The 57311-nt window shown below is 63.0% G+C and carries 52 protein-coding genes, 1 tRNA gene and 1 pseudogene (1 of these 54 running past the window's edge); 29 read left to right on the forward strand and 25 right to left on the reverse strand.

All coding sequences use genetic code 11. The features are described from left to right. Positions 1-84 precede the first annotated feature (84 nt). Positions 85-654, forward strand: a complete 570-nt coding sequence (gene dcd / locus NKI99_RS29045) for a dCTP deaminase (protein ID WP_352441030.1) — start codon at positions 85-87, stop codon at positions 652-654. Between the two features lie 334 nt (positions 655-988). Here the strand turns inward: dcd and NKI99_RS29050 are convergent, their stop codons facing one another. Together NKI99_RS29050 and NKI99_RS29055 are read right to left on the reverse strand one after the other, a co-directional pair. Further along, positions 989-1711, reverse strand: a complete 723-nt coding sequence (locus NKI99_RS29050; RefSeq protein WP_352441031.1) for a hypothetical protein — start codon at positions 1709-1711, stop codon at positions 989-991. 482 nt (positions 1712-2193) lie between these two features. After that, entirely contained in the window at positions 2194-3570 is a 1377-nt protein-coding gene (locus NKI99_RS29055) for an MFS transporter (protein WP_352441032.1), read from the reverse strand. Positions 3571-3922: 352 nt separating this feature from the next. On the opposite strand from NKI99_RS29055, the gene NKI99_RS29060 reads away from it, so the two are divergent. Next, entirely contained in the window at positions 3923-6067 is a 2145-nt protein-coding gene (locus NKI99_RS29060) for a TonB-dependent siderophore receptor (RefSeq protein ID WP_352441033.1), read from the forward strand. Positions 6068-6151: 84 nt separating this feature from the next. Here the strand turns inward: NKI99_RS29060 and NKI99_RS29065 are convergent, their stop codons facing one another. Further along, positions 6152-10942, reverse strand: a complete 4791-nt coding sequence (locus NKI99_RS29065) for an NAD-glutamate dehydrogenase (RefSeq protein WP_352613025.1) — start codon at positions 10940-10942, stop codon at positions 6152-6154. 135 nt (positions 10943-11077) lie between these two features. Between NKI99_RS29065 and NKI99_RS29070 the strand changes: the two genes are divergently transcribed. Both NKI99_RS29070 and NKI99_RS29075 read left to right on the forward strand, forming a co-directional pair. Beyond that, positions 11078-11641, forward strand: a complete 564-nt coding sequence (locus NKI99_RS29070; RefSeq protein ID WP_352441035.1) for a peroxidase-related enzyme — start codon at positions 11078-11080, stop codon at positions 11639-11641. Between the two features lie 136 nt (positions 11642-11777). Then, positions 11778-12101 carry a YciI family protein gene (locus NKI99_RS29075; protein WP_023811729.1) on the forward strand — a complete coding sequence of 108 codons (324 nt, stop codon included), beginning with the start codon at positions 11778-11780 and terminating at the stop codon, positions 12099-12101. Between the two features lie 4 nt (positions 12102-12105). On the opposite strand, the gene NKI99_RS29080 is transcribed toward NKI99_RS29075, so the two are convergent. After that, a complete protein-coding gene (locus NKI99_RS29080) occupies positions 12106-12720 on the reverse strand; it encodes a LysE family translocator (RefSeq protein ID WP_352613026.1) in 615 nt (204 codons plus the stop codon). Between the two features lie 394 nt (positions 12721-13114). On the opposite strand from NKI99_RS29080, the gene NKI99_RS29085 reads away from it, so the two are divergent. Beyond that, positions 13115-13741, forward strand: a complete 627-nt coding sequence (locus tag NKI99_RS29085) for a DUF1062 domain-containing protein (RefSeq protein WP_128304080.1) — start codon at positions 13115-13117, stop codon at positions 13739-13741. 62 nt (positions 13742-13803) lie between these two features. Here the strand turns inward: NKI99_RS29085 and typA are convergent, their stop codons facing one another. Then, a complete protein-coding gene (gene typA, locus NKI99_RS29090; protein WP_352613027.1) occupies positions 13804-15633 on the reverse strand; it encodes a translational GTPase TypA in 1830 nt (609 codons plus the stop codon). Positions 15634-15829: 196 nt separating this feature from the next. Here typA and NKI99_RS29095 point away from each other — a divergent pair, with 196 nt between their 5' ends. Next, positions 15830-16111: a hypothetical protein gene (locus NKI99_RS29095; protein ID WP_245486184.1), complete on the forward strand. Its 282-nt coding sequence runs from the start codon at positions 15830-15832 to the stop codon at positions 16109-16111. 85 nt (positions 16112-16196) lie between these two features. Here the strand turns inward: NKI99_RS29095 and NKI99_RS29100 are convergent, their stop codons facing one another. Further along, positions 16197-17756 carry an alkaline phosphatase D family protein gene (locus NKI99_RS29100; protein ID WP_502895835.1) on the reverse strand — a complete coding sequence of 520 codons (1560 nt, stop codon included), beginning with the start codon at positions 17754-17756 and terminating at the stop codon, positions 16197-16199. A 510-nt stretch (positions 17757-18266) separates the two neighbouring features. After that, on the reverse strand, positions 18267-19550 hold the full coding sequence (locus NKI99_RS29105) for an MFS transporter (RefSeq protein ID WP_352613030.1): 1284 nt from the start codon (positions 19548-19550) through the stop codon (positions 18267-18269). Between the two features lie 72 nt (positions 19551-19622). Here NKI99_RS29105 and NKI99_RS29110 point away from each other — a divergent pair, with 72 nt between their 5' ends. Then, positions 19623-20240, forward strand: a complete 618-nt coding sequence (locus NKI99_RS29110) for a TetR/AcrR family transcriptional regulator (protein WP_023811722.1) — start codon at positions 19623-19625, stop codon at positions 20238-20240. A 45-nt stretch (positions 20241-20285) separates the two neighbouring features. Then, the gene (locus tag NKI99_RS29115) at positions 20286-20879 is read left to right on the forward strand and encodes a hypothetical protein (protein ID WP_023811721.1); all 594 of its coding nucleotides are present in this window, start codon (positions 20286-20288) and stop codon (positions 20877-20879) included. A 319-nt stretch (positions 20880-21198) separates the two neighbouring features. Here NKI99_RS29115 and ppa read toward each other — a convergent pair whose 3' ends face one another. From ppa to NKI99_RS29145, 6 genes are all read right to left on the reverse strand, one after another. Then, positions 21199-21732, reverse strand: coding sequence for an inorganic diphosphatase (ppa, locus tag NKI99_RS29120; RefSeq protein ID WP_013528997.1), 534 nt, complete (start codon positions 21730-21732; stop codon positions 21199-21201). A 113-nt stretch (positions 21733-21845) separates the two neighbouring features. Beyond that, positions 21846-22352, reverse strand: a complete 507-nt coding sequence (locus tag NKI99_RS29125; protein ID WP_056586049.1) for a GNAT family N-acetyltransferase — start codon at positions 22350-22352, stop codon at positions 21846-21848. Positions 22353-22469: 117 nt separating this feature from the next. Further along, a complete protein-coding gene (locus NKI99_RS29130) occupies positions 22470-23108 on the reverse strand; it encodes a TPM domain-containing protein (protein WP_023811719.1) in 639 nt (212 codons plus the stop codon). A gap of 8 nt (positions 23109-23116) precedes the next feature. Then, positions 23117-23998, reverse strand: a complete 882-nt coding sequence (locus NKI99_RS29135; RefSeq protein WP_352613032.1) for a TPM domain-containing protein — start codon at positions 23996-23998, stop codon at positions 23117-23119. A 4-nt stretch (positions 23999-24002) separates the two neighbouring features. Further along, entirely contained in the window at positions 24003-24818 is an 816-nt protein-coding gene (locus NKI99_RS29140; protein WP_352613034.1) for a TPM domain-containing protein, read from the reverse strand. Positions 24819-25018: 200 nt separating this feature from the next. Beyond that, entirely contained in the window at positions 25019-25657 is a 639-nt protein-coding gene (locus tag NKI99_RS29145) for a LemA family protein (protein WP_023811716.1), read from the reverse strand. 162 nt (positions 25658-25819) lie between these two features. Between NKI99_RS29145 and NKI99_RS29150 the strand changes: the two genes are divergently transcribed. The 6 genes and pseudogenes from NKI99_RS29150 to NKI99_RS29175 all read left to right on the forward strand — a co-directional run bounded on the left by NKI99_RS29150 (position 25820) and on the right by NKI99_RS29175 (position 31112). After that, on the forward strand, positions 25820-26071 hold the full coding sequence (locus NKI99_RS29150; RefSeq protein WP_352613036.1) for a hypothetical protein: 252 nt from the start codon (positions 25820-25822) through the stop codon (positions 26069-26071). A 13-nt stretch (positions 26072-26084) separates the two neighbouring features. Beyond that, complete coding sequence (pdxY, locus tag NKI99_RS29155; protein WP_352613038.1) at positions 26085-26969, forward strand: pyridoxal kinase PdxY; 885 nt, start codon at positions 26085-26087, stop codon at positions 26967-26969. Further along, positions 26966-27736, forward strand: a pseudogene (locus NKI99_RS29160) (DUF429 domain-containing protein). The gene pdxY and the pseudogene NKI99_RS29160 overlap by 4 nt, the downstream one beginning before the upstream one ends. A gap of 148 nt (positions 27737-27884) precedes the next feature. Further along, positions 27885-28529 carry a carbonic anhydrase gene (locus NKI99_RS29165; RefSeq protein ID WP_352613040.1) on the forward strand — a complete coding sequence of 215 codons (645 nt, stop codon included), beginning with the start codon at positions 27885-27887 and terminating at the stop codon, positions 28527-28529. Beyond that, positions 28526-28960, forward strand: a complete 435-nt coding sequence (locus tag NKI99_RS29170; protein ID WP_352613041.1) for a nuclear transport factor 2 family protein — start codon at positions 28526-28528, stop codon at positions 28958-28960. The genes NKI99_RS29165 and NKI99_RS29170 overlap by 4 nt, the downstream gene beginning before the upstream one ends. 97 nt (positions 28961-29057) lie before the next feature. Next, positions 29058-31112 carry a M3 family metallopeptidase gene (locus NKI99_RS29175; protein ID WP_352613043.1) on the forward strand — a complete coding sequence of 685 codons (2055 nt, stop codon included), beginning with the start codon at positions 29058-29060 and terminating at the stop codon, positions 31110-31112. A gap of 147 nt (positions 31113-31259) precedes the next feature. Here NKI99_RS29175 and NKI99_RS29180 read toward each other — a convergent pair whose 3' ends face one another. From NKI99_RS29180 to NKI99_RS29195, 4 genes are all read right to left on the reverse strand, one after another. Beyond that, positions 31260-32753 carry a M81 family metallopeptidase gene (locus NKI99_RS29180; RefSeq protein WP_128304092.1) on the reverse strand — a complete coding sequence of 498 codons (1494 nt, stop codon included), beginning with the start codon at positions 32751-32753 and terminating at the stop codon, positions 31260-31262. A gap of 24 nt (positions 32754-32777) precedes the next feature. After that, a complete protein-coding gene (locus tag NKI99_RS29185; RefSeq protein WP_128304144.1) occupies positions 32778-33602 on the reverse strand; it encodes a carbohydrate ABC transporter permease in 825 nt (274 codons plus the stop codon). A gap of 11 nt (positions 33603-33613) precedes the next feature. Continuing rightward, on the reverse strand, positions 33614-34483 hold the full coding sequence (locus tag NKI99_RS29190; protein WP_023811708.1) for a carbohydrate ABC transporter permease: 870 nt from the start codon (positions 34481-34483) through the stop codon (positions 33614-33616). 494 nt (positions 34484-34977) lie between these two features. Next, positions 34978-36210, reverse strand: a complete 1233-nt coding sequence (locus NKI99_RS29195; protein WP_128304093.1) for an ABC transporter substrate-binding protein — start codon at positions 36208-36210, stop codon at positions 34978-34980. Positions 36211-36480: 270 nt separating this feature from the next. Between NKI99_RS29195 and NKI99_RS29200 the strand changes: the two genes are divergently transcribed. The 3 genes from NKI99_RS29200 to NKI99_RS29210 are packed head-to-tail and all read left to right on the forward strand — an operon-like array spanning position 36481 to position 39177. After that, on the forward strand, positions 36481-37215 hold the full coding sequence (locus tag NKI99_RS29200; protein ID WP_128304145.1) for an SDR family oxidoreductase: 735 nt from the start codon (positions 36481-36483) through the stop codon (positions 37213-37215). Positions 37216-37217: 2 nt separating this feature from the next. Continuing rightward, positions 37218-38285 (forward strand): ABC transporter ATP-binding protein, encoded by a 1068-nt coding sequence (locus NKI99_RS29205; protein ID WP_128304094.1) that lies wholly within the window; start codon positions 37218-37220, stop codon positions 38283-38285. A 10-nt stretch (positions 38286-38295) separates the two neighbouring features. Beyond that, a complete protein-coding gene (locus tag NKI99_RS29210; protein ID WP_013528979.1) occupies positions 38296-39177 on the forward strand; it encodes a MurR/RpiR family transcriptional regulator in 882 nt (293 codons plus the stop codon). Between the two features lie 17 nt (positions 39178-39194). Here NKI99_RS29210 and NKI99_RS29215 read toward each other — a convergent pair whose 3' ends face one another. Together NKI99_RS29215 and NKI99_RS29220 are read right to left on the reverse strand one after the other, a co-directional pair. Beyond that, positions 39195-39512: a DUF167 family protein gene (locus NKI99_RS29215; protein ID WP_128304095.1), complete on the reverse strand. Its 318-nt coding sequence runs from the start codon at positions 39510-39512 to the stop codon at positions 39195-39197. Between the two features lie 13 nt (positions 39513-39525). After that, entirely contained in the window at positions 39526-39816 is a 291-nt protein-coding gene (locus NKI99_RS29220) for a YggT family protein (RefSeq protein ID WP_023811703.1), read from the reverse strand. 260 nt (positions 39817-40076) lie between these two features. Between NKI99_RS29220 and NKI99_RS29225 the strand changes: the two genes are divergently transcribed. The 6 genes from NKI99_RS29225 to NKI99_RS29250 all read left to right on the forward strand — a co-directional run bounded on the left by NKI99_RS29225 (position 40077) and on the right by NKI99_RS29250 (position 43747). After that, positions 40077-40152: transfer RNA gene (locus NKI99_RS29225), tRNA-Ala, on the forward strand. Between the two features lie 326 nt (positions 40153-40478). Beyond that, positions 40479-41228 (forward strand): helix-turn-helix domain-containing protein, encoded by a 750-nt coding sequence (locus NKI99_RS29230; protein ID WP_128304096.1) that lies wholly within the window; start codon positions 40479-40481, stop codon positions 41226-41228. A gap of 428 nt (positions 41229-41656) precedes the next feature. Beyond that, on the forward strand, positions 41657-42721 hold the full coding sequence (locus NKI99_RS29235) for a SagB/ThcOx family dehydrogenase (RefSeq protein WP_352613045.1): 1065 nt from the start codon (positions 41657-41659) through the stop codon (positions 42719-42721). Between the two features lie 67 nt (positions 42722-42788). Further along, complete coding sequence (locus NKI99_RS29240) at positions 42789-43043, forward strand: hypothetical protein (protein WP_023811699.1); 255 nt, start codon at positions 42789-42791, stop codon at positions 43041-43043. 4 nt (positions 43044-43047) lie between these two features. After that, a complete protein-coding gene (locus NKI99_RS29245; RefSeq protein WP_081734866.1) occupies positions 43048-43305 on the forward strand; it encodes a hypothetical protein in 258 nt (85 codons plus the stop codon). A gap of 121 nt (positions 43306-43426) precedes the next feature. Then, complete coding sequence (locus NKI99_RS29250; RefSeq protein ID WP_031213427.1) at positions 43427-43747, forward strand: hypothetical protein; 321 nt, start codon at positions 43427-43429, stop codon at positions 43745-43747. Between the two features lie 24 nt (positions 43748-43771). Here the strand turns inward: NKI99_RS29250 and NKI99_RS29255 are convergent, their stop codons facing one another. From NKI99_RS29255 to NKI99_RS29270, 4 genes are all read right to left on the reverse strand, one after another. Further along, the gene (locus NKI99_RS29255) at positions 43772-44731 is read right to left on the reverse strand and encodes a TonB family protein (protein ID WP_352613046.1); all 960 of its coding nucleotides are present in this window, start codon (positions 44729-44731) and stop codon (positions 43772-43774) included. Continuing rightward, positions 44728-45195 carry a TonB system transport protein ExbD gene (gene exbD, locus NKI99_RS29260; protein WP_352613048.1) on the reverse strand — a complete coding sequence of 156 codons (468 nt, stop codon included), beginning with the start codon at positions 45193-45195 and terminating at the stop codon, positions 44728-44730. Before exbD ends, NKI99_RS29255 begins: the two co-directional genes overlap by 4 nt. Positions 45196-45199: 4 nt before the next feature. Next, entirely contained in the window at positions 45200-46165 is a 966-nt protein-coding gene (gene exbB, locus NKI99_RS29265; RefSeq protein ID WP_352442128.1) for a tonB-system energizer ExbB, read from the reverse strand. Positions 46166-46230: 65 nt separating this feature from the next. After that, positions 46231-47022 (reverse strand): ATP-binding cassette domain-containing protein, encoded by a 792-nt coding sequence (locus NKI99_RS29270; protein WP_164762277.1) that lies wholly within the window; start codon positions 47020-47022, stop codon positions 46231-46233. Between the two features lie 215 nt (positions 47023-47237). Here NKI99_RS29270 and NKI99_RS29275 point away from each other — a divergent pair, with 215 nt between their 5' ends. From NKI99_RS29275 to NKI99_RS29295, 5 genes are all read left to right on the forward strand, one after another. Further along, complete coding sequence (locus tag NKI99_RS29275; protein ID WP_352613049.1) at positions 47238-49421, forward strand: TonB-dependent siderophore receptor; 2184 nt, start codon at positions 47238-47240, stop codon at positions 49419-49421. Between the two features lie 25 nt (positions 49422-49446). After that, complete coding sequence (locus NKI99_RS29280) at positions 49447-50307, forward strand: ABC transporter substrate-binding protein (protein ID WP_352613051.1); 861 nt, start codon at positions 49447-49449, stop codon at positions 50305-50307. Beyond that, positions 50304-52307 carry a Fe(3+)-hydroxamate ABC transporter permease FhuB gene (fhuB, locus tag NKI99_RS29285; protein ID WP_352613053.1) on the forward strand — a complete coding sequence of 668 codons (2004 nt, stop codon included), beginning with the start codon at positions 50304-50306 and terminating at the stop codon, positions 52305-52307. Before NKI99_RS29280 ends, fhuB begins: the two co-directional genes overlap by 4 nt. A gap of 109 nt (positions 52308-52416) precedes the next feature. Then, positions 52417-54141: an ABC transporter ATP-binding protein gene (locus NKI99_RS29290; protein WP_352613055.1), complete on the forward strand. Its 1725-nt coding sequence runs from the start codon at positions 52417-52419 to the stop codon at positions 54139-54141. Between the two features lie 35 nt (positions 54142-54176). Then, positions 54177-54851, forward strand: a complete 675-nt coding sequence (locus NKI99_RS29295; RefSeq protein ID WP_352613057.1) for a cysteine hydrolase family protein — start codon at positions 54177-54179, stop codon at positions 54849-54851. Between the two features lie 235 nt (positions 54852-55086). Here the strand turns inward: NKI99_RS29295 and NKI99_RS29300 are convergent, their stop codons facing one another. Next, entirely contained in the window at positions 55087-56028 is a 942-nt protein-coding gene (locus NKI99_RS29300; RefSeq protein WP_352613059.1) for an LLM class flavin-dependent oxidoreductase, read from the reverse strand. Between the two features lie 109 nt (positions 56029-56137). Then, positions 56138-56293 (reverse strand): hypothetical protein, encoded by a 156-nt coding sequence (locus NKI99_RS29305; RefSeq protein WP_023811179.1) that lies wholly within the window; start codon positions 56291-56293, stop codon positions 56138-56140. A 290-nt stretch (positions 56294-56583) separates the two neighbouring features. On the opposite strand from NKI99_RS29305, the gene NKI99_RS29310 reads away from it, so the two are divergent. Then, positions 56584-57311 carry the 5' portion of an SDR family NAD(P)-dependent oxidoreductase gene (locus NKI99_RS29310; RefSeq protein WP_023811180.1) on the forward strand. 40 nt of this gene lie beyond the right edge of the window, so the window shows 728 of its 768 coding nt (coding positions 1-728); its start codon is at positions 56584-56586; the stop codon falls past the right edge of the window.

Genomic DNA, 57311 nt, shown 5'->3' on the forward strand with positions numbered 1-57311 from the left:
CCCCCCCCCCCCCCCCCCCCCCCCCCCCCCCCCCCCCCCCCCCCCCCCCCCCCCCCCCCCCCCCCCCCCCCCCCCCCCCCCCCCATGATACTTACCGACAGAGAGATTCAAATCGCAATCAGCACAGAGGCGATACGAATAGAGCCCGTCCCCGATCTATCATATTACAGCTCAACCAGTCTTGACCTTACGCTCGGTGACCTACTTACCGTTTTTAAAGACCCAAAGATAGGCTTAGGTATTTGCATCGACCCTTCGGAGAAGGGCTATAATCACGAAGAGGTGATGGTCGAAACAACCAGCCCGATCAAGATTGATCCCGAAGCTGGCTACGAATTTAAACCTGGCCAGATGGTCCTAGCTTGGACTCGTGAGGTTGTTGAGCTGAAAATTCATTCTCGGATTGCAGCGAGAGTGGAAGGAAAGAGTTCGCTGGCCAGATTGGGGATCGGCATCCACCTGACAGCCCCGACCATACATGCTGGCTTCGCCGGTCAGATTAGACTTGAGATGGTGAATCACAACAAGCTTCCGGTGCGGTTGCGCATTGGAATGAAGATTTGCCAGTTGATTTTTGAGCAGACGCTTGGCACCCCCACAAAGGGCTACGAAGGCCGGTTTGCCGGCCAAAAGGCTGACGCGAAAAAAGGATAACCCAAGGTACTTTCGAAAACTTGGAAGCGGTCATACCTTGCGCACGGAGGGACCGGGGATGGTAATCAAATGTCGCCGCAATGGCGCTTATTCTGGAGTCGGCTCCGGGTCTGTTGACGGCGTTGTAAGGGGCTATCAGGGCGGCACGGTTGATATCGCCTTTTCGACAGGCGGCCTCTATCGAGGTACGACGTGGCGTGTGGAAATTTCCCAAATGTCATTTGAAGACGTAGCTAAGGCTATGGTCCTCGCAAATCCAGCTTATGCGATACGAGCCTTCGGTGCCGCGCTCGCATCATTCGACAGCGCTACCCAGCCGTAGGGGAATGGCCAATCAAACCTTATCCCACATGGCGGCGATGAACTGACAAGCGTTCTCCATGTTGCCGATCATCGCCTTGGTGTTCTTCGGCGCCTTGTGAATTTCCCCGGTCTGCACGTCTACCGACCAACAAAGATCGAATAAGGGCTGCCGATTGCCCGCAAGGTTCGCACCAACTTGCATCAGTACAAGGGTGGCAACAAAGCGTCCCATCTGGTCCCGCTTCGATTTTGCCTTATCTGTTTCGTCCTCGTCCGGCTTCGTGAGACGAAAAAGCGCAGCGCCAATGCACTCAACGCCTTTCACTGGACAGTGAATGAGAACATCGCAATTTACCGAAACGCCCACACCACCAATAGCCAGCATTGGTTGTTTCGGCGGAGACGGAACGAAATCGAATCCCTTTAGCAAATTCACCATTTTGCCGAAGGATTCCATAACGTCCAACGACTTGGATGCGTCCTCCCGACTCCATGCAGACAATGAGGCATCGGAGGCCTTCTGTTCAAAAGAGCCGAAGGCCGCAGCCAAAATCTGCTTCCCCTTGATAGGGTCACACATAGAAGCGGCAATAGCCGCTCTCACGTCAGAGTATCGAAGGGCTACCGCGCCTCTCTTCTCTTTCGCGCGCTTAATAATTCCCATTCGGCCCGTGTCGCCACTCACCATAAATCGCGCTAATTCATTTGCTGAGATGCGAGGCTCGGCATGATATTTTATATGGGAGCTTGCCATGGACGATGACTTCTTCGTTGCGACTCGAATCGATGAACATAGGAGTCTGTGCATCTCATCTATATCAAAGAAGACGTACCTAGAAGTCGGCGCCGAGTTTTTCCCCAGCGACCGTGGATACTTCATTTGCGAATACGACGATCGACAACCATCTGCTGGATTGTCTGTGCTTGCCAAAGTCGCGTCATTGGAAGCCGCCTACCGACTTGTGGACCTTTGGCAATCGATTACTCAACCTGCTCGTGAGACAGTGACCGGTCACTAAGATTTCTTTGGCTTGTCTTCTTTCGTCGGCGTGGCCTTCACCACCTTCTTCAAGACGCGGTCAAAGGCTTCCTCGAAGGCGGCGGCTTCATCGTGGAAGTAGGGACGGGGCGGACATGACTTATTCTCGGAACGGGGCTCTAACGTTCCCAAAAAATACCCCTGCGGAATAGGTCTGTTAAATATATAATCGCCCGGGAGATGGAAGAACGCTGCAGCTATTCGCTTGGCCGGTCCGCCGGATAGGGCGTCTTGACCAGGATCGCCATGCCGATGCCCAGGAACAGCACGATCACCGCCATGCCGAGCCGCGCCGAGCCGCTGGCCAGGGTGACCGACGCGACCATGAACGGCGCCAGGAAACCGGTCGCCCGCCCGGCCAGCGCATAAATGCCGAAATAGCGGCCGGATTCTGCCGCCGTGACGCTGCGCGCCATATAGGATCGCGACGACGCCTGCACCGGCCCGAAAGCCACGCCGATCAACAGGCCGAAGAAGATGTAGGCCTTTTCCGCTGCCGTGCCGAACAGGCCGCCGCTGTCCGGTCCAGGCATCATCCAGAGGCCGAACAACGTATAGCCCGGCCCAGTCGAGACGATGCCGATCGTGGCGATGCTGAGCAGGACCAGCGAGATCATGACGATGGTTTTTGAGCCAAGCGCCGTGTCGAGACGGGCTGCGACCAGGCAGCCGAAGATGGCGACGACGTTGAGAATGATGCCGAAAATACCGATCTCGGTGATCGACCAGTGGAACATCGCAGCGGCGAAAGTGCCGCCCAACGCCAGCAACGCGTTGACGCCGTCCTGATAGATCATGCGGGCGACCAGGAAGCGGAAGATACCGCTGCGCTTACGCACCTCGCCCAATGTCACTTTCAGCTCCGCCAACCCCTCTCGGACAGCCGGACCGATCGGCAGGCCCTTGATGGCGTCGGGGGTGAAAAAGAACATCGGCAGGATGAACAGGAAGTACCAGCCGGCTGACAAAGGCCCGGTTGCGCGCGCGTCCTCGCCGAGCTTCGGGTCGAGCCCGAACAGCGGGTCGATGCCGATGATCGTCTTGCCGGTCTCCGGCGAACCGGCCAGGCAGGCGACGACGAAGATCAGCGCGATCATGCCGCCGAGATAGCCAAGGCCCCAGGCCATGTTGGAGATCCTGCCGATCTCGCTCTTCGGCACCAGGCGCGGCATCATCGAGTCGTTGAACACCGTCGAAAACTCCGCCGCGACCGACGCCAGGGAGAAGAAGAACACGACCAGGAAAAGGTTCGAACCGGGGGCCGCGAACCAAAGCAGGCAAAGGCAGGTGATCTTGACCGCGGCAAAGAATGCGATCCAAGGCTTGCGCGGTCCGGTCTGGTCGGCGATCGAGCCGAGGATGGGCGACAGCACTGCAATGACAAGGCCGGCCGCGGCAATGCCGTAGCCCCAGGCCGCTTGCCCGGTTTCCGGATCGCTCGCCATCCGCGACACGAAATAAGGCCCGAAGATGAAGGTGGTGACGACGGTGAAGAACGGCTGCGCCGCCCAGTCGAACAACATCCATCCCCAGATGCCGCGCCCGGACGCACGCTGCACTGTCTCTACCGTCATGATGATCCCCCGGCACCGGTTCCGTGTCGGGCGCCATGTCTGCATGTTTCATGCGCTCATGCAATGAACGAAGCTTGGTGCCGTCCCTTGCCCCTGCCCGGGGTTCATTGTTGGAAAACCCAGCAATTGGCTTTCGTCCGCGGCGCGGGCCAAGCCCTTATTTTTTCTCGTGAGGGAAGTCGGACCGAAGGTCCGGCACCGTCCTCCACCCCCTGCTTCGCAGCGATTGCCGCCGTCGCGAATTTCTTGATTATTAAGTTGACTCTTTTTATCCGGTTTGACTAATTGCGCTCGCGTAGGGCCGGAAAGTCACCGGTCGAACGGCTCGATATTGGTCTGACAGGAATAAGAGATGACGATTGGTCGACAGGCATTGTTGCGCACTCAGGCAAGGCGATTGATTGCGAGCAGTGCCTTGATAGCGGCATCTTTTGGAGCGATGGGGGCCGGCCGGGCCCAGGAGGTTTCGCCGGACGATGCAACTCAACTGGAAACGATCGTCGTTACCGGCAAGTCGGACCGCGTTGTCGGGCCCGATCAAACGATCGTCGCCGAGGATACGGCGACCGGCACCAAGACCGATACGCCCATCGTCGACGTTCCCGCCTCGGTTTCAGTTGTAACCCAGAAGGAACTGGAGGCACGCCATGTCGAAAGCCTCCAGCAGGCCGTGGCCTACACATCCAGCGTCCTCACCGACGAGTTCGGCAACGATGACCGATACGACTATATTCGTATCCGCGGTTTCGACCAGACATCGCTCGGTACTTATCGCGATGGCCTCACGGCGCGCATCCCCGCTTGGTTCACGGCCAGCCGTCTCGAGCCTTACGGACTTCAGCGCGTGGAGGTCCTGAAGGGATCGACATCGACGCTTTTTGGTCTCAACGGCCCTGGCGGACTGGTCAATGCCATCACCAAGCGGCCGCTGGACCAGAAGCAGGGGGAGATTTACACGTCCTATGGCGACGGTACCAAGGAGGTTGGCGTTGATTTTGGCGGACCGATCGACCCCGATGGCGTGTGGACCTATCGGCTCACCGGGCTGGCCAAGGATGGCGATCAAGGATGGGACTATTCCAACGACGATCGGCTTTACATCGCGCCCGCGTTGACTATCAAGCCCGAGGAAGGAACGTCGCTCACCATCCTGACTGACTATTACAAGCGAGACGGGACAGGAGCACGCGGCACCCCGGCTGGCGGCAATATCGACGTCGGCACATTCCTGGGCGAGCCGGATTTCAACCGCTTCAACACGGAGCAGGTCGATATCGGCTACCAGTTCGAGCACGAGTTCAACGAGAACCTCACCTTCCGCTCCAATGCCCGCTACACGCATTTGAGCCTCGACTACGCCGAGGTCTACGGCGCGTCGCTTGACCCCACGGCGGATCGCACGGCATTTTCCGTCGATGGCGTGTCCAACCGCTATGCCTTCGACAATCAGTTGCAATACGATACGGGCTGGCACGGGATCGACAGCAAGACGCTTGTCGGCGTCGACTACGCCAATGACAACACCCGCGAAAACATCCTCTTCGGTACCGCCGGTCCCATCGACATCAACAATCCGACCTATTGCGGTCTGTCCTGCATCAATCTCGGCCCCTACGTGAACTGGCGGGTCAAGCAACAGGCGGTCGGTGTCTATGCCCAGGAGCAATTGACGTTTGACGACCGCTGGATCGTCACCCTGGGCGGGCGCTGGGACCGCGTGCATACGACGGCGGACTATCTCGACTCGGGAACGCAGGACGACGACACGGCATCCGCCTTCACCAAGCGCGCCGGCCTGACCTACAAATTCACCCCGAATCTCGCGGTCTACGCCAACTATTCGGAAAGCTTCCAGCCGCTCGTGGCGCCAAGCGCCAACGGATATGCGGTCTCGGGTTCGCTGAAGCCTCAAGAGGGCAAGCAGTATGAGGCAGGCATCAAGTACAAGCCCGACGGCTTCGACGGCCTGTTCACGGCCGCGGTCTTCGACCTTACCCAAACCAATGTTCCAACCTATGTCACGCCTGTTGTCCAGCAGCAGATCGGCAAGGTCGGCGTCCGCGGCATCGAACTCGAGGGCAAGGCTGCCATCGCGGAAAACCTGAACCTGACGCTTGCCTATTCCTACTGGGATGCCGAGATCCTGGAAGACGGCATTGGCGGTAATGCCGGCAATCGGCCGCAGCGTGTTCCTCGCCACCTGGCGTCGGCCTGGGTTGATTATACGCTTCCCGAGGAAGGACGGCGTGGCGACCTGACCATCGGCGGTGGCGTGCGCTATATCGGGCAAACCTACGGGGATGACGCGAACACGACTTCGATTGGCGGCTACGCACTGGTGGATGCGGCGATCAGCTACAAGATGACCAAGGACGTGACGTTGGCCCTGAACGCAACGAACCTGTTCGACCGGAAGTATTTGACAACCAGCTATTACGGAACCGAATTTTACGGCGACCGGCTGAAAATCGTCGGCACGCTCAAACATTCCTGGTGAGCTTTTTGAACGCAGGTTTCGAAGCGGATGGCATTCGAAAAGAGCCACACGCATCCGGTGATGCGTGTGGTGATCGTCGGCGGTTCACATCCCCGTCAGATCGCTCATCAGCCCCGACGCCACCGACAGCCGCGACACGGTGATGTCGCCGCCCTCGGTCAGTGCCTGCAGCCGCTCGCGGATGCGCGCCACCCGCTCGCCGCCGGCGTCCAGCCAGGCAACCACCGGATCGGCCGTCTTGGCGTGGCCGGTGAGTGCCGCCACCGCGATGCCGCGCCGTGCCGCGCCGATCGTGTCGGTGGCGCGCGACAGCGCCAGTTGATCATAGTAGTCCGAAGGCGTGATCGAGCGTGCGGCGTCCTCGACACGCGGGATGCGGAAGGCATCGCTGACGGCGAAGAACGCCTTGGCCGCGGCGACGATATCGGCGCCGGCGGTGCGCGCCGTCAGCGCGATGTCGGGGATAAGTTCCGCCACCTCGCTGAGCGCCAGTTGCCCGGCCAGCCCTTCCGGCGCGCCGCTCTTGAACAGCCCGTGCCGCTTCTCCTCGATGCGCTCGCGCGAGAAAGCCGGCAGCAGCGAAACAAGCTTGGGTTCCAGCGCCTTGCGTGCGTCCTGCAGCGCGGCGATGCGCTGGCCAAGCGGTGCCGTGCCGGCATCGTTCTTCAGATACCAGCCGCTGGTCACGTAGATCAGCCGGCTAACCATCTGATAGAGATCGAGCTGCACCTGGCCGTCGATCTGGTTGTCGAGCGCGTCGATCTCGCGATAGAGCCCCGGCAGCGCAAAACCGTCGCGCACCACGGCGAAAGTGCGCACGACATCGGCGGCGGTGCGCCCCGTGGCTTCCTGCAGCCGGTTGACGAAGGATGGGCCGCCGCGATTGACCAGATCGTTGGCGACGACGCGCGTGATGATCTCGCGGCGCAGCCGGTGGCCATGGATCTCAGTGGCGTATTTCTTCGCCATCCGGTCCGGGAAGTAGCCCATCAGGTCGCGATCGAAATGCGCGTCATCAGGCACGTCGCTGGCGACGATGTCGGAAAACAGCACGATCTTGGCATAGGCGAGCAGCACGCCAAGTTCGGCCCTGGTCAGCGGTTCGCCACGTGCTTCGCGCTCGGCGAGCGCTGACGGCGACGGCAGCGTCTCCACAGCGCGGTCGAGCAGGCCACGCGCCTCCAGCGCCGTCATGAAACGGCTCTGATGCGCGATGTCGGCGAGGCCGCGCTTGCGGGCGATCGAAAGCGCCAGCGTCTGCTGGTAGTTGTTGGACAGCACCAGCGAGCCGACCTCGTCGGTCATCTCGGCCAGCAGCTTGTTGCGTGCCGGGCGCGTCAACGACCCCTTGCGCATGGCGGACGCCAGCGCGATCTTGATGTTGACCTCGACGTCGGAACAGTTGACGCCGCCCGAATTGTCGATGGCGTCGGAATTGCAGCGGCCGCCATTTAGGCCGAACTCGATGCGCGCCCGCTGCGTGACGCCGAGATTGGCGCCCTCGCCGATCACTTTGGCGCGCACGTCGAGCGCGGTGATGCGAATGGCATCGTTGGCGCGATCGCCGACTTCGGCATTGGTTTCGGTCGATGCCCGCAAATACGTGCCGATGCCGCCGAACCACAGGAGATCGACAGGGGCCTTGAGGATGGCGGTCATGATCTCGACCGGCGTGGCAATGGTCTTGGTCAGGCCGATCGCCGCCGCCGCCGCCGCCGGCAAGGTGATCGATTTCTGGTTGCGCGAGACGATGATGCCGCCTTCCGACAGTTTCGTCTTGTCATAGTCCTGCCAGCTCGAACGCGGCAGCGCGAACATGCGCTCGCGCTCGGCCATCGAGGCTGCCATATCGGGATCGGGGTCGATGAAGATGTCGCGATGGTCGAAGGCGGCGATCAGCCGGGTTTTCGGCGACAAAAGCATGCCGTTGCCGAACACGTCGCCCGACATGTCGCCGACCCCGACGACGGTGAAGGACGAGGTCTGGATATCGCGGTTGATCTCGCGGAAATGCCGCTTGACCGCTTCCCAGGCGCCCTTGGCGGTGATGCCCATCTTCTTGTGGTCGTAGCCGGCCGAGCCGCCGCTGGCGAAGGCGTCGTCGAGCCAGAAGCCGTGCTTCTCCGAGATCGCGTTGGCGGTGTCGGAGAAGGTCGCCGTGCCCTTGTCGGCGGCAACGACGAAATACGGATCGTCCGGGTCGCGTCTGATGACGCCGGCCGGCGGGATGACACCGTCGAGGCCGATATTGTCGGTGATCGACAGCAGGCTGGAGACGAAGTTCTTGTAGGCCGAGGTGCCGGCCGCAAAGATGGCGTCGCGGCCGGCGCTCATCGGCAGCTTCTTGGGATAGAAGCCGCCCTTGGCGCCGACCGGCACGATGACGGCATTCTTGACCTGCTGTGCCTTGACCAGGCCAAGCACCTCGGTGCGATAGTCCTGGGCGCGGTCCGACCAGCGCAGACCGCCGCGCGCCACCGGACCGAAGCGCAGATGCAGACCTTCGACCTCGGAACCGTAGACGAAGATCTCCCGCCACGGTCGCGGCGCCGGCAAGCCCTCGACCGCGTGCGAATCGAGCTTGATCGCCAGCGACTGGCCCTTTTCTTTCGTATCGGCAACGAAATGATTGGTGCGCAGCGAGGCTTCGATCAGATTGAGATAGCGCCGAATGATGGTGTCGTCGTCGATGTTGGGAACGTCTTCCAGCGCATCCTTGATCTTGGCCTTGAGGTGCTTTGCCGCCACCACGCCTTCTGTCTCGGCCGTTGGGCCAAGCCGGGCGATGAACAGCGCATGCAGGCCGCGCGCGATGTCGGGATAGCGGTTGAGCGCAGCGGCGATGAAATCCTGGCTTTGCGGAATGCCCACCTGTTGCAGATAGCGGCCATAGGCGCGCAGGATGGTGATCTCGCCAGACCACAGGCCGGCGGTCTGGGCGAGGCCGTTATAGCCGTCATTGTCGACGTCGCCGCGCCAGACGGAGAGGAATGCGTCCTCGAACAGCGCGCCGCCATCGGTCAGGTCGATCGGCTTGCCGTAGCTGTTCTCCAGTTCCATGTCATGAATGAAGACCAAGCTGGACTGGTCATCGCCGACCTCGAAGGTGCGTTCGCTGATGACGCGGAAGCCGATGTTTTCCAGCACCGGCACCCGGCGCGACAGCGCCACGGGACTGCCGTGGTGATAGATCTTCAGCGCCGCCTGGTGCGGCTTCTGCTCGGCGTGGCGATAATAGTCGATGGCGATCGGATTATCGGCGCTGATTTTGGCAATGCGCCGAGCATCGGCCAGCGCCACCGCCGCGCTAAACGAATCGCGGTAGCTTTCCGGCAGCCGCGCGGCGATCGCCTTCAAAGCCTGGTCGCCGCCACTGGCCTCGGCCGCATCGGAAAGGGCGTCCTCCCAGGTACGCACGATGTCGCGGATCGCCGCCTCAATCGTCGCTTGTTCGACCTTCGGCGTCTTGCCGCCGGAGCGGCCGATGATGAAGTGCACGCGCGCCAGCCCGCCCTCGGGGAAGGCCGGGTAATAGGCCGACAGCCGGCCTTCGAATACGGTTTTCAGATACGAGCCGATCTTCTCGCGCACGACGCTGTCGTAACGGTCGCGCGGCACGAAGACGAGGATCGAGACGAAACGGTCGAACTGGTCGGCGCGTACCAGCGCCCGCACGCGCGGCCGCTCGACCAGGCCAAGAATGGCTGCGGCGTGCTTCCTCAGCACCGGCACCGGCACCTGGAACAATTCGTCGCGCGGATAGCTTTCCAGAACATTGATCAGCGCCTTGCCGGAGTGATCGTGCCGGTCGAAGCCGGACTTGGCGATGATGGTTTCGGCCTTGGACCTGAGATACGGGATCTTCATCACCGAGCGCGTGTAGGCGGTCGAGGTGAACAGGCCGACGATGCGCAATTCGCCCGCGAGTGTGCCCTTGGCGGTGTAGGTCTTGACGCCGATATAGTCGAGATAGATGCGGCGGTGCACGGAAGACTTGGCATTGGCCTTGGTGACGATCAAGGGCTCCGGCCCATGCAGGAAGGCGCGGATCTCCGGCGTCGTCGTCACCGCTTCGGTGCCGCGCCTGAGCACCAGCACGTCGGGGTCGGACAGGATGCCGAGGCCAGGCTTTTCAGCGCGCTCCAGCGTGCCGCTTTCCTCGCCGCCGGTGTATTTGAACTCGCGCATGCCAAGGAAGGTGAAATTGTCGTCGCGCAGCCACTCCAGGAAGGCGAGGGCCTCGGCAACGCTCTTCTTGTCGAGCGGCACGGCCGTATAGCGGAATTCCGAGATCGCCTGATCGAGGCGGGCCAGCATCGGCCTCCAGTCGTGAACGGCGGCATGAACCTGGCCAAGGATCTTGCGCAGCCGCTCGCTCAATCCGCTCGCCTGCTCGGATGTCAGCCGCGGGATGTGGACATGGATGACGCTCAGCCGGTCGTGGCTGCCATCGTCCTTGGCGAAATTGCCGTCGCCGAGGATTTCTTCCACGCCGCCCTTGCCGTGGCGCACCACGATAACCGGATGAGTGACCAGGGTCGGTTCGCCCGATGTCTCGGTGATCTCGCCGAGGATGGAATCGAACAGGAACGGCATGTTGTCGTTGACGACTGTGACAACCGTCATCGGGCGGCCGTCTCGCACAACGCCCGAATCGGCATCGACGGCGACGACGCACTCGCCTTTCCTGTGAGTGGCGACTGCCTGGCCGGCGAGATCGGCGGCACGTTCCAGGTCGGCCACATCGTAGGGAGCAATGTCTTCAGCCGGCGCGCGGGCGAGCAGATAGTCCGCAAGCCTGGCTGGCATTTCCTCCGCTCTAATCGCTGCCGTGGCTTTTTTCTTCGGCTTGCTCGCGGATTTCACGCTGGCCATGACGCAATTCCCTCCCGTCAATGCTTTTACGACTATGGTAGCAGATGACCGCTGTTTGGCGACAAAGGTTTGACGGCTTGCCAAGAATTATCGGAATTTGGCGACAAGATGCCGCGCAACGAGGAGAAATGACCCATGACCGGCAAAATCACCGCGCTTGACCTTGGCCAGGCAGAGCTGAGCGACGCGACAAAAGCCTATTTCGCCAAATGCGAGGAGAAGCTCGGCCTCGTCCCCAACGTGCTCAAGGCCTACGCCTTCGACGACAAGAAGCTGCGCGCTTTCACCGACATGTACAACGATTTGATGCTGGGTGATTCCGGCCTCTCGAAGCTGGAGCGCGAGATGATCGCGGTCGTCGTCTCCTCGATCAATCATTGCTACTATTGCCTGACCGCGCATGGCGCGGCGGTACGTCAGCTGTCCGGCGACCCGGCGCTCGGCGAAATGATGGTGATGAATTCCCGCGCCGCCGATCTTTCGCCCAAGCAGACCGCAATGCTCGAATTCGCCGTCAAGCTGACGGAAGAACCGGCTAAGATCGTCGAGGCCGATCGGGCCACCCTTCGCAAGGCCGGCTTCACCGACCGTGACATCTGGGACATCGCCTCGACATCAGCCTTCTTCAACATGTCGAACCGGGTGGCTGCGGCAATCGATATGCGGCCGAACGACGAATACCACGCCATGGCACGGTGAGGCGCGGCAGCTGGGCCAGGTCGAGCGTTATATTAGCAGTTTCGCATTCTCGTTGCTTGTTTGCCGGTTTGGTCCGATGATCGGCAGGCGGCATGACCGCATGCCGGTTCGATGCCGCTCACCAAGGGAGGAGAACATGGCGAAGTATCTCTACGTCTATCATGGCTCGGGCAAGATGCCGACCGACGAGGCCGAGCGGAAAGCCGCAATGGACGCCTGGAACGGCTGGTACGGCAAGCTCGGCTCGGCCGTGGTCGACGGCGGCAATCCGGTCGGCATGTCGAAGATGGTGCTGCCCGGCGGCAAGGTCGAGAACAATGGCGGCAGCAATCCGACCGCGGGCTACACGATCGTCGAAGCGAAAGACATCGACGAAGCCGTCGCCAAGGCCAAGGATTGCCCGATCCTGATGGATCCGGGTTTCAGCGTCGAAATCGCGCCGATCATTGAAATGATGTGACGGGTTAGGACCGCGCCGCGATCGCGGCCGCCGCGCCGGCCATCGTCGTCGCGCTGACACGGTTGGCGATCTTCATGGCGCGCTTGCTTTTCAAAAGCTTGCGCGCCTGTGATGCAGCGAGCACCCAGGCGAGATCGATGGCGACCAGCACCACGGCCATGGTCGCCGTCAGCTCGACCCAGCCGACAATGCTGACCGAAGCGACGTCGATGATGGTCGGCAGCAGCGCCAGGTAGAACATCATGATCTTGGGATTGCCGAGCGTCACCGCCATGCCGGCAAAGAACAGCTTTGCCGGAGAATCCTCGCGCGGCATCTCGCCCTCTTTCGCGTCGACAGGGGCGGTCCACATCTTCCAGGCGAGATAAGCGAGATAGGCAACGCCGACCCATTTCACCACGACGAAGGCGAAATGGAAGGTCTGCGCCACGACAGCCAGGCCGAACACCGCCAGCGACAGCCAGATGCCCTCGCCGATCCACATGGCGAGCAGGAACGGGAACACGTCGCGAAATCCTTTCGAGATGACGCGGGCGACAAGCGCCGCGATCGATGGCCCGGGCGAGCCCGCGGCAACGAACAGAGCGGCGGCGAAGATGAGCAGCGAGGTGAGGTGCATAACCGGGTCTCTGGTTGAAAACCTTCGATTTCGGATATTAGCGCAAGTGGCTCGGCTGCGGTAGCACCGACAAAAGACCCTTGTCGGTCCAGCATCTCGCGGCTAGAAAGGCCGCCGCGAAACAATTTCGAGCTTCACTTTGCCTACGTAACCGCCGGTCTCGCCAACTCCCCCGACACAAGCATGACACCGCGTTCGCGGTGTCTGTTTTCGTTTTCCATGTGTTCTTCTGGGCGGCGGTTCGAGACCGGTTTGGCACTGCTGAACCGCGTCGCGCGGCTTTTGCCCGTGACACCCGATTTCCAAAAACCGCAGCTTCTCGCCACGCCGTGCCCGCATGGGCATCTCGACATCGCCGGCCTGATGAACTTCCCGACGGGAAGGGCTTATCGGCATGTCTGGACCACTGCGTATCCATTGGACGATCGCACCCAAAACCCCACCTCGGCCGCTCATCAACTGCAATCGCTGCGGCACTGTGAAGGCCTATTGCAGCAGCGGGAAATTCCGCGTCAACGCCAATGGCAAACGCATCGACGTGTGGCTGATCTATCGCTGCATCGACTGCGACAACTCCTGGAATTTCGGCATTTTCGAGCGCTGCAACCGCCGCGACATCGACCCGGCGCTGCTGGCGGCACTCGAAAGCAACGATCCTGCACTCGCTCATCGTCATGCCTTCGATGTAATCGCGTTGCGCAACCGGATCGGGCGCGTCGAGGAGTTCTCCGATGTCAGCGTTCACAAGCGCAGGCTCGGCGACACCAGGGAAGCCGCGACCGTGTTGGAAATCCAGCTTGGGCTCGAAATGCCGACATCGCTGCGACTCGACCGGCTGCTCGCCGGCGAACTTGGCATCTCGCGATCACGGCTTCAGGCACTGGAGGAGAAGCGGCTGCTCATCGTTGACCCGGATGGAGCAAAGGCCCTGCGCAAGCCGGCCCGCGCGGGAATCGCGATCCGCATCGATCTGGCCGGCGAGACCGATCGGCAGGCCATCATCGCGGCTGCCGGTGAGTGAACGAAGAAGGGGCGGAACACTGGTTGCTCCGCCCCTCTCGATTGTTGGAAAATGTAGAGAGCTTACGCCGCGCCGACCGCCTTGGCCGACTTCTCGAAGCGCTTGCGCTCGTTCGGATCGAGATAGAGCTTGCGCAGACGGATCGTCTTCGGCGTCACCTCGACCAGCTCGTCGTCCTGGATCCAGGCCAGAGCCTTCTCCAGCGTCATGCGGATCGGCGGGGTCAGCTTGACCGCTTCGTCCTTGCCGGCGGCACGGATGTTGGTCAGCTTCTTGCCCTTGAGCACGTTCACTTCAAGATCATTGTCGCGGCTATGGATGCCGATGATCATGCCCTGATACACCTTGACGCCCGGATCGATGACCATCGGGCCGCGATCTTCCAGGTTCCACATGGCGTAGGCGACCGATTCGCCCTGTTCGTTGGAAATCAGCACGCCATTGGTGCGGCCCGGCAGCTCGCCCTTGTAGGGCTCATAGGCATGGAAAAGCCGGTTCATCACGGCGGTGCCGCGTGTGTCGGTCAACAGCTCCGACTGGTAGCCGATCAGGCCACGGGTCGGCGCGTGGAAGACGATGCGCTGACGGTTACCGCCGGATGGGCGCAGTTCGACCATCTCGGCCTTGCGCTCGGACATCTTCTGCACGACGACGCCGGCATGCTCCTCATCGACGTCGATGACGACTTCTTCGACCGGCTCCAGCAATTCGCCGTTCTCGCCCTTCTGCATGACGACGCGCGGACGCGACACGGCGATTTCAAAGCCCTCGCGGCGCATCGTCTCGATCAGCACGGCCAGCTGCAATTCGCCGCGGCCGGAGACGAAGAACGAATCCTTGTCGGGCGATTCCTCGATCTTCAGCGCGACATTGCCTTCGGCTTCGCGCAGCAGGCGGTCGCGGATGACGCGGCTGGTCACCTTGTCGCCTTCGGTGCCGGCCAGCGGACTGTCGTTGACCAGGAACGACATGGTCACGGTCGGCGGATCGATCGGCTGCGCATGCAGCGGTTCGCTCACGCTCAGGTCGCAGAACGTGTCGGCGACGGTGCCCTTCGACAGGCCGGCAATGGCGACGATGTCGCCCGCCTGCGCTTCTTCGATCGGCTGGCGCTCAAGGCCGCGGAAGGCCAGTATCTTCGAAATACGGCCGGTTTCGATCTGGGTGCCGTCATGGTGCAGCACCTTGACCGGCTGGTTGGCCTTCAGCGTGCCGCTCTCGATGCGGCCGGTGATGATGCGGCCGAGGAACGGATTGGCTTCCAGGATGGTACCGATCATGCGGAACGGGCCGGGATGAACGGTCGGCTCCGGCACATGCTTGATGACGAGGTCGAACAGCGGCGCCAGCTGCTGGTCTTTCGGTCCTTCCGGATTTTCCGAAACCCAGCCATCGCGGCCTGAACCGTACAGAATCGGGAAGTCGAGCTGCTCGTCGGTGGCGTCGAGCGCGGCGAAAAGGTCGAACACCTCGTTGACCACCTCGACATGACGGGCGTCCGGACGGTCGATCTTGTTGATGACGACGATCGGCTTCAGGCCGACCTTGAGCGCCTTGCCGACGACGAACTTGGTCTGCGGCATCGGCCCTTCGGCGGCATCGACCAGCACGATGGCTGAGTCCACCATCGACAGGATGCGTTCGACCTCGCCGCCAAAATCGGCGTGGCCGGGGGTGTCGACGATGTTGATGCGGGTATCCTTCCAGTCGACCGAAGTCGCCTTGGCCAGGATGGTGATGCCGCGTTCCTTTTCGAGGTCGTTGGAATCCATGGCGCGCTCGGCGACGCGCTGATTATCTCGGAAGGAGCCGGACTGCTTCAAAAGCTGGTCGACCAGGGTGGTCTTTCCATGGTCGACGTGCGCGATGATCGCGATATTACGGATTTTCATGTTCTGGTCTCGGAAGCGTTGCAGGCAGCAGGCCAAAGGCGCTGCCTCTTTCGGTTGCGCGGCTCATACAGGGTTTTTCGCAGTTGCGAAAGAGGAGGCGCGTCACCAAATACTCATCAAATCTTAAGCATCTGCGTGTGAGATGATTTTGTTAACCAAGGCGGGAACCCTTCGGGGCCCAGACAGTTCGAACGTCATGACCGATAAACTCAACCGATTTTGGCCGCTCATCGCGTCCGTTGCCTTCGCCGTCCTGCTGGCCGCCAACGCCGCGCAGTCGGCGGCGACGATGAAGGAATCACGGCCTGCCTTGCCGTCGGAGGCACAGTCGGCCGAGCAGATTTTCGCCGACGCACCAGACGGCGTCGACCCGATGGTGACCGGCCCGGTCAGCGCCGCTTTCAAGCAGCGGCAGGACACCGCCAACTGCGACAGCGCCATCTGGCCGAATATCCCCATGGTCTGCTACCCGGACTAGTCGGCGCTTCCCGCCCCGTCTTGCCAGCTTCGCTTTGCGAAGCCGCCGCGCCGACCCTCCCCACAAGGGGGAGGGGAAAGCGCGCTTATGCCGAGCGGACCGGGTCGAGCGTCACCTTGTAGAGTTCGTTGTCGTCGCGATCCATCAGCCGCACCGTCATCTGCTCGCTGGCGCCTGAGATATCGACCAGCCCGAAGAATTGCAGACCGGCCGAGGGCGGCAGGTTCTGTCCCTGTTCGGCGGTCGGCGCCTTGATGAACTTCAGCTCCGGACCGAACGTCATGTCGAAATCGTTGGGACCGAACGTGCCGGCATGGATCGGACCTGAGACGAATTCCCAGAACGGATTGAACTCCTGGAACTGCGCCTTGTCCGGGTTGTAATAATGCGCGGCCGTGTAATGCACGTCGGCGGTGAGCCAGACGGTGTTGCTGATGCCGGCATTCTTTATGAAGCGCAGCAGGTCGGCGATCTCGAGCTCGCGCCCTTTTGGCAAGCCATTGTCGCCATTGCTGACCGCCTCGGCGCCGACCTTCTTGGCGCCGTCGTCCCACACGATGAGGCCGAGCGGCATGTCGGCGGCGATGATTTTCCAGGTCGCCTTCGAATTCGCCAGTTCGCGCTTCAGCCATTTCGTCTGCTGTTCGCCGAGCATGCGCGATTGCGGCGTCATCTCATCCTGCATGTCGGGACCATTGGGGCCGCGATAGGAGCGCATGTCGAGGAAGAACACGTCGAGCAGCGGCCCATAAGCGATCTTGCGATAGACGCGGCCGGGCTCGGAAGGTTCGTAGCGGATCGTCGTCATCTCGTGGAAAGCCCGCGCCGCGCGGGCCGCCAGCACGTGGATGGATTTTTCCGTGTAGCGGTTGTCGGCGCTGAGATCCTTGGAATCCGACCAGTTGTTCAGCACTTCATGGTCGTCCCACTGGTAGAAAGTCGGGCAGATGGCGCTCAGGCCGAGCACGTTCCTGTCCATCATGTTGTATTTCCACTGGTCCCGGTATTCATCCAGCGTCTCGGCGACTTTGCGCTTGCCGTCGATCAGCACGACGTTCTTCCACTTGCCGCCGCCGGGCAGGTCGACCTCGTCCTTCATGGCGCCGTCGGCATAGATGGTGTCGCCCGAATGCAGGAAGAAGTCGGGCGTGTGCTTGCCGATCGTGGCGTAAGTCTTCATGCCGGTCTCGTCGATGCCCCAGCCCTGGCCGGCGGTGTCGCCGGACCAGGCAAAGCGGATGTCGCGCTTCGAGGCTGGCGCCGTCCTGAAACGGCCGGTGATCGGCTCCGAAACGGCGTTGATGTCGGCGAGATCGGCCGATGTCATGCGGTAGAAGATATCCTGATCGGAAGCGAGGTCGGTGAGCAGCCGCTTGACCGTGTAATCGCTGGCCGGCGACGTATCGAGCGGCGCCAGGCGTGTCGCATTGGCGAAATTCTCCGTTGACGACACTTCGAACATGACGCGCGACGGGCGATCGGTGCGCGTCCACACCATGCCGCTGGTTGCGTCGACATCGCCGGACTGGACGCCATGGGTGAAGGAAGGCCGCTGATTGGCGCGCGAATAGTAGGGCAGCGCCAGGCTGGAAACGCCGGCCAGGCCAACGGCGCCGGCGGAAGTGACGAAAGCGCGGCGGGTCATCGAAAGCTTGTTCACGGCTGTCTCCTGGATGGCTTGAACGGTGCCACCAAAATCCAGCGTCAATGTTTCAGGGACATCTCGAAATGATGAAGTTTTTCTGACGATCAACAGGGTGATCTCCCCCTCGAGGGGGAGATGGCCGGCAGGCCAGAGGGGGTCGGTCCGACCGGGCTCGGCCCTTTGTCGCAGACGCAGGAAGTCGGCGTTCCACGTGAGACGACCCCCTCTGTCGCCTTCGGCGACATCTCCCCCTTGAGGGCAGGGCTATCGCATATGGAATTCCTGAGATGTCTGCCCGGCACGGACCCCCACCCCTAACCCCTCCCCAAAAGGGGGAGGGAGACTTCCGTTGGCGCTGACCCAGGAGAATCGCCTGTCTTTTCGGCGCCAACAAGAATTAAAGGCACGCGGCAGCGTTCCCTCCCCCTTGTGGGGAGGGTTAGGGTGGGGTTCTTCTTCGCAAAAATCCATATGCGATAGCCCTGCCCGCAAGGGGGGAGATCGACAGCCCTACGCCGCCTGCGGCTCCGGCTCGAAGGCCGGCTTGCTGGTGTTGATCAGCAGCGAGATACAGGCGGCGGCAATCGCAGTCATGCCGGCGATCAGGAACGCCAGTTCGTAATTGCCCTGCAACTCGCGCATGGTGCCGCCGAAGGCGGCGGCTGTCGCCGCACCGATCTGGTGTCCGGCGACGATCCAGCCGAACACGATCGGCCCGCTGCGGTCGCCGAACGCCTCGTTGGCGAGCCGCAGCGTCGGCGGCACGGTGGCGATCCAGTCGAGACCATAGAGCACAGCGAAGATGATCAAGCTGGTCGCCGAGAAGCCGGAATAGGGCAGATAGATCAGCGACAGGCCACGAATGCCATAATAGACGCCGAGCAGCTTACGCGGATCGAAGCGGTCGGTGAGCCAGCCCGACAACGTCGTGCCGATCAGGTCGAAAATGCCCATCATCGACAGCAGACCGGCGGCCTGCACTTCGCCGATGCCCATGTCGCCGCAGAACGCGATAAGATGCGTGCCGACCAGCCCGTTGGTGGTGAAGCCGCAGACGAAGAAGGTGGCGAACAGATACCAGAACACCCGCGTGCCGGCGGCACGGCGCAGCGTCGAGAACGTATGCGCAAGAAAATTGCCCTGTGACGCAGGCGGAGTGGGCGGCACGTCGTCAGCCTCGGCGCCGTAGCGCACCATGCCGATCGATGCCGGCCGCTCCGGCACCAGCAGCCAGACCAGCGGTATCAGGGCAGCGGTCGCGATCGCGACCGCGATGACAACCGGCTGCCAGCCGCCCGACTGCGCCAGAGCGGCGATCAGCGGCAGGAACACCAGCATGCCCGAGGCGCTGGAAGCCGACATCAATCCCATGACAAGGCCGCGATTGGTCTTGAACCAGCGGTTGACGATGGTCGCGCCGAGCACGCTGGCGACAGCGCCGGAACCAATGCCCGAGAACACGCCCCAAGTGATGAACAAATGCCACGGCTTGGTCATCAGCAAGCTGAGCGCCGTGGAGCCCGACATCACCACCAGCGAGGCCAGCAATGTGCGGCGCAGCCCGATGCGCTCCATCAGGGCCGCGGCAAATGGCCCCGTCAGGCCGTAAAGCAGGATGCCGACACCTGCGGCCAGCGAGATGATGTCGCGCCGCCAGCCGAAACTGGTCTCCAGCGGCAGCATCATGACAGAGGGAGCGGACCGCAGACCGGCCGCGACCAGCAGGCTAAGGAAGATGACGCCGACCACGACGAAAGCGTAGCGCTGGCCAAATGGGCGGGATTGAGCTATCATGTTACTGACCGGTACGTTGCAGGTGGAGTATGTATACGTACCGATCGGTAACATTGTCAATCGAGCCACACGATGCCAACGGACAAAAATATTGATCTGACCATCAGCGACGGTCATGCGTCGGCGCCGCCGAAAGCAGCCAAGAAGATCCTCGATGTGGCCTATGACCTGTTCTACCGGCGCGGCATCAGGGCGATAGGCGTCGACGAGATCGTCAAACGTGCCGGCGTCACCAAGCCCAGCCTCTATCGCAGCTTTCCGTCCAAGGATGAACTGGCCGCCTCCTATCTCAGGCAGTACGATCTTGAATATTGGGAGCGTTTCGACGAGGCGGTCGCCGCTCATCCCGGCGAGCCGCGCGCACAGATCAAGGCTTTTCTGACCCGCATCGGCAAGCGCACGCAAGTGGCGGATTATCGCGGCTGCGGCATGACCAATGCGGCGGTCGAATATCCCGACCACAGCCATCCGGCCCGCGTGGTCAGCGAGGCCAACAAGCAGGAACTGCGCCGCCGGCTGCGCGCCATGGCGGCCGCGATGGGCGCGCAAGACCCTGACACGCTCGGCGACGGCCTGCTGCTGCTGATCGAGGGCGCCTATATCAGCGGCCAGCTGTTCGGGCTCGGCGGCCCGGCCCAGGCGGTTGCCCGCAATGCCGACCTGCTGATTGAAGCGAGCTTGAAGAAATAGCGTTTGACGCTACGCTGCAGCGGCTTGCAACGGAGATTGACCGCCATGCGTGCCATTCTGATCCCGCTTGTTCTGGTCGGTCTCGGTCAGGCGGCGCAAGCCGACGGCATTTCCAGCGCCTACACCGATCTGGATTCGAAAACGGACTGCGTGACCTACGCGCAGGCAGAAGAAGGCGACGGCGACTGGGCCGAACTTGCCTGTTCGGGCTATCGCGGCTATCCCGTACTGATCGCCTATGACGACGCGCGTGAATCGCTGTTCTACGGCTTTCCGCCCGGCGGCGACATGACGACGGTCTGGGAAAGCTTTTCCGGCTTCAATTCGTCCGGAGCCAAGATCGAATGGCGCATCGAAACCAAGGGCGACACGGCAGTGCCCTATGCCGCCATCCATCGCCGCTCGATCAGCAATCCCGAGGACGAGAAAAAGCCGACCGAGGTGCTGCTCGTCGCCAAGGTCGGCCAGATGGACGCCCGCGACGGCTGCACCGTCGGCCTGGTGCTGGCCACGGGCAATCCCACCGCCAACGATCAGGCGCGCAAGCTTGCCGACGGCAAGGCACGGACCTTCGCCTGTGGCAAGGACAGGCGCACTGTCATCGGCAACGTGCCGGCTTTCGGCCGGGTGGATAACTAGATCAGTTGCTTAGCACGGAACTTCTGCCACATGCAGGTCGCACACGTTGGGATTGACCGAACGCCTTTGACTTCGTCATCCACGGCGCAGCAAGGAGCGTAGCGACGCAGCGCAGACCCGAGGGTCCATGCCGCGACATCAACACCGCCGCAGCGGCGCAGAATTTTGTCCCGCCGCTCACGTCACCGAGCGTCACGGCATGGATACCAGGGTCTCCGCGACGCCGCTTCGCGGCTGCTCCGCCCTGGTATGACGAAGTCGCGGGGCCTCGCGAGGCCTAGGCCCTGCGAGGTTGATGCTCCGCAGAGCCTAAGCCCAGCTACTTGCTCGCCTTGGCCCGCTCGATCGCGTCGACGATCATCTTCTTGGCATATTTGGAATCGTGCCAGCCTTCGATCTTGACCCATTTGCCGGGCTCGAGATCCTTGTAGTGCTCGAAGAAGTGCTGCACCTGCTGGCGCGTGATGTCGGGCAGCTGGGTGTATTCGGTAACGTTCTCGTAGCGCAGCGTCAGTTTCGGCGACGGCACGGCGATGATCTTCTCATCCTGGCCGGCATTGTCTTCCATGATCAGCACGCCGATAGGCCTGACGTTGATGACGCAGCCCGGCACCAGGGCGCGCGTGTTGCAGACCAGCACGTCGATCGGATCGCCGTCGCCCGACAGCGTGTGCGGCACGAAGCCGTAATTGCCGGGGTAGCGCATCGAGGTGTGCAGGAAGCGGTCGACGAACAGCGTGCCGGCTTCCTTGTCCATCTCATACTTGATCGGCTCGCCGCCGATCGGCACCTCGATGATGACGTTGACGTCCTCAGGCGGGTTCTTTCCGCTGGCTATGGCTTCGATGCGCATGGCTTAAATCCCTCTCTCGATGGACGATCGATAGCGGGCGGCGCGCCATGGTGCAATGCGGCGAATGGTGCTGGGTGCGATCGGAAGAGGCGGGCGGCCGAAAAGCCGGGCTGTCATTCCCAGACGAAAGCGACCTTCTTGAGCGCCTTCTGCTCGAATATCTCGACGCCTTCCGCAACGTCGCGGCCGCCGGCGCCGGCATAGAAGGCAAGCGCGTTCTGGTTGTCCTCCAGCGCCCACACCACCATGCCTTTCAACCCGTGATCGGCCAGACGCGCCCTGGCTGCCGCGAACAGGCGGCTGCCGAGCCCGATGCCCTGATATTCCGGGCGCAGGTACAATTCGTAGATTTCGCCTTGCTGGCGCAATTCGCGGGCGCGGTTCTTGCCGATCGTCGCATAGCCGGCGATCTTGCCGCCGATCTCGACGACCAGGACGGTGGCGGCGCGGCGAATCGCATTCGCCCACCAGTCGGCGCCTCGACGGTTGATCATCGATGTCAGGGTGCGGTGCGGAATGATGCCGGAATAGGCGCCGCGCCAGGCCTCCAGATGCACCTCGGCGATGGCACTGGCATCGCGCGGGTCGGCTTTCCGGATGTCGATCGTCAGCGTATTCATGATTTGTTAACCATAAACCCGCATCGCCCGATTGCAAGAGTCCCGGCGGCCCGCCGGCTGCTTTCTCACAGGCGGTCACCACCTAAGACAGGGCCCTCGAAGCTTCACTGGAAGGACTCAGATTTCGACCAAATGGTCGTCGAGTTCGTTGCTGTCGCCCACTGTGACCGGGAAATGCTCGGCCAGCACCGCACCCACCTGCTCGATCGCCTTGACGAAGCCGTCGGCAAGCCGGTCGTCGCCGGCATGCGCGGTAAGGTCGCGCACGACACCGTCCCAGACATGCTGGCCGACCTTGGCGTCGATGCCCGAATCGGCAACCACTTCGGCATAGCGTTCAGCGATCGAGACGAAGACCAGCACGCCGGTGCGCGCCGTGGTGCGGTGGACGTTGCGGGCAAGGAACTGCTTGACCGCGTTGGCGTGCGCCGCCTGGTAGCGCAGCCGCCTCGGCACCAGATGGATGCGCAGGCCGGGCAGCGCCCACAACAAGGCCAGCACGCAGGCAAGCGCCAGGAGCTGGGCGAGTACGAAATGCGGCAGCCGGATCGACAGCCACCAGGCCTCCAGACCGTAGCCGACCGCCAGGCTGACGATCAGCATGCACACGGTCGCCATGAAGGCGGCCGGGAAGAAATAGCCGTCGCTGGCATGGGCCACGACGCAGTAGATCTCGCCGTCGGTTTCCTCCTCGGCGCCGCGGATCGCGGTTGCGATGCGCTCATGATCCTGCGGGCTGATTGGTCGTGTTGCCATGATATGTCTCACCAGCTTCCTGAAGAACCGCCACCACCCGATGAGCCGCCGCCACCGGAAAACCCGCCACCGCCGCTTGACCCAGAAGACCAACCACCACCGGAGCTCCCCGACGACCAGCCGCCCGAAGACGAACCCGTTGTCCAGCCACTGCTGCCCGAGTACCCGCTCGGCCCACGGCGGTAACGAAACGTCATGCCCAGCCATCTGTACACGCCCGGCGACAGCTTCGTGCCGAACATCGGCGGCAGGAACGCCATCGCCAGCCCGCCGAAAAACATCGTCGCCCACAGGATCAGGAACACGGCAACGATCGGATCGATGGACGTGCCGTCATCGGCGGGATTGCGCTTGCCTCGCGCTTCCAGTTCTTCGGGATTGCCCTCCAGGACCATGACCATGTCATCGACGGCTTTGCTGATACCGCCGGAGAAGTCCCCAGCGCGGAAGGCCGGCACCATGTCGTTTTCGATGATCAACTTGGTGTGCAGGTCGGTCAGCGTACCTTCCAGCCCATAACCGACCTCGATGCGCATCTTGCGATCGTTCGGGGCAACCAGCAGGAGCACGCCATTGTTCTCGCCCGCCTGGCCAAGTTTCCAGAAGCGGAACAGGCGGTTGGCGTAGGGCTCGATCTCCTCGCCATCGAGGCTGGGGATCGTCGCGACGACGATCTGGTCGGAACCTTTTGTCTCGAAGTCGGCAAGCTTCCGCGTCAGCTTCGCCTTCGTCGCCGCGTCGATGATGCCGGCATTGTCGACGACACGGCCGGTCAGCGCCGGCAGGTCGGCCGCGTAGGACATGACGCAGGAGAACAGCACGACCGCGGCAATCAGGACAGCCGAGGCGAGGCGGTCGCGTTTCGACAGGCTGATGCTAGGTATCGTCATGCCATCACCAGCTTCCCGACGAGCCGCCGCCGCCGGACGAACCGCCGCCGCCGGAAAAGCCTCCACCGCTGCTTGATCCCGAAGACCAGCCGCCGCCGGAAGTCCCCGACGACCAGCCGCCACTGGAAGATCGCCGGCTTGGCTCGAAGGTCATGCCGAGCCAGCGGTAGCGGCCGGGACCGAGCTTCTGGCCGAAGATCGGCGGCAAGATGGAGACAGCAAGACTGCCGACCATAATGGTTATCCAGATGCCGATGAACACGGTGAAGAACAGGTCGCCGGACTCGAAGGGCGCCTGCTGGTTGCGCTCGCCGCGCGCCTCCAGCTCCTCCGGATTTCCTTCCAGCACCATGATCATGTCGTCTACGGCCTTGCTGATACCGCCGGAGAAGTCGCCGGCGCGGAAGGCCGGCACCATGTCGTTTTCGATGATGAGCTTGGTGTGCAGGTCGGTCAGCGTACCTTCCAGCCCATAACCGACCTCGATGCGCATCTTGCGGTCGTTCGGGGCCACCAGCAGCAGCACGCCGTTGTTTTCCTTCGCCTGGCCGAGCTTCCAGAAGCGGAACAGCCGGTTGGCGTAAGGCTCGATCTCCTCGCCGTCGAGGCTCGGGATCGTCGCGACGACGATCTGGTCGGAGCCTTTTGTCTCGAAGTCGGCGAGCTTCCGCGTCAGCGCCGCCTTGGTCGCGGCATCGAGGATGCCGGCATTGTCGACGACACGGCCGGTCAGGACGGGGAGATCGGCGGCGATGGCGAGTGGCAGGAAGAGGAAGCTGAGAATGACAGCCAAGAATGTCAGGCTGGCGTTTCTTGGCACCCCCCTCTGTCCTGCCGGACATCTCCCCCGCAAGGGGGGAGATTGGCTGTCTTCACTGACGGCTCTTTTCCTGTGATGTTGAAAATTGGCCAATCCGCCAAAGCAGCCGATCTCCCCCCTTGCGGGGGAGATGTCCGGCAGGACAGAGGGGGGTGTGAAGGAACACAAGGTCGACAATGACCAAGCTCACCATGCGTCCTTCACCCGCCCTGCTTCGTGCCGAAATCGACCTTCGGCGGCTGCATCTTGTCTTCGGCGACGGTGAAATTGGCAAAGGGCTCGTTGCCGCGGAACCAGAAGGTCGCCCACAGCACCGAGGGAAAGGTCCTCAGCGTCAGATTGTAGTCCCTGACCGCCTGGATGTAGTCGCGCCGCGACACCGCGATGCGGTTCTCGGTGCCTTCGAGCTGGGCTTGCAGCGCCAGGAAATTCTGATTGGCCTTGAGGTCGGGATAGGCCTCCGAGACCGCGATCAGCCGCGACAGCGCGCTGGTCAGCCCCGCCTGGGCATCCTGAAACTTCTTGAGGGCTTCGGGATCCTTCAGCGTTTCCGGTGTTACCGTGATCTGCGTTGCCTTGGCGCGTGCCTCGACCACCGCGTCGAGCGTATCCTTTTCGTGCGAGGCATAACCCTTCACCGTCTCGACCAGGTTGGGGATGAGGTCGGCGCGGCGCTGATACTGGTTCAGCACCTCGCTCCATGCCGCCCTGGCGTTTTCTTCCGCTGTGGGGATGGTGTTGTAGCCGCAGCCGGCAAGCAGCGGCAGCACGATCGCCATCATCAGGAAGGCGGGCAGCGTGCGGAACGTGGACGGCGAGGCAAGGCGCTGGGCAAACATGATGGGGTCCCTCGGTAGAAGTTGCACGCGAAGCATTACCACAATCAGCGCGCAAGAAAACCGCCCGGGCCGGCAGCCCTCGCCTGGCATGCCCAATGCCGCTGCAAGGCTCTGTGATTGGCCGTACGAACGCGATAAGGTCCTGCAAAACGGGACATCATCATGGCGGAGCACCAGGACAGCGAGAAGGAATCGCGCCGTATCCTCGAGCGCATCGCGCACGAGACGGATCCGGCCGGCAACTCGTTTGTGTCGCGGGCCGGGAAAGGCATGCACGATCACGTCACTGCGGCCGATGCCGATCGTGCCGATCCGATCGAGGTCTGGGGCACCCGCTTTGGCCGCACGCTCGGCCTGCTGCTGGCGCTGGGCCTGATGGTCTGGCTCGTGCTTTACGTCATCCGGGGCAGTTAGGAATCAAACGACAATGAGCGCCGAACAAACCGACGCGCCGCGTGCGGTCATCGTCATTTCCAGCCATGTCGCGCGCGGTTCGGTCGGCAACCGTGCCGCCGTCTTTGCGCTGGAGACCCTGGGTTTCCCTGTCTGGGCGGTGCCGACCGTCATCCTGCCCTGGCATCCCGGCCATGGCCGGGCAACGCGCATCGTGCCGCCGCTCGACCAGTTCAAGGCGCTGATGGCCGATCTCGAGCGGGCGCCATGGCTGGGTGAGGTCGGCGCCGTGTTGTCCGGCTATCTCGGCGAGGCCGGCCAGGCCGAGGCCGTCGCTTCGCTGGTCGCCGCGGTGAAAGTAAGGACGCCCGGCGCCGTCTATATCTGCGATCCGGTGATGGGTGATTCGGGCGGCCTCTATGTGCCCGAGCCCACCGCCATAGCCATGCGCGACCGGCTGATGCCGATCGCCGACATAGCCACCCCCAACCGCTACGAACTGGAGTGGATGGCCGGCGCCGCGTTGCCCGACCTGAAATCGGTGATCGCGGCCGCACTCGACGCCGGGCCATCGACCATGCTGGTCACCTCGGCGCCGTCGATGATGACGGGCGGCACCGGCAATCTGCTGCTCGATAGCAGCCAGGCGCTGCTCGCCGAACATCGCCTGATCGACAAGCCGCCGAATGGCCTGGGCGATCTGACGGCGGCCGTCTATCTGGCACGTATTCTGTCCGGCCAGCCGCCGATCAAGGCGCTGCAATCGACGACGGCGGCGGTCTACGAGATCCTGGCGCGCACCGCCAAGCGCGGCGGCGACGAACTGCAGCTCGAAACCGATGCGCAGAGCCTGTCGCATCCGATGGCGATGGTCCAGCTTCGCCACCTCACACATCCGGGGCGGGGCCGCCGGGCGTGACATCGACCGAGGCTGTGCTGGTCGGCGTCGACGGCTGCAAAGCCGGCTGGATTTCTGTCAGGCGCACTCCCGGTTCGGCACCTTCCGTCGCTGTCTTTGCCACCTTCACAGCCCTGCTTGCCTCACTCCCCGACGAGGTCGTCATCGCTGTCGACATGCCGATCGGCCTGCCCGAATTTTCCAGCAAGGGCGGTCGCGGACCGGAGGCGCTGGTGCGGCCGTTGCTTGGGGCCCGCCAATCCAGCGTCTTCTCGATCCCCTCCCGCGCCGCGCTCTATGCCGACACCAACGGCTTCACCACCATCGAAGCCTGGTATGCCGCGCACATCAGGGCAAGCGAGGTGGCCATGACCACATCCGACCCGCCGCGTGGCGTCTCGATCCAGGCCTTCGGCATTTTTGCCTAGATTCGCGAGATCGACGCCCTGCTGATCGCGCGACCCGATTTGCGCGGCCGCGTCTACGAATCGCATCCGGAAGTCGCTTTCTGCCGCTTGAACGGCGATCAGGCCATGCAACTGCCGAAGAAGATCAAGGGCAGCATCAATCCGGCCGGCATGGCGGAACGCAAGGCTCTGCTTTGCCGGCATGGCTATGAGACGGGCTTTCTCGACCAGCCGCCACCGCGCGGCGCAGCCGCCGATGATTTCCTCGACGCGGCCGCAATGATGCTGATCGCCGGTCGCATCGCCAGCGGGGAGGCACGGCCGCTGCCCGACCCGCCGGGCCGCGACAGCTTTGGCATTCCTGTCGCCATCTGGGCGTAACGCTGTTGGCCAAGGTTGCGCTCGATGCATGGCATTTCTAGCCAGCCCTCATAATTCTGCATTGCTCGCGACCGGCTTTTGCCGCTAGAGCCTCTCTAGACCGCAACGAGCTGCCGCATCCAACCCGGAAAGGCTCCAGACGCCGCCCATGTCCCATCTCCCTGAACATCTTATCGCCGGCTACCGCAATTTCATGAATGGCCGCTATCTCACAGAGAGCGGGCGCTATCGCGATCTCGCTCGGGAAGGCCAGGCGCCGGAGACGATGATCGTCGCGTGCTGCGATTCGCGTTCGGCGCCCGAGGCGATCTTCGACGCCGGGCCCGGCGAACTCTTCGTGCTGCGCAATGTCGGCAATCTGGTGCCGCCCTATGCTCCCGACGGCGAGTTCCATTCGACCTCGGCGGCGCTTGAATTCGCCGTGCAGAGCCTCAAGGTCAAGAACATCGTCGTCATGGGCCATGGCCGCTGCGGCGGCATCCGTGCAGCGCTCGACACCAATTCAGCGCCGCTTTCGCCGGGCGACTTCATCGGCAAGTGGATGAGCCTGATCGCGCCGGCGGCCGAAACCGTCTCCTCCAGCACCTTCATGACCGCGTCGGAGCGCCAGACCGCGCTGGAGCGCATCTCGATCCGCTATTCCATCGCCAATCTCCGGACCTTTCCCTGCGTCTCGATTCTCGAGGGCAAGGGGCGACTGTCGCTGCATGGGGCCTGGTTCGATATCTCGACCGGCGAACTCTGGACGATGAACAAGGAGACCGGCGATTTCGAACGGCCGGAGCTGGGATGAACACAGCGGCGCGCAAGGTGGTGAACATCAGGTCGGCCGCTTTGACGGCGGCCGCGCTGCTGATAGCGATTATTGCCGCCCGCGCCGATGATCGTGCTCTCATCAGCCGCTGGTATTCGGCGCTGCTGGTCGCCGACCGCACCGAACTGTCCGACCTGCTCGCCGACGATGTCCGCATCAAGCTGGACGACCTCGGCATCGTGCAAAGCAAGCAGGAATTCATCGCTTCGATCGACGAGTGGAAAGGTGCGGTTGCCGGTGCGGCAATCCGGCACAGGGTCGAGAAAAGCGAAGGCGGCGTCACCACGGTGGTCGCCTGCTACGATTTCCCCAACAACGACATGCTGATGCACGAAACCTTCGCGGTAATCGACAACCGCATCACCGCCAGTTCGCAAGCCACGATCGCCGGGAACTGCGACGGCTTCTGAGGCCGATCTCGGCCAAATCGGCATATTGCGGGCCCGCCAGCCGCGCCCTACATCGGGTACCACCCACCTGCCTGCCCTCACCAGCGAAAGACTGTCCATGCCTTCCACGAAAGCCGTCGACCTCGCCGCCCATCCGCTGACCGCGTGGCAAGGGCCGCTCGGCCTGCCCGATTTCACGCGCATTGGCGACGGCGACTTCTCCCCGGTCTTCGACGCGGCGCTGAAGGCGCACGAGGCCGAGATCGAGGCGATCGCCGGCTGCAAGGATGCGCCGACCATCGAGAACACGCTTGCCGCGCTGGAACTCGGCGGCGAAGCGCTCGACCGCGTCTCGTCGATCTTCTGGTGCCGCGCCGGCGCCTACACCAACGAGACGATCCAGGCGCTGGAGCGCGACATCTCGCCGAAAATGTCCAGGCATTTCTCGGCGATTTCGATGAATGAGCGGCTGTTTGCCCGCATCGACGATCTCTACCAGCGCCGCGAGAGCCTGAAGCTCGACGCAGAGACCCTGCGGGTGCTGGAAAAGACCTGGAAGGGCTTCGTCCGTTCCGGCGCCAAGCTCGATGCCCACGGCAAGAAACGGCTGGCAAGCATCAGCGAGGAATTGTCCTCGCTCGGCACGGCTTTCGGCCAGAATGTTCTGGCCGACGAGCGCGACTGGGCGCTGTTTCTCGATGAAGCCGACCTTATCGGCCTGCCGGATTTCGTGAAAAGCTCCATGGCCGAGGCCGCCGAAATGCGTGGCCAGAAGGGCCGCTATGCCGTCACCCTGTCGCGCTCGATCTACGAGCCGTTCTCGACCTTCTCCGAACGCCGCGATCTGCGCGAGATCGCCTTCCGCGCCTTCACCATGCGTGGCCAGAATGGCGGCGCCACCGACAATACGAACGTGGTGCGCGACATGCTGCGCCTGCGCGCCGAGAAGGCAAAGCTGCTCGGCTACGCCTCCTTCGCCGCGCTGAAGCTCGATGACACCATGGCCAAGACGCCGAAGGCCGTGCACGCGCTGCTCGATCCGGTGTGGGAAAAAGCGCTTGAGAAGGCAGCAAGCGACCAGATCGAATTGCAACGGTTGGCGACGGAGGCCGGCAGCAACGAAAAATTCGCTGCCTGGGACTGGCGTTTCTACCAAGAGAAACTGCGCGCGGAAAAATTCGCCTTCGACGAGGCGGAACTGAAGCCCTATTTGCAGCTCGACCGCATCATCGACGCTTGCTTCGATGTAGCGACACGGTTGTTCGGCATCACCTTCGAAGAGAAAAAGGGCATCGCGGCCTGGCATCCGGATGCCCGCGTCTTCGTGGTGAAGAATGCCGATGGCAGCGAGCGCGGCCTGTTCCTGGCCGACTATTTCGCGCGGCCGTCAAAGCGCTCCGGCGCCTGGATGAGCGCGCTGCAATCCGGCTATAGGCTCGGCCACGGCTCGAAGCCGGTGATCTACAACATCATGAACTTCGCCAAGCCGCCGGTGGGCGAGCCGGCTCTGCTGTCGGTCGATGAGGCCAAAACGCTGTTCCACGAGTTCGGCCATGCGCTGCACGGCATGCTGACCGACGTCACCTGGCCGTCGGTAGCGGGCACCTCGGTCAGCCGCGATTTCGTCGAATTGCCCTCGCAACTTTATGAGCATTGGCTGACCGTGCCGGCGGTGCTGGAAAAACATGCGCTGCACGTCAAGACCGGCAAGCCGATGCCCAAGGCGCTGCTCGACAAGATGCTGGCCGCGCGGACTTTTGGCGCCGGCTTTGCAACAGTAGAGTTCACCGCCTCCGCCTTGATGGACATGGCCTATCACGCGCGGGCGGACGCGCCTGAAGCGCCGCTTCGTTTCGAAGCCGAAACGCTTGCAAACCTGCATATGCCGGACACTATAGCCATGCGTCACCGCACCCCGCATTTCGGCCATGTCTTTTCCGGCGAAGGCTATTCGGCCGGCTACTATTCCTACATGTGGTCGGAAGTGCTCGACGCCGATGCCTTCGCTGCCTTCGAAGAAACCGGAGACCCCTTCAACCCGGCGCTCGCCGAGCGGCTGCGCAAGAACATCTACGCCGCCGGCGGTTCGAAGGATCCGGAGGAGCTTTACACGGCGTTTCGCGGCAAGATGCCGTCGCCGGAAGCGATGATGGTCAAGCGCGGGCTGGTATAGCACCGAATAATCTCCCCCCTCGAGGGGGAGATGGCCGCGAAGCGGCCAGAGGGGGTCGGTCCGACCGGGCTCGACCTCCCGCGGCAGAAGAAGGTTGGCGCTTCACGAGAGACGACCCCCTCTGTCGCCTTCGGCGACATCTCCCCCTCAAGGGGGGAGATTACCAGCATCCTTCCAAGGGTCAGCCACCCTTGGCCACACCGGCCGCGTCAGCTTCTTGTAATCGGTCACCGCCGGATTGCTGGGATACGAACTTGGCGCCGAGACATAGATGATCTCGGCGGCGATCGGCTCGAAGCCGGCGTAGAAATGGTTGGTCGACTTGATCAGCAACACGTCCTTGGCCAGCGGATCGACGCCGATGTTGGAAAAGATATCCGGCTCGAAGGTCTGCGTGCGATTGGTGTTGAGGATGATGTCGACCTCGGTGCCTTCGAGGCGGACCAGCGCCGTCGGCCCGAGCGTCACCCGGCTTGGCCCGAAACTCTGCCAACCCTCCGCAACCGCCTTCAGCACGCGCACGCGCGCGTCGATCGGCTCGCCGGCCTGCGGACCGGCCTTGCCGCCGAAGCGCAGATCGATGACCGCGCCTTCGCCCGCCGCCAGGCAGAAGGTGACCGCGATCGGGTCCCAGATCGTCGCCACGGCGAACCTGTCCAAGCCCCGCGCCAGCATCTGGCGCAGCACGAAGGTGCCGTCGCCGGGAACGCCGCCGCCGGGATTGTCCCAGATGTCGGCGATGACCACCGGCTTGCCCGGATTCTTGCCGCGCACGGCCAACGCTCGGTCGATGCCGTCGGTGGCGCTCAGCATCGTCATCGCCGTCTTTTCCCGCAGCGCATAGAGTTCCCGCCCGAGCCGTGCCGCCAGCGCGTCGCCCTTGGCCTTGTCATTGTCGGTGACGACCAGGATGCGCGTGCCCATCTCGGCCACGTCGGCCGCCATGAAGCCGTGGATGACGGAGACCGACAGCACGCCGTCCTTGCCGTGCAGCGCCTTGATCCGGTCGACGAAAGATCGCATCGGCTCGCGGCTGGTCGGCAGCACCTGGATCATGCGGCAATCGAAGGTCGAGATGACCGGCTTGATCTCGCCCCTCGCCGCCGCAAGCCCAAGCTCGACGACGTGTTCGCCGCGCTCATAGAAATCGGTGTGCGGAAATTCGAGGAAGTAGGCGAGGATGTCGGAGGCCGCCACGCGCTTCGGTGTCAGATGGCTGTGCGGATCGAGTTCCACGGCGATCACCACCTCCGGCCCGACCATTGCGCGAACCCGCTCGAGCAGGTCGCCTTCGCAGTCGTCATAGCCTTGCGCCACCATGGCGCCATGCAGGCCGAGGATGACAGCCTCGACCGGCAGCGCTGCCTCGAGCTGGCCAAGGATCTCGTCGCGCAACGCCTCATAGGTCTGCCGTTGCACCAGACCGCCGGGCTCCGCCCAGGTGGCGGTGCCCTCGATGACATCAAGGCCTTCGGCCGCTGCCCGCCGGCGCAGCGCCACCATCGGCGAGGAGCACAGCGTCGGCGTGTCCGGATGTTTGCCGGGCCCGGCATAGAAGGCCATCTCGAACGAGGCCCTATCGGTCGGCACCGGCGAGAAGGTGTTGGTTTCCGTCGCCAGCGAGGCGGTGAAGATGCGCATGAAAGCTCCGTAGAAAGATAGCGGCTACTTGACCGCTCCGAGCGCCAGCCCGCGAACGAGATAACGCTGTAGCCAGATGAACAGGATGGCCACCGGCAAGGTCGCCAGCAGCGTGGCGGCCATGACGTGATGCCATTCGATGGTGTAGCGGCCGGCGACCAGCGAGAACACCTGGATCGGCAGCGTGTAGCTTTCCTGGCTGCGCAACATGGTGAGCGCCACGACGAATTCGTTCCAGGCATTGATGAAGGTGAAGATCGCCGTCACCGCGATCGCCGGCAGGCAGAGCGGCAGGAACACCTTGCGCAAGGTCAGCCAGCGGCCGGCGCCTTCCATCCAGGCCGCCTCCTCGAGATCGCGCGGAATGGTGTCGAAATAGCTCTGCAGCATCCACACCGTGAAGGCGACGTTGAAGGCCATGTAGATGAAGCCGAGCGCCGTCGTGCTCTCGACCAGGCCCCAGGCCGCCATCAGCCGGAACAGGCCAAGCACCAGCACGATCGGCGAGATCATCTGCGAAATCAGCAGGAACTGGCGCAAGGCGCCGTAGCCGGCAAAGCGGAAGCGCGACATCGCATAGGCCGCCGGAACCGAGATCAGGATGGCGCCGACTGTGGCGATCACAGACACATAGAGCGAATTGAGCAACGCCTGGCCAAAGCCGGTCGCCACCCACATGTCGGAGAAGTTGGACCAGCGGAATTCGCTCGGCCACCAGGTCGGCGACAGCACTTCCTGCCTCGGCTTGACCGCGGTCAGAAACATCACCGCGAAGGGAAATAGCGTCACCACGATCAGCGGCGCCAGCAGCAGCCAGGCGATGATGGAGCGCTTCAGCTTGCCCGTCATGAGCCGATTTGTCATGTGCGTTGCTCCCGCATTGCCAGCCGCACATAGATCATGGTGAAGACCAGCAATATGGCGAACATCACCAGCGACACCGCCGATGCCTCACCCAGTTTGCCGATGCGGAAGGCCAGCTTGTAGAGATGGGTGACCAGGATGTCGGTCGAGTTGGCCGGCCCGCCTTGCGTCATCACCCAGATGATCGGGAAGGAATTGAAGACATAGATGGTGTTGAGCACGATGGCGATGTTGATGAACGGTTTCAGGAGCGGAAAGGTGATCTCGCGGAACTGCTGCAGCGGCGTCGCTCCTTCGAGCGCCGCCGCCTCGTAGAGGTCGTCCGGGATCGACGACAAGCCGCCGAGGAAGATCGTCGTCGTGAACGGCACCGTCACCAGGATGCCGATCAGAACCTGCATCGGAAAAGCGGTCTCCGCGCTCGCCAGCCACTGGATGTTATGGTCGATGAGGCCGAGGCCGATCAGCGCCGAATTCAGCATGCCGCTTTCGCCACTCAGCGCCCAGCGCCAGACCACCGCGGTCATGGTCAGCGACACCGCCCAGGGCAGCATGATGATGACGCGAGCGATGCCGCGGCCATAGAAATCGGTGTTGAGGATCATCGCCACCGGGATCGACAAGAGAAGCGCGCCGCCGACCACCATCACCGTCCATTGGCCGGTGCGCCAGAGCGCGGCCGTGAAATCGGGATCGGCAGCGAGTGCCGCGAAATTGGCGAAGTCGTTGAAGTCGCGAAGCTGGCCGAAGCGGCTGACCTCATGCGTCGAGATCTGGATCAGGTCCCAGACCGGCCAGAAGATGACCACCGCCGCCAGAAACAGGCTGGGCAAGGTCAGGAGATAGGGCAAGAAGCGATTTTGCATCGGCTGGCTTTGTACCGTGTTGCGGGTGGAGATTGGATTGCGCTGGCTTAAGAGATTGACTTAACCCGCCTCGTTCTTCTCAAGGCACCGCTTCAGGATTCCTTGTAACCGTCGGCGCGCCCCTCACCTGCCTGCCCGTCCTCCGCAGCAGTTGCGGAAAGGGGTCCTTCCTCTCCCCCGTCGATCGGGGGAGAGGTGTCGAGCGAAGCTCGACGGAGTGGGGGTCGACCTTTAGACGCAAGGCGAGGCTTATGCTTGCGCCTAGTGCCCTTCCTATGTCCGTACGCGGCGGTTGCCAGGTGGTTCCCCCACTCCGTCTCGGCTTCGCCGAGCCACCTCTCCCCCCTCCGGAGGGAGAGGAAAGGAACCTGGCTGGGGTGGCGCTGACATCGACGAACTGTCCTTCTGCTCAAGTCTGCAAGATGTGGCGCGCCCGCCTGAGCGGAGCGCGCCACGGGCGCAGGGAGATACGCCCTATTTCTTCAGCACGGCCCCTATTTCTTCAGCACGGTGTTGGCCTTCGCCGCCGCTTCCTTCAAGCCCGCCTCGGGGTCGCCGCCGAGATAGATCTTCTGCATGGCGTCCGACGTGATCTGGGCGACCTCCTCCCAGCCCGGAATGACCGGCGCGAAGCGGGCGTCGGGCAGGAGCGCGGTGAACGCCGCCAGATCGGCATTGTTGACGTAGTAGTCCATCTTGGCCTCTTCCTTGTTCACCGGCAGGAAGCCTTCGCCTTGCGTGAACTTGGCGCGCTGCTCCGTGGTGAACAGGAAATCGAGCAGCTTCCAGGCTTCGTCCTTGTTCTTGGAGTTCTTGAACATGATGATGGAATCGGTCACGCCATAAGTGCCGCGCGCGCCGGTCGGTCCAGCGGGAATGGCCGCCACACCGTATTTCAGATTCGGCGCCTCGTCCTTGATCTGGTTGGACAGGAACGGTGCGGTGATCATCATTCCGACCTTGCCCTGCTTGAACAGGTTCTGCACGTCCTCGCGGTTGTTGGAGGTGACGCCGGGTTCGGTCAGGCCTTCGTCGATCATCGACTTGTAGAGCTTGGCGGCTTCAAGCGCACCTGGCGTGCTCAGGCCCGAAGTGCCGTCCTTGTTGAGGATCTCGGTGCCCTGCGACCACATCGCATAATAGTAATAGACGTCGGTCTCGATCTCCTTGCCCTGCAGGCCAAAGCCGAACGTGCCCGACCCCAGCGCCTTGATCTTGCGCGCATCTTCCTGCAGCTCGGTCCAGGTTGCCGGCGGCTTTGCGATACCGGCTTTCTCGAACAGCTCCTTGTTGTAGTACATGGCGCGCGCCGAGGCCGCGATCGGCAGGCCGTAGGTCGTGCCGTCCATGATCGAGGGCGACAGGAAGGTATCGATGAAGCGGTCCTTGAAGTCGGGCTTGATGTAGCCGTCGAGCGGTTCGGCGACATCCTGCTGGACGAAGTCGATCAGCCAGCGCGTGCCGATGATCGACAGATCGGCATTGGTGCCGGCGGTGATGTCGGTGGTCAGCTTCTGCAGCAGCACATCCCACGGCACCACTTCGAACTTGACGGTGATGCCGGGGTTCGCCGCCTCGAATTCCTTCTTGACGTCGGCGAAATAGGGAGCAGTCTTGGCGCTGTACTCGGCCACGGTGACCCGCACCTCGCCCGCATCCGCCTGCGCCGCAATTGCCAGCATGCTCATTCCGGCCATCAGGCCGACAGTCCATTTTGCAAGGCTCATTTGATCTCTCCCATTTGATTTTGCGCCTGCGCGCCTCTTCGTTGCCGGAGCAGAAGATTATGTGACTTTCCTACATTATCGATGATTTGAAGGCTTGCAAGAAGATTATCCTGTTGCTTAATTACATTTACAGGCCTAGGCCTTATGCGATCTGTCAGAACTCCCGGAGGATGACGCACGGTGGTTTCGCAATCCGAGTTCGAAGGCAGGGCCGAGTTCGAAGGCAGGGCCAAGTTCGAAGGCAGGACCGAGTTCGAGGGCAAGACTGTCGTGGTGACGGGTGCTGGCGGCGGCCTCGGCACGGCCATTGTGGCGCTGATGGCGCAAAGGGGCGCCCGGGTCGTTGGCTGCGATCAGTCAAGCGAGGCGCTGAACAGTCCGCACCTTGCCTCCCGCCATGTCTTCGATCTTCTCGACAAGGCATCGATAGCGACGGCGGTCGCCGCGATCCTCGACCGGGATGGCGTGCCCGACATTCTCGTCAACAATGCCGGCTGGACGCGCGCCGAGACGATTTCGGCGCTCGATCCCGACAGAATAGAGCAGGAACTCGACCTCAACCTGACCGGCGTGATGAATTTCGCCGATCCACTGGTCAAGGCGATGGCTAGCCGCGGCTCGGGCAGCGTCGTCTTCATCTCCTCTGTCAACGCCATCGCGCATTTCGGCAATCCGGCCTATGCCGCGGCCAAGGCCGGCATCAACGCCTATGCCAAGGCGATCGCCGTCGAGCTCGGCCGCAGCGGCCTGCGCGCCAATGTCGTCTGCCCGGGATCGATCCGGACCGCCGCCTGGGACCACCGCCTTGCCAAGGATCCCGAAATCCTCGGCAAATTGCAGCGGCTCTATCCGCTCGGCCGCATCGTCAACGCTGCGGAAGTCGCGGAAGCCGTCGCCTTCCTTGCGTCCGATCGCGCATCGGGAATAACAGGCGTGGTGATGCCCGTGGACGCGGGACTGACCGCCGGCTGCCTGCCCTTCATCGACGACATATTGGGAGCGTGAGCATGACCGACGTCGAGTTCCGCGACCTGTCGAAATCCTTCGGGCAGCACAAGATCCTCGAGAACATCAGCCTCGATATCAAGAGCGGCGAGTTCGTCGTCCTGGTCGGCCCGTCCGGCTGCGGCAAGTCGACCTTGCTGCGCATGCTGGCCGGCCTGGAGACGATCACCTCCGGCGACCTGTTGATCGGCGGCGTGCGCGCCAACGCGCTGCCGCCGCAGCAGCGCAACATTGCCATGGTGTTCCAGTCCTATGCGCTGTTCCCGCATCTGAAGGCGTCGGACAATATCGGCTTTGGTCCGAAGATACGCGGCGAGGCGCGCACCGTGGTCGACGAGAAGGTCAAGAAGGCGTCCGGCGTCCTCAATCTCTTCTCCTATCTCGACCGCTACCCCCGCCAGCTGTCGGGCGGCCAGCGTCAGCGCGTCGCCATGGGCCGCGCCATCGTGCGCGAGCCGTCGGTGTTCCTGTTCGACGAGCCCTTGTCCAACCTCGACGCGCAACTGCGCGTGCAGATGCGCGTCGAGATCAAGGCGCTGCACCAGCGGCTGAAATCGACGATCGTCTATGTCACCCACGACCAGATCGAAGCCATGACCATGGCCGACCGCATCGTCGTGATGGACCGGGGCAGGATCCAGCAGGTCGGGGCGCCGCTGGAGCTCTATGACCACCCGGCCAACAAGTTCGTCGCCTCCTTCCTCGGCTCACCGTCGATGAGCTTTGTGTCGGGTTCGCTCAAGACATCATCTGAGAAAAGCTGGTTCGAGTCGGCCGGTGGCGGGCGGCTTGCGCTTGCCGGCAAACAGGTGCCGGCGGGCAGTGCGGTGGAGGCCGGCATCCGGCCCGAACATTTTGTCATCGGCGAGGCTGTCGACGCGATGGCGATCAGGGTGGATGTCGTCGAGCCCACCGGCTCCGAAACCCATGTCTACGGCGCTATCGGTGCTGATACGGTACGTGCCGTGTTCCGTGACAGGGTGCCGGTCAGGCCGGGAGACCTGCTCCCGGTCTCGGTCGATCCCGGCAACATCCATCTGTTCGACAAGGCGACGGGGCTGCCTCTATGAAAATAGCAGCATGAAGACGCCGGCCGACATCATCACGCGCCTGCAGCTGATGTCGCAGGACGGAACGAAGTCGGATCGCAAGCTGGCCGGCTTCGTCTTGGCAGACCTCGATTTCGTCTCCAAGGCAGCGATCTCGGAAATTGCCGCCCGCGTCGGCGTCAGTGAGCCAACGGTGACGCGGTTCTGCCGCAATCTCGGCTGCGAGGGCCTGCGCGACTTCAAGTTCTATCTGGCGCAGGCCATCGCCATCGGCGGCCAGTATCTGTCGCCGGAACCGTTGAGCCGCGATGCCCGCGAACAGCGCATCGCTTCCGCCATCACCGAAGCGGCGATATCGGCCATCCAGCGCGCCAGCGAAAACCTCGACATGACGACGCTGGTCGCCGTCGCCGCACGCATCGCTGTTTCCGGTAATGTGCTGTGCATCGGCTCCGGTGGCATTTCGTCCATGATGGCGACCGAAATGCAGAACCGGCTGTTCAGGCTTGGCGTGTCGGTGCTGGCGCAGATCGACGGACAGTTGCAACGCATGTACGCCGCCGTCGCCACCCCTGACACCACGCTGATCGCCTTCTCTGTCTCCGGCTATGCGCGATCGGTCATCGATGCGGTGCAGGTCGCCCAGCAATATGGCGCCACCACGATCGCCATCACCCCGCCGGACTCCGCACTCGCCAAGGTCGCCGACACGGTCATCCATTTCCAGTCGCTCGAGGACGGCAATATCTACAAGCCGACATCGTCGCGCTATGCGCTGCTGTCGATCGTCGACATGATCGTCACCTCGGTCGCCGAGACGCGCGGACCAAGGGTTCTGGAAAATCTGCGCCGCATCAAGCAGAGCGTGAACACGTTGAAAGTCGACGATCCGCGTTTGCCATTGGGCGATTGAACCCTCCGGCAAGGACATCAGGACTGATGGCCGAGCGCCTCGATGCTATTCGCCAACGTCGCCGGATCGCCTTCAATGCGCACGGTCTTCAGCCGCGCGGTGCCGCCGGCGACAACCGAGACAGCGGACCCGGGCACGCCCAGAGCCTTGGCCAGCAGCTTTTCGAGCGCATGATTGGCGTCGCCGTTTTCCGGTACGGCGCGGACGCGCGCTTTCAGATGGCTTCGCCCGTCCGCCGTGGCCTCGAAGCCTTCGAGCCTGTCCAGCGCAGCCTTTGGCGTCAGCCGGACAAACAACTCGGCGCCGTTTTCGCGCAGGCGAAACGGCGTGCTCATAAGGTCATCCTGCTCACAGGATCAGAGGCGCCACCGTGGTGAGCAGAAACTGCCGCAGGAAGAACAGGATCAGAAGCAGGATGATCGGCGAGATGTCGATGCCGCCAAGGTCCGGCATGAAGCGGCGGATCGGCCGCAACGCCGGCTCGGTCAGCCGGTAGAGCATGTTGCCGATGCTGCCGACGAACTGGTTCTTCGAATTGACGACGTTGAAGGCGTAGAGCCAGGAAAAGATCGCCGAGGCGATGATGATCCACCAGTAGAGGTCAAGCGCCATGACGATTGTTTGAATGAGGGCGAGCATGCCGGTCTCCAATTGTTGCCGACATGTAGCCATTGCACGCGAAACCGGCAAGGGCCGCCTTTCTGTGGGGCGCCAATACCGGCTCGGTCTGACCTGTAGGGCGGCATGTCGCCGACACCCCAACGAAGGCGCGAATACACAAAACCGGCAAGGGCCGCTATCCGCCGGCGCCAACTCGACGCTTGACGGCACTGGATTTCGGCAAACCTCCGCCTTGACAGGAAACCGCGGCGCCCGATAAATGCGCCCATCCGCTGGACGGGGCTGTAGCTCAGCTGGGAGAGCGCGTCGTTCGCAATGACGAGGTCAGGAGTTCGATCCTCCTCAGCTCCACCAGTGGAATAATTCTCCACTCTCCGCGCCAGATGCGGTCCGCGACGCTCGTCCCGGCTTGCCCCGCGTTAGCATTGCTGTGCCCAGCGCACCTTAAAAGGCCGCGCTACATCGCCTATTTCGCAATATCCGGCAAAATTTTTGTCAATTGGACTTATGGCGGAAGCGCTCACCGATTGTTTCCGTTTTTTTTGGAAACCACCCCACTAAATTGACGTTACCAAATCAGTTTTTCTGTGCGTTGTGACCAGGGCGTTTCGGCGGGGGCGACCGGAGGCGCTATATCGATTTCGAGTCGAAATGAAAAATCCGCCTGCGGAAGCAAAGACGTGTCAATTCGCGAGAATCTCGCTGTAAACCTTAGACGGCTATGCAAGGAACATGCCTCCGTAAGTGCGGTGTGCCGTGAGCTGCACATCAACCGCACGCAGTTCGAACGCTACCTGCAAGGGCAGACCGTTCCCAACAAGGCCACCGCCAAGCTGATATGCGATTACTTTCGGATCGACGAGGCCGAACTGTACCAGGATCCCGGCGCACCCGAGCCGGCGATGCGTGGCTTGCCGCCGGTGTCCGAGAGCCTGTTCAACCAGATGATCCGCCCTCCCAGTCCTTCGATCGCGGGCGGCACCTATTTCACCTATTTCTCGATCCCGGGCCGCCTAGACCTCCTGATGCGCTCGGTGACCTTCGTGCGGCGCGAAGCCGAACTGGTCACCTTCCGAAGGGTCACCGGATGGTCGGAGCGCCGGGGATCGACCTGGGCACGGGCGCGCGGCAATCACTATGGCGTGGCGATCTCGCGGCTGAACTGGATTTATTTCAGCGGCATCAATCGCCGCCAGACCGGGGAGCCGTCGCTGATCTCCGTGCAATGGGCTCCCATCTCCGAACCGGTGCTGATGGGCAAGGCCATGCTACTGACGGAGGCCGGCCCGGCATTCGTGTCCGTCATCATGCGGCGCGACATCGCCAACATCCACCGAAGGGATGCCATCAGCATGGCGCATGTCATCAATCTCGACGATCCGGGCGTCGATCAACTGGTTGTCAGCCTCACCCGGGACGGGTTGGGCTAACCCCTCGGATCGCCGTGTCTTACGCCGAATAAGAATAAGCGTACGCCGATAAAGCGTATGCCAACGATTGTCTACTCTGTATCTGAATAAAATCGATATTTTACACTTTAATGCCAGGAAAGATAATCCACGGGTCCGTCTTAGGCTCGTGGTTTTACTATAATTTTAACAAACCATTAACTCTTCCGACCTTACCTTTCTTCACGCGGATCCCGTTCTGGGGGTCTTTCAACGGATCCCAAATCGGGGTCAGGAAAGGGATGAAAATGGCCAAGAAAGTGACCAATGCTCCGAAGCTGACGATTGCCGCCGGCACGCAGACCGTCTTCTTTTCGCAGGGCATGCACTACAACAAGCGCTGAAGCCGTTCTGCGCCGACGAGCGTCTTGCTTGTCGGCGCCTCGGCTCCGCAGATGGCAACCAGCTTCATGAAAATGCGCTCTTCGAAAACGCTTGTTTTCTACCCCGGACCGAACAAGGTCACGGCATGCAACTTCCTGACCAGAAGCGTGTTTGAATGCAGCCCCGAGATGGTCGGCCTTCTCGCATCGTGGGACAAATGGGCATCGACGGCGGACATTGCCCGCGCCCATGGATGGTCGAAGTCCGAGTTGAAGGCTGTCGTTCCCCAGTTGCTCGATTTCTCCGCGCTGGTCACAGCCGGATCGCCTCTCGCCGAGCAGGAGGAACAGTTTTCAGGACAATGGAGTTGGGGGCTTCCGACGGCGCTGATGCATTTCTGCGTCCAGGACAGCGAATACATGACCATCGAGCAAGCGGAAGAGCGGCAGATAGAACGCGCCGGCCATACGCCGCAGCCGAACCTCATGCTCAAGAATTCCGCGGGCGCCATCCAGCTGCCGAATGCACTGGAAGACAATGAACTTCTCAGCTTGATGGCGCGGCGCCGCACCAACCGCACGGCGGCTCAGCCCACCATCACGGCCAAACAGCTTTCCGATTGCCTGTTCGCAGGGCTCGGCATCATCGGCGAGACCGCCAATTGCGTTGGCACCCTGCCGCTCGGCATGACCCCTTCAGGCGGCGCGCGAAATCCCTATGAGGCCTATGTGGTCGCGCTCGGCGTCGATGGCCTCGAACCCGGTGTCTATCACTATTCCGCCGCGGATCACGACCTTGGCAGGATTTCTGCAAACCATCTGCCGAAGATCTCCGAACTGGTCGGCGGACAGGAGTGGGCCGACGCCATGCCGTGCCTGGTCCTGCTTTGCGCCAGGCTCGATCGCACGATGTGGAAATATGAGGACGCCAACGCCTATCGTGTCGTGCTGATCGAGGCCGGCCATATCGGCCAGAACATCATGCTGGCGGCGACCAGTCATGGCCTGTCGGCATGTCCGACAGCCGCGCTCAGTCATTCCGCGATCAAGCGGCTGCTTGGTCTCGACAGTTTCACCGACGCACCGATCTATGCCTTGACCCTCTCGACCCCGGAAAGAGATCCCTCGACGGCGGGCCAATCCATCAATTAGTCGACCAACTATGTGCATCGCGGCCAGTAACGCGTTCCCTAGGTATAACCAGAGACAGGAGCAGCACGTGCCAAATCAATCCTTACGCCAGTCGGAAATCGATAGTCTTCAATATATTTCGTCGATGACCAATGAGCTCGTGCAAATGGCCGAAGCCAGCCGTTTTCCGATGATCTCCTATCTGCTCGGCATGGCCTATGCAGAGGCCTTCGACGTTCTTCGCGGCGCACGGCCGGCCAGGCATGCGCAGCTCAGCGGCAACCCGCTGCACCCCAAGGCGCAGGCAAAAGACACTCGGGCCGTCCAGCCACGGAGAGCGTAGCGACATGCAATCGTCAGCCGCATGCGCGGTGGCCGGCTCGACCTCCCCAAACCGGTGGGAGACACTGTGCGCGTTGCAAAGCCTGCTGCCCTTGCTGAAGAAGGCCGCGACGGACCTGCGCCGCGCCGACATGGTCTACTGGTTCGAGCAGGCCGATGCCGAGGTCGCCAACATCATCAGGGGCCATCCCTCCGATGCAACCGCCATCCCGGCCCTGATTGCATCCTGCCCGCAGGACCGGCGGTCGGTCGCTCAAGCTTGATGCATGTCGCCCGCCCAAACGCGACGCGTTCATTGGCGCCGCTGAAAATGCTCTGATCACCAGTTTTTCAATTTCGGACCGGAACCTATTGCGCGTCTGGAATGCCAAGGGGGACCTGCACATGAACATGATAGCCAACATCAGAAGCGTCGATGCCAGGGAAAGCATTTTCAGCCGGCTCGACGTCTTGATCGCCAGGCGGCCGCCGTCGCCTGACGCCGCGCGGGTCGAGGCCCGCCAACTCGTCTCGATGGCGATTGCCGACAGCTGCCAGGCCGACAGTCTCTGGGGTACAGTGGACGCTTTCCACGCCCATTTCGACTTCATGATGCAGACCGTCGAGATCAACGGCGCCGATGACCCGGGCCTCGGGCCCTTGCGCACGAAATGCCGTTTCTACCTTGAACAGGTCGAGGCCCTGAGCCTGTCACTGGCCTATTGACAGGCCGGCCGATCAAGTTCGGTCCTAGTTGCGCAGGCTGAACACGAACGGCGCTGTACGGCTCAGACGCGAGCCAAGGTCCGGTGGCGGTGCCGGCACCGTGGCGCCTTGCAGCACGGCGAGCGCCGCACGGTCCAGATCCGCATCCCCGGAGGAACGAGAGAGCCTGGCGGACAGGACCCGGCCGGATGAGTCGACCGTGAAGGCGACATACGGCCTGCCTTCCACGCCTCGGGCCTTGGCAGAGCTGGGATAGCGCGTGTGCCGCTTGATCCAGGCGCCCAGACGGGAGTCCCATTTGCTGGAGTCGCCGGAGCGCGACGTCGATTCCGCCGCCTTCGGCGCCGCGGTCCTGGCCGCGGGCCGTGCGTCGGCGCTGGCGACGGTTGCCGTCTTCGGCGGAGCCGCCTTCTCCTTCTTAAGCCGCGGCTTGGGCTTCTCGACAGGCTTCTTCGCCCTGGCCGCGGCCGGTTTCTTGTCTTTGACAATTTCGACCGGTTTCGGCTGCGGCAAGGGAATGACGACGTCTGGCGTGACAGCCTCGACAACATCCGGGACTACCTCATCCGGCGGCGGCTGATCGACCTGTTCGGCCGTTTCGGCCTGGGTGGGTTCGGCCTGGGTGGGTTCGGTCTCGTCGGGCGCGACCGCTTCCGGCGGCTCGACAACCGGCTCCGCCTTTTCGGCCGGTTCTTCAGGTGTCGGCTCGGTCGTCGGTGTCGGTTCGGTCTGATCTGGCGTCACCGCGTCCAGCGCGGCGACCTGTTCTTCCACGGCCGGCATCACCACCATCGGCGCCATCTCGATTATCTGGGCCGGAGGTGGGCCGCCATCCGCTTCGGTGACCATTGTGAGATTCTGCACGGCATAGGCGACCGCGACATGGGCTCCAAGGACCAGCGCGGCAGCACCGGCCCACAAGCCAAGGTCGCGCCAACCGAAGCGCGACAACTGGACCGAGGGCACAGCGACCGCTTGCGTCATGGCGCCGCCGCACCAGTGGCTGCGGGGGCCGGGGCATTGGACGTGGGAGCCGCCTCCAGGCCGACCAGCGCGATCTTCAGATAGCCCGCACCGCGCAACAGGTTCATCGCCTCCATCAGGTCGCCATAGGCGACCGCCTTGTCGGCGCGCAGGAAGATGCGCGTCTGCTTGTCGCCCTTGGTCTTGGCGTCCAGCGTCGCGGCGAAAGCCGGGCGCGGCACGCCGTCATTGCCGATCGCCAGCGTCAGATCGTCCTTCAGCGTCAGGAACAGCGGTGTCTCGGGTCTCGGCGCGGGCGTTGCGGTCGAGCCCGGCAGGTCGACATTGACATCCACCGTGGCCAGCGGTGCCGCGACCATGAAGATGATCAAGAGCACCAGGATGACATCGATGAACGGGGTGACGTTGATCTCGTGGCTTTCCTCGAGATCGTCATCCATGGTCTGTCGGATTCTGCTTCCCATGGCGCTACTCCGCCGCCAGTGGCGTTGCCGGCGCGACGGTGCGGAAGTCCAGGTCGCGGCTGACCAGCCGTTCGACACCGGCGGCGGCATCGGCGAGGATCTGCCGATAGCCGGCTATCGAGCGGGCAAAGACGTTGTAGATGACAACGGCCGGTATGGCCGCGACCAGGCCCATCGCGGTGGCCAGCAGCGCCTCGGCGATACCCGGCGCGACCACGGCGAGATTGGTGGTCTGCGCCTGCGAGATGCCAATGAAGGCGTTCATGATGCCCCAGACCGTACCGAACAGGCCGACGAAGGGCGCTGTCGAGCCGATCGTCGCCAGCACGCCAGTGCCGCGCGACATGCGCCGCGCCGCCGCCGCCTCGATGCGCGACAGGCGCGACGTGACCCGTTCCTTGAGGCCGTCGCCCGAGACATGATCGAGCGCGCCGGCCGAGAGTGCGGTCTCCTCCTCGGCCGCCCGCACCAGCAGCGCGCCGGGGCCGCCGCTGCGGTCGAGGGTACGGCTGGCCTGCTTCAGCGTGGCGGCCCCGCCGATCGCCCGCACGGCGCGACGGATGCGCAGCTTCCCGCCGAAAAGCTCCAGCGACTTGGCCAACCATATCGTCCAGGTGACGAGGGAGGCAAAGGCCAGCCCGATCATCACTGCCTTGACGACGATATCGGCCGCCATGAACATGCCCCATGGCGACAGGTCATGCGGCAAGGTCATCTCCATCGCCGTCGAAGGTCCGGTCTCGGCCGGCGCGGCCGTATTCGGCTGCGTGCCTGGCTGCGAAGGCGCCATTGTGGCCGGCGGAGCGACTGCCGGTGCGGCGGGTGCGGGTGCAATCGGCGCTGGGGCTGCGGGTACGGCGGGGGTTTCGATCGCCGGCGCGGCACCGGCGGGTTGCTCCTGGGCCATCGCGCTGCCGGCCGACAGGATGACGGATGCGACCAACGCCGCCAACAAACCAGTTCTCGACAACAGCTTCTTCCTTGTTCTCACAGCGGCCTGCCGCCTTTTATTTCCCGCCGCCGCATCAGATATTGTCACTGCACATAGCCGACAGGCTGGCCGGTGACGGGGTGCGCGAACACGCCCATCTCCACACCGAAAATGCCTTTCAGCACATCGCTGCGCATGATTTCGCCGGGCGTGCCGCGCGTCAGCAGCTTGCCGTCCTTCAGCGCGATCAGTTCGTCGCAGTAGCGCGCCGCCATGTTGGGATCGTGCAGCACGACGACGACACATAGGTCGCGTTTGCGGCTGAGCTCCTTGACCAGCCCGAGCACCTCGACCTGATGGGCGATGTCGAGTGCCGAGATCGGCTCGTCGAGCAGCATGACGCCGGCGTTCTGCGCCACCAGCATGGCGAGCCAGGCGCGCTGGCGCTCGCCGCCCGACAATTCGTCCACCAGCCGGTCGGCAAAACCCTCCATATCGGTCAGGGCCAGCGCCTCCTCGACATGCTGCCTGTCCTCGGCGCGGAAACGGCCAAGCGCGCCATGCCAGGGATAGCGCCCGAGCGTCGCCAGTTCGCGCACGGTCAGGCCGGTCGCCGCAGGCGTCGTCTGCGGCAGATAGGCAAGCGCGCGGGCAAATTCGCGGGCACCCCATTGCGGCAACGGACGCCTGGCGAAAGTGATGGCGCCTGAACTCGCCGGCTGCTGGCGCGCCATGAGCTTGATAAGCGTCGACTTGCCCGAACCATTGTGGCCGATCAGCCCATAGACGCGCGAGCGCTCCAGTTCGAGCGAAACCGGACCGAGCAGCGTCCGCTCGCCGACGGCAAAGCGTACGGCATCGATATGGAAGGCAGTCTGGGCATCAATTCCAGCCATGCTCATGGCTTTTCTCCAGTGCGGCCGCCCGCATTTCCAGATTCCGGCTTTCGACAGGTCATGCCCGGTTGACTATGAAACATGACCTTACTAGTCAACATTGAAGATGACTGCAACGATCAACAAATCGTCGCGACCGGCGATATCGGCACGGAATTGGGAAACAGGAGGCGCACCGGATGATTTCAGGACATGGACCGATTTGGCAGAACCGGATGGCGCGCAAGCGCCTGCTGATCGCAACGGCGTCGCTGCCGGCCCTGCTTGGCTGCGGCCATGCACTGGCCCAGGAGACGGTCACCACCACCCTGGACCCGATCAACGTCCAGGAACGTGTCGAAAGCGCTTTCGGGCCGGTTAAGGGCTACGTTGCCACCAAGGGCTCCACCGGCACCAAGACCGACACGCCGCTGATCGAGACGCCGCAATCGATATCGGTCATCACCAGGGACCAGATGGAAGCGCAAGCCGTCGACAGCCTGAACAGCGCGTTGCGCTACACACCCGGCGCCACCGGCAATCTCTACGGCACCGACAATCGCGGCCTCGGCCTGCAGTTGCGCGGCATTTCGAACGCCAGCGGCGTCTTCTACAGGGACGGGCTGCAGCTCAAGGAGAGCAATTTCACCCTGTTCACCGCACTCGATTCCTATGGCGCGGAACGCTACGAGGTGCTGCGCGGACCGGCGTCGGTGCTTTATGGCCAGGCAAGCCCCGGCGGCATCATCAACTATGTCAGCAAACGGCCAACCCAGGAAAACCTGCGCGAGGTCGAATTCGGTGGTGGCAGCTTCAACCGGTATGAAGGCAAGTTCGACTTCAGCGGTGCCGTGAACGCCGACAAGTCGCTGCTGTTCCGCCTCACCGGTGCCGCTCACATGGGCGACACGCAGACCGATTTCGTCAAGGACGACCGCATCTTCATCGCGCCGGCGATCACCTGGCAGCCAGATGCCGACACCAGCCTGACCATCCTCGCCAACTATCAGCGCGATCGCTCGGGATGGGCGATGCAGTATCTGCCTGCCTACGGCACGGTCATACCGGGCAAGGACGGCAAGTACCTGCCGAACAGCATGTTCGTCGGCGAACCCGGCTTCGACTCCTACAACAACGACCAGGCCTCGATCGGCTACGAATTCGATCACCGTTTCAACGAAACCTGGCAGGTTCGACAGCATGCCCGCTACGTCCACCTTACCCACACCGAGGAAGGCGTCTTTGGTGGCGGACTGACGGACTCGAACGGCCTGGAACCTTCAAGCGGCGACTACTACCGTTATGCAGATGCCGGTGGCACCAAGCTCAGCGGCGTCACCATCGATAACCAGGCACAAGCCGATTTCGACACCGGGCCGCTTGCCCACACGCTGCTCGTCGGCCTCGACTACAAACGCTATACTTACCGCGACTATGCCTCGGAAGGGACCGTCGAGGACGGTTTCAACGTCTTCGATCCGGTCTACGGCTACAAGATCGGTGATCTGACGCCCTACACCGATACCGACACCACCCAGCAGCAAGTTGGCCTCTATGCGCAGGATCAGATCAAGCTCGGCAACTGGCGGCTGACCCTTGGCGGCCGCCAGGATTGGTCGGACGCCAAGGTCTACGACAATCTGGCCGGTGGCTACATTCCCGAGCAGAAGGACAACGCCTTCACCAGCCGGGCGGGGCTCGTCTACCTCGCCGACAACGGGCTTGCGCCCTATGTCAGCTATTCCGAATCGTTCCAGCCGGTGGCGGGCGCCGACAGCGACGGCAATCTGTTCGTGCCCGAGACCGGCAGACAATACGAGATCGGGCTGAAGTACCAGCCGACCGGCTGGAACTCGTTCATCACGGTCTCGGCCTTCGACCTGATCCGGCAGAATGTCGTGCGCTATGGCAATGAGGGCCGGCCCGACGACATGTTCCAGACCGGCGAGATCCGCTCTCGCGGCGTCGAACTCGAGGCCGTTGCCAGCCTCGATTCCGGCCTCGACCTGAGAGCGGCCTACACCTATCTCGACACCAGGATCACCAAGGCGACTTCTGTTGTTGATGATAATGGGAGTTCAATCAGCAATGAAGGCAACACGCCTTTCGGCGTGCCGAAGCATTCCGCGTCTCTGTGGGCGAATTACACTCTCGGCAGCGGCCGCCTGGAGGGTCTGGGCCTGGGTGCCGGCATCCGTTATGTCGGCTCGACTTATGGCGACGACGACAACAGCTTCAAGGTTCCGTCGGTCGTGCTCGCCGACGCGGCGGTGCATTACGCCTGGCAGAACGCCACGCTCAGCCTCAATGCCAGCAATCTGTTCGACAAACGCTACGTCGCCTCCTGCTTCTCCTCGGGCTTCGGCTGCTTCTACGGCGAGGGCCGCAGGATCAACGGTTCGGTGAAATACACATGGTAGAAGCAAGGTGGCGGGCCGACCCAAAATGGCGGCGCTGACACGGCGCCAGTATCTTGCCGGCCTCGCCGCGACCGGCCTCGCTTTGCCGGGCGGCATGGCACGCGCGGCACCTGCCCGCGTCGTCTGCCTGGAATGGACATCGGCCGAAATGGTGGTTTCGCTCGGCCTGTCGCCGCTCGCCGTCGGCGACACCAGGGGTTATGGCGACTGGGTGCAGGGCCCGGCGCTGCCGCAGGCCACCGTCGACCTGGGATCGCGCGGCGAACCCAATCTCGAACTGCTCCGGGAATTGCGGCCCGACCTGATCGTCGGCGCCTATGGCTATGGCTTGGACGAGAACAGCTTCACCAGATTGGCGCCGACCTTCAACGTGCCGTTCTACAGCGGCAAGGCTCCACCTTACGCGCAGGCGCAACAGGTGACGCTGCAGCTTGGCGACATGCTTGGCCGCAGGACGGAAGCAGGAAACCTTGTCGGGCGCATCGAAGCCTCGATCGCCCAAGCGCGTGCCAAGCTGGAGCGGGCGGTGCAAAAACCGGTCTGCGTCGTCAGCATGTTCGATGATCGCCATGTCCGCGTCTACGGCGCCGGCAACCTGCTGCAGGATGTCCTCGACCGGCTCGGCCTCGTCAACGCCTGGACCGGCGCCACCAATGAATGGGGTTTTTCGACGGTCGGCATCGAGGAACTGGTCGCCGTCGGCGAGGCGCAGCTGATCTCGCTCGATCCTATCCCGCCGCACATCAGGATCAGGATTGCCCGCAGCTCGCTCTGGGCCAATCTGCCCTGCGTCCGGAACGGCCAAGTGCGGACCATTCCGCCGGTCTGGCCGTTCGGCGGTCTCACTGCTGCCGCGCGTTTCGCCGAATTCGTGGCAGCGGCATGATCGCCCAGGCAATGTCCCTGCCGCGACAGAGCGACGGCATCGGCGCGCTTATCCTGTTGGTAGCCGTGCCTGCGGGGCTGGCGCTGATGCTGACCGTCTTCGATCTCATCCACCTTCTGCCTACGCACCTGTGGTGGCAGGCGCTCACCGCCCCCGACACATCCGATCCAGCGCAGTTGCTGTATCGCTACGCCTTCCTGCCGCGTGTCGCCGTCAGCATGCTGGCCGGCGCTGCACTTGGTCTCGCCGGTGCCATCATGCAGCATGTGCTGCGCAATCCGCTGGCCGAGCCGACCACGATCGGCACCAATGCGGGAGCGAGCCTCGCTTTGGCAGCAGCCACCCTCTATGCACCATGGCTGCTGGAGGGCGGCCGCGAAGGCGTGGCGCTGGCCGGCGGCGCGTTCGCCACCTCAGCCGTCTTCGCACTGGCGCGCGGGCGCAGCTTTTCGCCAGTGTCGATCATCATCGCCGGCCTCGTCGTCAGCCTCACTTTCGGCTCGGCCGGCGCGCTGCTGATGGCGCTCAACCGCGAATACACCGAGGAGCTGTTCATCTGGCAGAGCGGCTCGCTGGTGCAGAATGGCGACGCGGCGGTCGTTGCTCTGGCGCCGTGGCTGCTGGCCGGCATCTGCGCCGCGTTCCTGCTCTGGCGACCCCTCCGGCTGCTCGATCTCAGCGACGACGGCGCGGCATCGCTCGGCACCCGGCCGGCCGTCATCCGCCTTGCCGGCATGGCTGTCGCCGTCTCGCTCAGCGCGCTGGTCGTCGCCGAGGTGGGCGTCATCGGTTTCGTGGCGCTCGCCGCCCCGGCGCTGGCGCGGCTGGCCGGAGCGCGCACGCTTGGCCGCCGCCTGGTCTGGTCGCCGCTGGTCGGCGGCGCCCTGCTCTGGCTCACCGACCGTCTGGTGCAGCATCTGCCGTTCGCCGGCGAAATCCCCGCCGGCACCGCGACCGCTTTGCTCGGCGCGCCGCTGCTGCTGTTCCTGTTGCCGCGAATGCGAACCACTCCCGAAAGGCAGACCGACATGGTGTCGTCGGTACGCCTGCGGTCAAACGGCCTGCCGTTGATCGCGGGCCTGCTGGCGCTCATCCTCGCGGTTGTTCTCGCCATCGGCTTTGGCCGTGGCGCAAGCGGTTGGCACTGGATCGCATCCGAGGATTTGAGCGAGCTGCTTGCCCTGCGCGCGCCTCGCGTCGTCGTCGCCCTGTCGGCGGGCGTCCTGCTCGCCGTCGCCGGCACGCTGATGCAGCGCATGACCGGCAACCCGATGGCCGCGCCCGAGGTCCTGGGCATTTCCGGCGGCGCCTCTTTCGGCGTGCTGGCGCTGCTGTTGCTCAGCGACGGCTTCGACCGCGCGGCAATGCTCGGCGCCGCCCTCGCCGGCGCCTTGCTGGCGCTGACGATCGTCGTTCTGGCCGGGCGGCGCAATGCACTGTCGCCGGAACGGCTGCTGCTTGCCGGCGTCGCCGTTGCCACTGTCGCGTCCGCCTTCGCCGCGCTGCTTCTGGCCAGCGGCGATCCGCGCATGGACTTCCTGCTCGCCTGGCTATCGGGATCGACCTATCGCGCAACACCCAATGATGCTTTCACCGCCGCAACGGTCGCGGTTGCCGTCCTCGCCCTGGCGCCACTGACGGCGCGCTGGCTCGACATCATGCCGCTCGGCGAAACCGCCGCGCGTGGCCTTGGCCTGCGACTGGGACGTGTTCGCGCCACATTGCTTGCGCTCACCGCATTGGCCACCGCAACCGCGACATTGGTCATCGGCCCGCTGAGCTTCGTCGGCTTGATGGCGCCGCACCTCGCACGCATGCTCGGCTTCCGCCGCGCCGTGCCGCAGCTTCTGGCCTCCGCCATGACAGGCGGGCTGATCCTCGTTGCCGCCGACTGGGCAGGCCGGACGCTGATCTTTCCCTGGCAAGTGCCGGCCGGCCTCATCGCCGCCTTCGTCGGCGGCCCCTATTTCATGGCGCTGATGTGGAAAGGCAGGCAATGAAGTCGGCCCTGGCATATTGCCGGCCCTGCCCTGCCGATTGTAAGCAGCGCCCATCGATGGCGGCCGGCGCCCTCGCCGCGTCCATCAAAACAGCTTGCGGTTCACCTCGATGATCAGACGTTTCCTTTCCTATTACGCGCCCTGGAAGGGGCTGTTCGCGCTCGACTTCTCCTGCGCGGTGCTGGCCGGTCTGCTCGAACTCGGCTTTCCCATGGCGGTCCGCACCTTCGTCGACCAGCTGCTGCCGCAGCAGGACTGGACGCTGATCATCATCGCGTCGGCCGGGCTGCTGGTGATCTATCTGCTCAACACGGTGCTGATGGCGGTTGTCACCTATTGGGGTCACATGCTCGGCATCAACATCGAGACCGAGATGCGGCGCAAGAGTTTCGACCATCTGCAGAAGCTGTCGTTCCGCTTCTACGACAACCACAAGACCGGCCATCTCGTCGGCCGTGTCACCAAGGACCTCGAGGAAATCGGCGAGATCGCCCATCACGGTCCCGAGGACCTGTTCATCGCCATCATGACCTTCGCCGGCGCCTTCGTGCTGATGTTCACCGTCAACATGCATCTGGCGCTGATCACGGCGGTGATCGTGCCGCTGATCGCCTGGGTGACGATGCGCTATGGCGACCGCATGGAGCGCAACTGGCAGGCGCTCTACCGGCGTGTCGGCGATTTCAACGTCCGCATCGAGGAGAATGTCGGCGGCATGCGCGTCGTCCAGGCCTTCGCCAACGAGGAGCATGAGCGCACGCTGTTCGCGCATGACAACCAGCGCTACCGCCAGACCAAGCTCGACGCCTACCGCATCATGTCGGCCAGCAATTCGCTGAACTATATGGGCATAAGGCTGATCCAGCTCGTGGTCATGATCGCCGGCAGCTACCTCGTCATTACGGGAGGCCTGAGCAATGGCGGCTTCGTCGGCTTCCTGCTTCTGGTCGGCGTCTTCGTGCGGCCGATCGAGAAGATCAATTCGGTGATCGAGACCTATCCAAAAGGCATTGCCGGCTTCCGCCGCTACACCGAGTTGCTCGACACCGAACCCGACATCGCCGACCGGCCAGGTGCCGTGACCGTAAGCGGCCTCAAGGGCGACATCGAATATCGCGGTGTGAGCTTCGGCTATGGCGACGGCAAGCCGGTGCTCAGGGATATCGATCTCACCATTCACGCCGGCGAAACCATCGCCTTCGTCGGACCGTCGGGCGCCGGCAAGACTACCATCTGCTCGCTGCTGCCGCGTTTCTATGAGGTCAGCGCCGGCGGGATCAGCATCGACGGCATCGATATCAGGGACATGACGCTCGCTTCGCTGCGCGGCCAGATCGGCATCGTCCAGCAGGATGTCTTCCTGTTCGGCGGCTCGATCCGCGAAAACATCGCCTATGGCCGTCTCGGCGCCTCCGACGAGGCCATCACCGATGCCGCGCGGCGGGCGCAGCTCGACGGCATGATATCGGGCCTGCCGGCCGGCTATGACACGATCATCGGCGAGCGCGGCGTAAAATTGTCGGGCGGCCAGAAGCAGCGGCTGGCGATCGCCCGCATGTTCCTGAAGAACCCGCCGATCCTCATCCTCGACGAGGCGACGTCGGCGCTCGACACCGAGACCGAGCGCGAAATCCAGAAGTCGTTGGCCGAACTTGCCGAGGGCCGGACCACGCTGGTCATCGCACACCGGCTGGCCACGATCCGCGGCGCCGACCGCATCGTCGTCGTCTCGGAGTCCGGCGTCGTCGAACAGGGTTCGCACAGCGAACTGCTCCGCGCCGGCGGTATCTATCGGCGCCTGCACGACGCCCAGCATCTGGTGTCGTCGCGCTGATCCACTATGGTGGCGGCCGAGGCAGGGAGCCCCGGATGATCAAGGCAACGCCCTTCGATTTCCCCTATGACGGCAGGCTGGTGGCCGAAAACACCGCGCTGATCGTCATCGACCTGCAGCAGGATTTCCTTTCGACATCAGGCTACTTCGCCAGGCAGGGCTATGACCCGTCGCCTCTAAGGGCGATCCTGCCGACGGTGAGCCGGTTGATCGCGGCCGCGCGCAAGGCCGGCGTCAGGGTCATCCACACGAGGCAGGGCTATCGGGCCGATATGGCCGATATGACGCCTTACGAAAAATGGCGCCGCAAGCGCGCCGGTCTCGACGGCACCGATATCCTGCTGCGCTCGGGCACGGGGTTCCAGATCGTTCCGGAGATCAATGTGGCCCCGCAGGACATCATTGTCGACAAGACCTGCAACAGCGCCTTCATTTATACGGATTTCGAGCTTGTCCTGCGCGCGCAAGGCATCACGCATCTCATGTTTTCCGGATGCACGACGGATGTCTGCGTCCACACCACGCTGCGCGAAGCCTGCGACCGGAATTTCCAATGCCTGACGATCTCGGACGCTTGCGCCAGCGGCGACAGACAAGCGCACGAAGCAGCGCTTCACATGGTGACGGTTGAGGATGGCGTCTTTGGCGCGCTCGCTGATTCCAGCGCTGTCATTGAAGGCCTGTCGCGATTGTCGGGCATGGCGAGTTAGGGCGCCAAGATCAATGCCGGCGGGACAGCACCCCCCTCTGGCCTGCCGGCCATCTCCCCCGCAAGGAGGGAGATTGGCTGTCATCTCGGCTTTCACTAATCGCCAACGTGGCAAGACGAGCGCTGCGGGTGAAGCTGTCGATCTCCCCCCTTGCGGGGGAGATGTCCGGCAGGACAGAGGGGGGTGTGAAGGATCTCGGCGTTACCGGAATAGCTTTCATTCCGTAGGCCAGAACTCAGCCCGTTGCGCGCGTCTCCAATCCTGCACGAGACGCATATGCCCCAGGCTGGAATGCCTCGTGTTCGCGACGCGCCAGCGAATTGCGCAGCAGGGCGATGGTTTCCCGGCCGACCGTTGCGATCTCACGCGGCGTGTCGACGCCGACAATCATGAATTCATCGATCCCGAGGGCTGCATAGGCAAGCAGCGACAGGGCGGCCTGGGCTGGCGGCCCGGCAACATCGACTGCCTTGTGGCCGGAGGCGGAAGCACCTTGGTGAATCCCGACCGGAAGCGCGAAGCGCAGCTTGCCGGCCCGGCCATGTTCGGCGGCGGAGCGGCGCACCCGCTCCATCAATTGCCGGATCTCATCGATCGAGCCCGGCGCCAATTCAAAGACATCGGCATGCCGGCCGGCAACTTTGAGTGCCGTTCCGGACTGCCCGCCCATGCGGATGACCAGGTCGGCGCCGTGCGGTCCCTTGCGCGGCACGTAGCCGCCCTTGATGCTGTAGAACGTTCCTTCGTGGTCGAAGGGCCGGTCGTTCGACCACAGCCGCTTCAGCAGCACCAGATATTCGTCTATGCGCTGCCAGATGACGGTGTGCCCGACCGGCCGTGTTTCGGCGTCGGCGTCGCTCAGCGGCTCGCTGATCATCCTCAGCGCCAGGCGTCCGCCGCTTTTCCTGTCGATCGACGCCAGTTGGCGGGCTGCCACGGTCGGTTCGACCACGCCCGCCCAATGGGTGAGCACGACTTCCAGCGACGAGGTGCGATCGAGCACTTGGGCCGCAAGATCCATGTTGGTCAGCAGCCCGGCCGAATCGTCGACGACGATCTTGCGGAAGCCGCCATCCTCGATCAGCCCGAGCTTGGTCGCGGTCTCGGCAAAGTCGTAGAAAAAGGGAACCGCGGCATCGGCGGTCTTACCCGGAATATGCGTGAACTCGATCGGCATTGCCATGTCCTCCGTTGTGTCGGGCGCGCGAAAGCACGCCGAGGATTCGGTTCATTCAACTCCGATTGCCTGAAAGCGGTGGGCAGCTAACCCCGGTCGATCTGACGACTCAGGGAATAAGGCCCAGAACAACTGCCCCGGTGAACACGAACGCAAGGGCAAAGACGAGATAGGCGAAAGCCCCGGCATAGGCCGGGCGAAAGGCCTGGGCATTGGCCGACCGCTGAGCGCTGCGATCCGTCTGGGCGTTCTGGATGTAGGACATATCGACCTCCGTCTCGGCGATTAATCTATAAAATTGGTAGACTTTGTCGATTGCTATTTTTGGGCTAAAGACAGAATAATTTTCTCCTATGATGCCGGAAGTTGGTAGGCACTTGCTTAGAGGGAGCGCTCGGACGGCCGATCCATATGGCGCGTCCGTTTTTTGCTTCTGCGTCCGAATGGACCTATGGCCTTGCCCTCGCTGCGCTCAATTCGTGGATTGGCCGCCCGGCACGGGCGCGGTAGCATCGCCCAACCAGCAAAGCGAAATCGTCACACAGGGGCAGAAAAATGGGCACAAGACTGGCCGGCAAGGTCGCCATCATTTCGGGAGGAGCGACGGGAATGGGCGGAGCGGCTTCGGAGCTGTTCGCCGCCGAAGGCGCCAAGGTGGCGATCATCGACCGCAACGGCGAGGCGGCCGCCGCAACCGCAGCGGCGATACGCGCGCGGGGACAGATAGCCGAGCATTTCATCGCCGACGTCTCCGACGAAGCCCAGGTCGAAACGGCGGTGAAGGGTGCTATCGAAAAACTCGGACCGGTCACCGTGCTGTTCAACCACGCCGGCACCATCGTGATAAAACCTTTCCTGGAGACCACGGTGCAGGAATGGGACTGGCTGCATGCCGTCAATGTGCGCTCGATGTTCCTGATGACGCGCGCCGTTTTGCCCGGCATGATTGCGGCCGGCGGCGGCTCGATCGTCTGTACTTCGTCGATCTCGGCGGTGGCGGCGACTCCCAACGAAGTGCTCTATGACACCACCAAGGGCGCTTGCCACATGTTCGCCCGCGCCATCGCCGTCGAGTTCCGCGACCGCAACATCCGCTGCAATGCGGTCTGCCCCGGCTTCATCCGCACGCCGCACGGCCTGCGCGAGGTCGCCGACCTCGGCAGGCTCGGCGTCGACGTCTCCGACGCGGCGCTGGCCGCGCAGCAGGGCCGCATCGGCGAACCGGAAGAGGTGGCGAGGGCAGCGCTCTACCTGGCCAGCGACGAGTCGAGCTTCGTCAACGG

It is taken from the genome of Mesorhizobium sp. M0239 (genome assembly GCF_040321815.1).
GTDB lineage: Bacteria > Pseudomonadota > Alphaproteobacteria > Rhizobiales > Rhizobiaceae > Mesorhizobium.

Coding starts and splice junctions, on each gene's coding strand:
- NKI99_RS29190 (WP_023811708.1), bottom strand. CDS start 34,483: ATGCAAAATCGCTTCTTGCCCTATCTCCTGACCTTGCCCAGCCTGTTT.
- NKI99_RS29080 (WP_352613026.1), bottom strand. CDS start 12,720: ATGCACCTCACCTCGCTGCTCATCTTCGCCGCCGCTCTGTTCGTTGCC.
- NKI99_RS29295 (WP_352613057.1), top strand. CDS start 54,177: ATGATCAAGGCAACGCCCTTCGATTTCCCCTATGACGGCAGGCTGGTG.
- NKI99_RS29150 (WP_352613036.1), top strand. CDS start 25,820: ATGGCGGAGCACCAGGACAGCGAGAAGGAATCGCGCCGTATCCTCGAG.
- NKI99_RS29270 (WP_164762277.1), bottom strand. CDS start 47,022: ATGGCTGGAATTGATGCCCAGACTGCCTTCCATATCGATGCCGTACGC.
- NKI99_RS29305 (WP_023811179.1), bottom strand. CDS start 56,293: ATGTCCTACATCCAGAACGCCCAGACGGATCGCAGCGCTCAGCGGTCG.
- NKI99_RS29245 (WP_081734866.1), top strand. CDS start 43,048: ATGCAATCGTCAGCCGCATGCGCGGTGGCCGGCTCGACCTCCCCAAAC.
- NKI99_RS29290 (WP_352613055.1), top strand. CDS start 52,417: ATGATCAGACGTTTCCTTTCCTATTACGCGCCCTGGAAGGGGCTGTTC.
- NKI99_RS29250 (WP_031213427.1), top strand. CDS start 43,427: ATGAACATGATAGCCAACATCAGAAGCGTCGATGCCAGGGAAAGCATT.
- NKI99_RS29095 (WP_245486184.1), top strand. CDS start 15,830: ATGACCGATAAACTCAACCGATTTTGGCCGCTCATCGCGTCCGTTGCC.
- NKI99_RS29130 (WP_023811719.1), bottom strand. CDS start 23,108: ATGGCAACACGACCAATCAGCCCGCAGGATCATGAGCGCATCGCAACC.
- NKI99_RS29275 (WP_352613049.1), top strand. CDS start 47,238: ATGGCGCGCAAGCGCCTGCTGATCGCAACGGCGTCGCTGCCGGCCCTG.
- NKI99_RS29135 (WP_352613032.1), bottom strand. CDS start 23,998: ATGACGATACCTAGCATCAGCCTGTCGAAACGCGACCGCCTCGCCTCG.
- NKI99_RS29070 (WP_352441035.1), top strand. CDS start 11,078: ATGACCGGCAAAATCACCGCGCTTGACCTTGGCCAGGCAGAGCTGAGC.
- NKI99_RS29165 (WP_352613040.1), top strand. CDS start 27,885: ATGTCCCATCTCCCTGAACATCTTATCGCCGGCTACCGCAATTTCATG.
- NKI99_RS29100 (WP_502895835.1), bottom strand. CDS start 17,756: ATGACCCGCCGCGCTTTCGTCACTTCCGCCGGCGCCGTTGGCCTGGCC.
- NKI99_RS29085 (WP_128304080.1), top strand. CDS start 13,115: ATGTCTGGACCACTGCGTATCCATTGGACGATCGCACCCAAAACCCCA.
- pdxY (WP_352613038.1), top strand. CDS start 26,085: ATGAGCGCCGAACAAACCGACGCGCCGCGTGCGGTCATCGTCATTTCC.
- NKI99_RS29185 (WP_128304144.1), bottom strand. CDS start 33,602: ATGACGGGCAAGCTGAAGCGCTCCATCATCGCCTGGCTGCTGCTGGCG.
- NKI99_RS29220 (WP_023811703.1), bottom strand. CDS start 39,816: ATGCTCGCCCTCATTCAAACAATCGTCATGGCGCTTGACCTCTACTGG.
- NKI99_RS29180 (WP_128304092.1), bottom strand. CDS start 32,753: ATGCGCATCTTCACCGCCTCGCTGGCGACGGAAACCAACACCTTCTCG.
- NKI99_RS29215 (WP_128304095.1), bottom strand. CDS start 39,512: ATGAGCACGCCGTTTCGCCTGCGCGAAAACGGCGCCGAGTTGTTTGTC.
- NKI99_RS29115 (WP_023811721.1), top strand. CDS start 20,286: ATGCGTGCCATTCTGATCCCGCTTGTTCTGGTCGGTCTCGGTCAGGCG.
- NKI99_RS29300 (WP_352613059.1), bottom strand. CDS start 56,028: ATGCCGATCGAGTTCACGCATATTCCGGGTAAGACCGCCGATGCCGCG.
- NKI99_RS29280 (WP_352613051.1), top strand. CDS start 49,447: ATGGCGGCGCTGACACGGCGCCAGTATCTTGCCGGCCTCGCCGCGACC.
- NKI99_RS29170 (WP_352613041.1), top strand. CDS start 28,526: ATGAACACAGCGGCGCGCAAGGTGGTGAACATCAGGTCGGCCGCTTTG.
- NKI99_RS29075 (WP_023811729.1), top strand. CDS start 11,778: ATGGCGAAGTATCTCTACGTCTATCATGGCTCGGGCAAGATGCCGACC.
- exbD (WP_352613048.1), bottom strand. CDS start 45,195: ATGGGAAGCAGAATCCGACAGACCATGGATGACGATCTCGAGGAAAGC.
- NKI99_RS29110 (WP_023811722.1), top strand. CDS start 19,623: ATGCCAACGGACAAAAATATTGATCTGACCATCAGCGACGGTCATGCG.
- NKI99_RS29235 (WP_352613045.1), top strand. CDS start 41,657: ATGAAAATGCGCTCTTCGAAAACGCTTGTTTTCTACCCCGGACCGAAC.
- dcd (WP_352441030.1), top strand. CDS start 85: ATGATACTTACCGACAGAGAGATTCAAATCGCAATCAGCACAGAGGCG.
- NKI99_RS29175 (WP_352613043.1), top strand. CDS start 29,058: ATGCCTTCCACGAAAGCCGTCGACCTCGCCGCCCATCCGCTGACCGCG.
- NKI99_RS29060 (WP_352441033.1), top strand. CDS start 3,923: ATGACGATTGGTCGACAGGCATTGTTGCGCACTCAGGCAAGGCGATTG.
- NKI99_RS29065 (WP_352613025.1), bottom strand. CDS start 10,942: ATGGCCAGCGTGAAATCCGCGAGCAAGCCGAAGAAAAAAGCCACGGCA.
- NKI99_RS29125 (WP_056586049.1), bottom strand. CDS start 22,352: ATGAATACGCTGACGATCGACATCCGGAAAGCCGACCCGCGCGATGCC.
- NKI99_RS29105 (WP_352613030.1), bottom strand. CDS start 19,550: ATGATAGCTCAATCCCGCCCATTTGGCCAGCGCTACGCTTTCGTCGTG.
- NKI99_RS29055 (WP_352441032.1), bottom strand. CDS start 3,570: ATGACGGTAGAGACAGTGCAGCGTGCGTCCGGGCGCGGCATCTGGGGA.
- NKI99_RS29205 (WP_128304094.1), top strand. CDS start 37,218: ATGACCGACGTCGAGTTCCGCGACCTGTCGAAATCCTTCGGGCAGCAC.
- fhuB (WP_352613053.1), top strand. CDS start 50,304: ATGATCGCCCAGGCAATGTCCCTGCCGCGACAGAGCGACGGCATCGGC.
- NKI99_RS29255 (WP_352613046.1), bottom strand. CDS start 44,731: ATGACGCAAGCGGTCGCTGTGCCCTCGGTCCAGTTGTCGCGCTTCGGT.
- NKI99_RS29145 (WP_023811716.1), bottom strand. CDS start 25,657: ATGTTTGCCCAGCGCCTTGCCTCGCCGTCCACGTTCCGCACGCTGCCC.
- NKI99_RS29050 (WP_352441031.1), bottom strand. CDS start 1,711: ATGGCAAGCTCCCATATAAAATATCATGCCGAGCCTCGCATCTCAGCA.
- ppa (WP_013528997.1), bottom strand. CDS start 21,732: ATGCGCATCGAAGCCATAGCCAGCGGAAAGAACCCGCCTGAGGACGTC.
- NKI99_RS29195 (WP_128304093.1), bottom strand. CDS start 36,210: ATGAGCCTTGCAAAATGGACTGTCGGCCTGATGGCCGGAATGAGCATG.
- NKI99_RS29210 (WP_013528979.1), top strand. CDS start 38,296: ATGAAGACGCCGGCCGACATCATCACGCGCCTGCAGCTGATGTCGCAG.
- typA (WP_352613027.1), bottom strand. CDS start 15,633: ATGAAAATCCGTAATATCGCGATCATCGCGCACGTCGACCATGGAAAG.